A 57,671-nucleotide genomic window follows, 5' to 3' on the forward strand; every position below is an offset into this window, starting at 1 on the left:
TCAGGCTTGTGCCGCTTCGTTCCCATATGTCCGTCCTCGTCCTGGCTCGAAAGCCATACCTCAAGGCGGACCACTCCTGTGGGGGACGATCAGTTTGTGCTGCGGGGACGTCGATGGACCAACGGCCTGACGTGGCAGGACATTGATCCGAATCTGGTGATCCGAAAGGCGACGACGAAAACCGGAGCATTCGCAGCTCACGACCTCAAGCTCTGCCCGTTGGTAAACGAACTCATCACGCTCATCCCCGCAGAGGCTCGGATCGGACCCGTGATCGTCGACGAGGTTGCCGGACGCCCCTACGCCGAGTCAGCGTACGGGCGTGAATGGCGTGTCGTGGCCCGGGCAGCCGGCGTGCCGGATAACGTCTGGAACATGGACGCCAGAGCTGGTGCCATCACTGAAGCCGAGGATGCCGGCGCGGACCTCGATCACATCCGGTCCGCCGCCGCCCATTCTCAGACCGCTACGACCCAACGCTACTCGCGAGGCGCACTCGGAAAATCACGCCACGTTGCCGAACTTCGGATCGCGCATCGCGCCGCGAAGAACGGATCCTGAACGACTCGGGAGATCGATGGGGAACACCATGAGGAACATGGGGAACACCTAGACCGTAATTCACGGCCAAACGGTCAACAATTTCCGATGCTTAAATGGAGCGGGCGACGGGAATCGAACCCGTATATTCAGCTTGGGAAGCTGACGTTCTACCACTGAACTACGCCCGCGGCGGCCTCCCGAGACCGGGGCCGGCTGCACCCTGGAGTGCAGGCTGGCGACCATAGCAGAGCCGTTTCGATTGTCCACGGATCGGGAAGGGGCCGCGGCGTTCCCATGCCGGCCGGTTTCGGCTAGCGTCCGCGCGCCTCGTCCCATGCGTGCCAGGCCTTATCTCCTTCTCGACAAGCCCCACATGAGCGCCGTGACGACGCAAACCGCAACCGAGCCCGCCATCGCCGCGGCCCAGGCCAACGCGAAGCCCGGCACGGCCTTACCGAAACTCGTGCTCGCCTCCGCCTCGCCGCGCCGCCTCGCCCTGCTGCAGCAGATCGGCATCGAACCGGACGCCCTTCTGCCCGCCGACGTCGACGAGACGCCGCGTAAATCGGAATCGCCGCGCGAACTCGCCCGCCGGCTGGCGCGGGCAAAGCTCGATGCCGCTGGTGAGGCGGCACGGCGCAACGACATGCTGCGCGACGCCTACCTCGTCTCCGCCGACACGGTGGTCGCGGTGGGACGGCGCGTGCTGCCCAAGGCCGAGCGGCTCGATGAGGCTGCCGACTGCCTGCGTCTGCTGTCCGGCCGGCCGCATCGCGTCTACACCGCGGTCTGCATCCTCTCGCCGAAGGGCCGGCAGCGCGAGCGTCTCGTAGAGGCGCGCGTGCGCTTCAAGCGGCTCTCCTCCCGCGAGATCGAGAGCTATCTCGGCTCGGGCGAATGGCGCGGCAAGGCGGGCGGCTACGCGATCCAGGGGCTCGCAGGAGCCTTCGTGATCAAGCTCGTCGGCTCGCAGAGTGCCGTGGTCGGCCTGCCGCTCTACGAGACCATGACTCTGCTGGAAGGCGAGGGCTTCCCGGTCCGCCGCGGCTGGGGCGCGCCGGTCTGATGGCGCAACCGCCTGCTCCCCGGCGCGAGGCGCCCCTGGTACCGTGCCCGATCTGCCGCAAGCCCGCTGCGGAGGCCTTCGCGCCGTTCTGCTCGCAGCGCTGCGCCGACGTCGACCTCGGCCGCTGGCTCGGCGAGCGCTACGTCCTTCCCGGCCAGGATGCCGATGGCGACGAAGAGCGCGACGAGGATGGCTCGCACTGAGGCGTTCGAGGGCGCTGGACACCGCCCGAGCGCTTGACTATACCGCCGCTCCAGCCGCGGGGCGCTCAGCACTCCGCCGCTCGCCCAGGTAGCTCAGTTGGTAGAGCATGCGACTGAAAATCGCAGTGTCGGCGGTTCGATTCCGTCCCTGGGCACCACTTCCCTAGACACCACCTCGAATGGACCGATCGCGGCCGCAGGCTCGCGTTGCGAAGACGGCGCGGCGCTCGCAGCGCCCCCACTCGGCGTTGCGGTCGGAACGTCGCGTTGTCGGCGCGCTCAGGCGGCGCGCGGCTGCGGGGCTGCCGTGTCGCGGCCCGTGCCAGCCGTGAAGAGTTCACGGCTCAGTTCGGCCGGCGTGCGGCTGCGGCCGCTGCCGTCGCGAACGAGGATGCCCTCCATGCCGGCGCTGGCGAGCGTCAGGGCCTGTTCCAGTGCCGCGAGCAGCGAGCCGCGCTGAAAGCTGACGTCGCGGGCGTGATGGCGCGCGGTGACGGTGAAACTCACGAAAACACCTCGAACGACGGGAGGACGAGACGATCGGCGATCCAGCATCCGTCTGTTCGAGACGGTGCCGTAATCACAAAGACTGTGCAGTCGCTCGCCTATGCCGATCCTTTGACGGCATTAGGTTGACGAATTCTGAGCAGATCCGCGTTTTGTGGCGGCGAGAATGGGGCGAGCCGCGCGGCGCTCCCGCTGAAGTCCAAACGATGCTGCCGGCGCGGCCCACCGGACCACCACCCGTTCGGAGGAACCCCATCCCAGAAAGCAGGCGTGTTTGCCTAAATATCCCGTCAGGGCATTCCTATTTGAAATGTATTATTGCTGCTTTATCCTGAATACTTATGCTTATCTTTCACAAACGTAACTGAATGTTTCATTTTTGTCACCTAAGCAATGACTCTTATTACAGCTTCAATATAGGAATGGAACTCCCCCGAACGTCATGCTTATTCTGATGATGGCGAGACGTTGACCTATCTGCATTGCGATGGGCTGCGACTCGAAACCATCAATAAAATTGGGGGAAGTGTCGTGTACAAGACCAGGTGCGTAGGGTCTCTGCGCAAGTCTCTCCTCGTGAGCATTCCGGTTTGGGCCGTCGCCGTGGCGGGCGCCCACGCCGCCTGCGCACCGGCCGTTCCCGCGAACGGTCAGACAGTGACCTGCACGGGCACCACGACGACAGGGTTCGTCGCCCCGGCCGGCGTCACCGGTCTGACGGTGAACATCCAGTTGGACGCCGCCATCACCGGTTCGTCCCAGACTGGCGGAACCGCACCGAACCTGGCCTTCTCAAATGTCCGCGTGAACGACAGCAGCATCGTCAACAATGCCGGCGCGATCTCGATCACGGCCGCGAAGAACCGCGACAATTTCGGCGTCAACCTGTACGGCAGCGGCGTCACCCTCAACAACACCGGCACGATCACCGGAGCAGCCACCGCGATCGGCAACACGCAGCGGCTCTATGGCGTGTATACGAGCGCCGACGGCGTGCCCGCGGGGACCGAATTCGACGACGTGCGCGTCGTCAACGGCGGAGCGATTGCCGTCTCTCAGGCCGGGAACGGCCGAGCCATCGGCATCTATGCCGGCGAGGACATCGACGAACTGACGATCGTCAACAACGGCACTATCTCGGCGACTCGCGCCGCGACGGCGACGGTGACGACCCAGTCGGTAGCGGGCGTCGATTCCGACGACGACGTGGATTCTGTCACGCTCCGCAACACCGGCAAGATCTCGGCCTCCGGCGCCAATACCCGCGCCGTCAACGGCCGCGCCTCGTCGTTTACGGTGATCAACAGCGGCACGATCGAGAATCTGAGCACGGCGGCCGGCTCAGCGGCGATCGCCACCTACGCCGCCAACGTCGTTCAGCCTTACAACACCTCGATCACGAACACGGCGACCGGCGTCATCAACGGCGACATCCGCAATACCGACGTCGACCAGCAGACCGCCGCGAGCACCGTGGTCAACCGCCGGAACGGCCAGCTTACGAACGACGGCGCGATCAACGGCAACCTGTTCTTCGGCCAGGGCAACCAGACCATCGCCAACAACGGCAAGATCAGCGGCAACATCACCTTCCTCGACGTCGGCCAAGCTGGTCTCGTGCCCGGATCGGTGAACGCCATCACGCTCGGCACCGACTCGGTGATCGGCGGCAATATCACCGCCCGCGGCCTCGGCTCCAACAGCCTCATCCTCACGAATGTCGCCGGCGGTGCCGGCAACGGGGGCGGCGGTGATGACGACGATGATGACGACGACGATGACGTCGTCGCGGCCGCTCCCGCCGCTGCGGCGACCGGCAACGGGCACGGCAGGCTCACCAGCAACGTCGCCGGCTTCTCGTCGCTCACGGTGACGAGTGGGATCTGGACGCTCGCCGCCGGTTCGACCCAGACCTTCTCTCAGGGCGCTGCGGTCAATGGCGGCACACTCTACGTCGACTCGACCCTGAACGCGGCGACCACGGTCGGCGAGGACGGCACGCTGGGCGGCAACGGCCGGATCAACGGCCGCGTCACGAATTTCGGCGTGGTCATGCCGGGTTCTGACGTGACTCCCTACGGCACCCTGACCATCAATGGCGCCTATCGGCAGGACGACGACGCCCGGCTCGCCGTCAATGCCAGGGCCGACGGCACCAGCGCGCGGCTGCAAGTCAATGGCACTGCGGCGCTGGCCGGCGAACTCCAACTCGTGGCCGCCGCCGGCACCTACACGCCAGGCACGCGCTACACGGTGCTGAACGCGACGGGCGGCTTCAACAACAGCCGCTTCGACATCGTTACCTCGGTCGGCCTGCCGACGCTTCTCGCGCCGACCGCGACGACCGAGGGCAACACCATCGTCCTGACACTGCAGCAGCAAAGCTTCGGCCTGGTGGCGCAGACCCCGAACCAGCGCGCCGTGGCACGCGGCCTCGACGTGCTGCTCGCCGGCAATACGCCCGCGCTGACCTTCATCGACAACCAGAGCAACCGGGCGGTCGCGGGCATCCTCGACCGAGCCGCGGGCCAGGGCTACGCCTCGGTCGCCGATCCGCAATTCCGGGCCGGCCGCGCCTTCACCGATGCACTGATGGCCCGGGCCTATTCCGGCGTCTTCGAATCGGGTGCCACCGGTTTCACCCTGCCGCCGGCGACCTACGCGGCGGACCTGCCGAACCGCGGTCCGGTGCCCGAGCCCCGCTTCGTCGAGGCGAGCCGCGGTTACGGCGTCTGGGCGACCGGCTACGGCCAGACCGGCGATGTCTCCGCGAGCCCGACCACCTCGGCCCGCAGTGAGACGATCGGTGGCTTCGCCGCAGGCATCGACATGCATCCGGGCGCCGGCACGTTCCTTGGCGTGGCGGCGGGCTACGGCTCCGTCGATGTCTCGCTGAGCCAGACTGGCGAGCGGGCGCATACCGACAACGCCCAGGTCGGCCTCTACGGCGGCGTCTCCAGCGGCCCGCTCTACGCCACGGCCACCGTCGGCTATGCCAATGTCGACGGGCGGCTCAACCGGTCGCTCGGAGGGCTGCAGGCTCTGCAGCCGGGCGGTGCCCGCGGCAAGCTGACCGGCGACCAGTTCCTCTCGGCCGGCGAGGCGGGCTACCGCTACCTCTATGCCCGCGACGCCTCGATCACGCCCTTCGTGGGCTTCCAAGTCTCGAGCTTCAGCCAGGATCGAGTGGTCGAGGGCGGCGGCCTGTTCGCGCTGAACGTGGCGGCCAAGGACTTCCTCTCGGCTCGCTCCCAGATCGGCGCGCGCATCGAGCATTTCGCCGAGATCGGCGGTCATCCCGTGACCTTCGCGATCAAGGGAGCCTATGTCCACGACTTCGCCGACGTGGACCGCACGATCCAATCGAACTTCGCCTTGGTGCCGGCCGTGCCCTTCGCGGTCCAAGGACGTCGTCTCGATCGCGACCGTGCTCTGGTCGGCGCCGCAGTGGGTGCCACCTTTGCGCCGGGCTGGACCGGCTTCCTCAGCTACGATGCCGAGGTCGCCACCACCGACACGATCCAGGCGGGCCGGGCCGGAGCGCGCTACAGCTTCTGAGCCCCGATCCCGTCGGACGCCGTACCGGAAGCCCCCGGGTCGCTCGCCGACCCGGGGGCTTCGTCATGGAAGGGACAGCGGCGGCGCCACTAGGCGCGCGACCGGCGACGGGCTAGACCCGTGCGGCTTCATTCCAACGGTTCGCGGAAGGCTCGCGGTTCGCGCGAGGTTCCGCCCGAGAGCAGGGCAGGGCGATGGCGGACAAGGCAGTCCCTCATTTTCACAATCAGGACGGTGTGCCGCGGGTGCGCGTCGGTGCACGCGAGTTCATGTGCATCGGCGCATTGCCGCCCTTCGACCATCCACACGTCTTCCTCGACATGGGTCACGGCGGCGACGAGATCATCTGCCAGTATTGCTCGACGCTTTTCGTCTACGACGCGCGGCTGAAGCCGGACGGCGCCGAGCCGGCCGCCAGCATCTGGCGGGACGACGCGCCGCAATCGAGGGTCGCGGCCGAGTGAGGCAGCACGCATCGTGAGCCCGCTCTCGATCGCCGTCGTCGGGGCCGGGATCGGCGGCCTCACGGCCGCACTGGCGCTGAGCGGGGCAGGGCACTCGGTCACGCTGATCGAGCGGCGCACCGGCTTCTCGGAGGTGGGTGCTGGCCTGCAGATCTCGCCAAATGCCAGCCGCATCCTGATAGAGCTCGGGCTCGGGCCGGCCCTGCGCCGGGCTGCCAACGAGCCTCCGGGCGTGGCGATCCGAGATCTCGCCAGCGGGCGCGCGCTTGGCGGCATCGAACTCGGCCCCGCGATCCGTGAACGCCACGGCGTGCCCTACTACGTCATCCACCGGGCCGATCTACAGACACTGCTGCTCGACGCCGTGCGCGGGCGGACCGGCATCCGGCTGCTCGTCGGCCGCGAGGTCGTGTCGGTCGAGGAGACCGCCGACGGCGTCCTGCTGACACTGGAGAGCGTCGCGGGCGGGCGTGGCGACGTGATCCAAGCGGATCTCGCGATCGGTGCCGACGGCGTGCGCTCGAGCCTTCGCGCGCGGCACGACGCGCGCCCGCTGCGGGCACACCGGCAGGCGGCTTGGCGGGCGACGATCGCGCGCGAGGCGGCGCCGCCCGAATTTCGGGGCGACGAGACCGGTTTGTGGCTCGGCCACGGAAGGCACGTGGTGCACTACCCTATCGCCGCCGGGCAGCGGCTCAACGTCGTCGCAGTGGTTCCAGAGCGCGAGGGCGACGACGATTGGGGGCGCCTCGGCGATCCGGCCGTGCTGCGCGACCATTTCCGGAACGCCGCGGAACCGTTGGGCTCATTGCTCGCCGTTCCCGACACATGGATGGTTTGGTCGCTGGTCGACCGTCCGGCGGCGGGGCCGATGGCCAAGGGCCGCGTGGCACTGATCGGCGACGCCGCCCATCCGGTGTTGCCGTTCCTGGCGCAGGGAGCCGCCATGGCGATCGAGGACGCAGCCGTGCTCACGCACAGCCTCGGCGCCCACGCGCAGGTGCCCGATGCCCTCGACGCCTACGCAGAGGCGCGCGGCGACCGGGTGCGCAGGGTCTGGAAGGCAGCGAGGTCCAACGGCCGCGCCTACCACGCGGGCCCGCTGGTCGGGCTCGCCCGCAACGCGGTGATGCGCCGCCTTGGGCCGGCCGGGATGAGCCGGCGCTATGACTGGCTCTACGGCTGGACACCGGACACGGCCTGAGCCGTCCCGGCTTGATCTGGCGCCGGGCCGCCGTTACCGCTCGTCCCATGCGGACGTGGCGGAACCGGTAGACGCACGAGACTTAAAATCTTGCGGCCGCAAGGCCGTGCGGGTTCGAGTCCCGCCGTCCGCACCACGTTGTCTACCGACGCTTCGAAATCATATAAATCTAGCTGACACAGCGGGTTACGGTCGCCCTTGAACTACAAATGGCCGTTCCTATGACCTCGCTTACTCGCGCCACCAACGGTGATTGGTTCGCCCGCAAGGGGATCCCGAAGGACGTACGGGCTGCCTACAGGCTGGCCTTCGGAATATCCCAGAAGGAAAGATTTCGACGCCCCGGCTCACTTCCGATGGGAGTGGCGAAGGCCGAGTTGCGCGAATGGGACGCCTTAGCCAGGGATCGGTCGGCGCATCAATCTCGTTTCCCTCTTTCGTGGGAGCTGAGGAGAGAGCCATGTCGGATCACGTCTACAAGGTCGTCGAGCTGGTCGGTTCGTCTCCCAACTCAATTGAGGACGCCATTCAGGGAGCGGTCGGCCGCGCCAGCCAGACCATCCGTAACCTCCGGTGGTTCGAGGTGCTCGAAACGCGGGGCCATATCGAGGATGGGAGGGTCCACCACTACCAAGTGACCCTCAAGGTCGGGTTCACGATGGAAGGGAGCTGAGGCTCTCGCCTGCCCATGAGCGCATCCACCTACCTGCCCCTGCTGGCCTTCCTGGCGCCCATCCCGCCGGTGCGGCCGGAGCCTCCGCGGTCACCTCCAGGATGGATTCCGGGGTTCCTGATGGCCGCGGTGGTCTTCATTATGGTGGCACCAATGATCGCGATCTGGAGCTTCCATAGGCCGCAGAGCACTGTCAGGGCCGACTGTGCCGCGGCTGGCGGCAGACTCGTCTACGCTTCGGTCTCCGGAGATGGGCCACTGAGATGCCGCTAGCCGTAGGCTGCTGGGTGTCGGTCTAGGCTAAGGCCGCGACCCATAGGCGCCATAAGGAAAAGCCCCGGCTGCGTGTGCGAACCGAGGCCTCGTGTTCAAAGTTCGGATTAGGTCAGCGGCTGCTCAGTACCCGTAGCCGTAATAGCTGCCGCAGTAGGGCGAACCATAGGCGCCGTAGCCATAATAGCCGCATCCATCGCCGTAGTAGCCGCTGAGGCCGTATCCAACGCCCAGGCCCAGCCCGGCGCCTGCCAGCCCGTAGCCTAACCCCCGGCCGTAGTAGCCGCGACCGCGACCATACCCACCTGCAAAGCCACGGCCGGCGAAACCTCTACCGGCGAAGCCAGGGCCACCGAAGCCGCGTCCTCCCCCGAAACCACGCCCGCCTCCGAAGCCGCCGCCCCCACCATGGAAGCCGCCACCACCTCCGAAGCCGCGAGCGTCGGCAGAGGCTGGTAGGAAAGCCAGGGCGCCAATGAGCGCCGTTGCGGCAATCGCGATTTTCTTCATGTCATGGACTCCGTGGCCAAATCTGACCGCTGTCTGAGATGAAGGTTCAACGGGGGCGCAGACGATTTGTTCGGAGGATGAAGTGCGCAAATGCACACGTTTACGTAACGGATTGTTGCCGCAACCTTCATGTCTCAATTCGGACAGTCGAAGCCGTCACGGAGCCCCGTTGTTAGGGCCGGGTGTTGCTGGCGGCCCATCTTCCCTCATGGCCATATGCGGTCGTTGAAAACTGTCCGGCGCTACAAAGGCTGCTACAAAGCTCGCCGATCGAACCTGAGACTTGTCTTGATTTATAGGGGTCTTTTTGGGCGTTAGGGCAGGGGCGGAAGGGTCTCCCGCTGTCCGCGCCAGAGCGGCTGCCAAGTTTCCGGCCATCCGTCTGGTTTGGTGAGCCAAGGACGCCCTCGAAACACCGGATTGCGTTGCGTTTCGATCGCACAGGCCGAGACGCGGACAACGTGATCGGTTCTGGAAAATCAGAGCAAGCTTCGAGCGAAAGCCGTCGGCGCTCCTTCGCAGCCTGTTCCAGGAATCGGCGCCGCGACCTTGCGCCGGGTGCGCGAGAGGCGATGACCTGCGCGATGGATTGCGGCCGCCACGGAACGGCAGATAGGCGTAGCCGTTAACTCTGAGCTGGAGCACGTCGGCTGTTCCGGCGCGCGCTCACTCCCAGCACGTTAGGACCGCATCATGTCCGCTGCGCCCGTCACCATCATGATCGCGACCCCGAAAGGACGGCACCGCCTCGTCGGCGAGAGCGACCGCAACGTGACCCAGCCGGCCGAACAGATTCTTCGGGCGCTCGGTGCGGATGTCAGGCCGGCGATCTTCTGGGTCGAGTGCGAGGACAAGACTGTCCAATCGGTGCTGACGAGCTACCTGTCCGGAGTGAAGGCCGAGGTTCTCGCCCATTCGCGAAGGAAGGGGACCTTCCAGTCGAAGGGCGGCAGGGGCTTTTCGTAAGGCCGCCTCAGTCAAACGCTTGGTCGGCCCGAGGCTTCGGCTGTCGGCCCGCTCGGCAGTGATGCCGGGCAGGCCTTCTCAAGCGCGACCGGCTTACTGCATCGCCTTCATGATCGCCTCGCTTGAGGACACCTTGGGATTCGCCCGGCAATAGGCCTTGACCTTGGCATCGATCGCGGCGGCCTGCGGATCGGATTGAAGCATGGCCTTATCCTCGGCCGAGAGGCTGGCCTGTGCCTGCGCATCGGCCTTGAGGTAGTCGGCACAGCTCATGTCGCCGGTCTGAGCGGCGGCACCGGTCACGAGGGCGAAGCCTGCCAACACGGCGAAAACAGTCACGGAAAGCTTGGACACGGTGATCCTTGACGCCGCGCCTATGTTCGGAGCGTCCGAACTTTGATCGAGGGCAGCGTGAGGGCTTCAACCCTTACCGGCGTGCAGTCAAGCTTCCGCAGACAACGGCCAGCTGGCGGCTATCGGGCAGAGTACTCAGTGCGGATCGGCAGCACCGTGTCCGGCGAAGTGACCCGCGCCGCCAGACAGAGAGATGCTACCAGCAGGCGCGCGGAAGGCGGCGCTTCCACCGCTCACCGAGACGCAGTCGCGTGCCGTCGGGCTGAACCCGGCGCAGTGCGGGCTTCGCCGGCGTCGCCTGCGCCACCGGGCTCACGGTCGGAGCGGCAATCGGAGCGGGTTCGGGTTTGCGCTCGACGGCAGGCGCAGTGTCGATCGGCAGAGGATGCTTGCGCGGCCTGCCCCTCCGGCGTGGCCCATCCTCGAGGGTACCCTGAGGTGTGGCGCGGCGAACGCGCGGCAGCGGCGGCTCCGGCGTGAATGCGGGCTCGGGCTCGGGGACCGGAGCCTCCCAGGCGATCAAGCTCGGCAGGACGCGGCGCGGCGTGACCTCGGCCGCCGGGGCGGCTGCGGGCGCCAGCTCGGCAAACGCTGCAGGCGTTGGCGCCGCCAAGGCTTGGCGGGCCGCTTGAGGCGCTCGCGGCGCCTTGACGGGAATGGTGACGAAGCCGCTTTGGCCGCTCGACTTGGCTGCGACGGTAAACGACCGCCGCTCGCGATAGCGAGTCATGCTTTTCCTGATGTCGTTGAGATCGGTGAGCGCTGATCTGCGCGCCGAACAGCCACATGACCGTTCAAGGACATTTTGTCCAGAAACGGTTGCGATTGAGTTTCCATGCCGGCTGTAGGGCCGATGGTGGTGACGAAGCGCATTTCCACGATTGATCTCTTGCTAAAGACATGGCCGCCATGCCTGCCGGCGCGCGACGTCTTGAACAACGAACGATCAATGCGCCGTCCCATCCTCGGCATCCGCCATAATGTCTCGAGCGAGAGCGCGCGCGACGTGAACTACCAACGGCCTGAGCGCTTCGAGAAGAACGGGATCGCGAACTTCCTGAGCCGCGCGCCAGAGACCGATTGCATGCTCGGCCAAGCGTAGGATCGAGCTCTCGCCCGGATCTTCGCATTCCGGCTCGGGCGACCATGGGGTAGGCCGATGCGTGCTCATATCAGTCCGCCAGCGTTTCGGTGCAGCCGAGCGGTCGAGACAGGGGGCATCGCGACGAGCAGTTCGCTAAACATGGCCCACTCTGCTCACGTCAATCGATCTCAGCAAGATACAGCCAACGTATCGGCGGCATTTCTATCTTTTGATAAAACATCTTTCCATTTTCGTCGATCACTAAGCCGCTGAGCGGCTGCTGTCTTTTGGTGATGATGCCGATTTGCCGCAGTTATACGAGCAAGGCGTCGGAAAAACATCTATAAAATTCGAAATTATTGACTTCAATGATTTTATTAAAAATATATATCTGCGAAAGCTTCAAAATCAAGCACACAAAAATACAATTATGTATCGCTCCAACAATAAAAAGGCGAAAGAAGTATCGTTAAATCAAAATCTTATGGTGACTGTTACGCAGCGATAGTAGTCCGATCTGCGGTTCGCTGTGCCGACATCGACCAATAGGGGCCACGGTCGAGCGATCGGAAGCGCTTACGACACGCGCCGCGTCCAGGCAGATCGCTCCCTCAGCGCGCTCCTACGGCTCGTTTCGTTCCGTCGGGACATCGTCGGCGAGTGCCATGACGAGGCGCCGCAACTGAGCTTTGCTCGCACTCTCCGGCAAGCGGTCGAAGGCTTGGGCAAGGGAGATCGCGGCCCTCGACAGAGAGGGCAGGCCCGGCACGTCGTCCGTCGAACCGAGCAACTCGGCATGGCCGATCCCGAGCAGCCGGGCGATCTCCACGATCTTGCCGGCCGAGATGCGATTGAGGCCCTTCTCGTATTTCTGGACCTGCTGGAAGGTGACGCCGATCGCGGTTGCGAGCGTCGTCTGCGAGATGCCCGCGAGCTTCCGGGCCGCTGTAATCCGCTCGCCGATCAACCGGTCGGTTTCGGTGACCTGCTTCATGGCTCTGCGATCCTGGGCCACCCACTCATCCACGTCTCGTCCGGACTCTCAAGTTTCCGTGAGCAGGTCTTTTTTGGATTTCCGGCCGACCTGTTGTCAAGCCATCTCCGCCGACGACTGAAAAACCTCAGTCGATCTCCCACAAACGGCGCCCGCCGCAGGATTTCGCCCGATCAGACCATGATGACCCGTCCAGCGCGACATCTGCAAGGTCTTGCAGCGGCAAAATCGGGCTAGCCCGTATCTGCGTGGTCCAGCCGCGGTGGCCGAAAAAGAATCCCGCGAGCAACCGCAGAAACGGCCACGCTTCGGTTGGCGTCCCGTTCAGAAACGGTTAAGCTTCAGCTCAAGGGTCGCGAAGCGGCGGGGGAGTGGGTTGCAATGGCCTCGATCAAAATCCGCGTGGCCGAAGACGGCACCTGCACGATTTTCCGCAACGGCGATGCGGTGTCCACGGGCCTGACCCGGCCACAGGCCGAGCGCCTCGTTGCCGTGCTACGGTGGATCGAGCCCGCCTGAGGCGCACGCGTACGCTCACGGAAGCCTTTCTCGCAGCATTCCGAATCGGCGGGGCTAGCGGCATCTGGTCGCCTCAGCGGTTTCGGTAAAGGTTCGGCGGAACGCCGCGGTCTCCATGACGCTTGTTGCGATGAGCGTTCGATCGGAGACGTCCATGCCCGTATTTCAGATTCGACAAGGCGCGACTGGAGCCATCCTCTGGACAGGCTCGGCGACGAGCGAGATCCAGGCCCTCGACGCAATGGCCCACGAGGCCGGCTACTACGATCATTCGGACATCCCTGACGCGGTCAGGCAGGGCGGCCTCGCCGTCGAAACACTCTCGTTCGGCACCATGGCAACGACTGCGAATGCTGCCGGCCGAATCGAAGGCGGGCGCAGCGGACAGATCTCCGAGCGCGGCGGCTTCGCCCAGCGCCGGAACGAGCCGGTCGCTGTCCAACGCTGAGACTGCGGAGCGCTCGCCGGTCAGCGCGGAGCGGGAGCGGGGTTCGGCGCAGCCGGGGCCGGAGCCGCCGGATTTTGCGGCGCGGGCGGCATCTGCTGGGGCGCCGGAGATTGATCCTGCGACAGGGTCTGGTTCGTTTCGGTTTGGATTTTGTCAGCGGTTTGCTGGCTGATCAGCCCGTAGGACACGGCCACGGCAAGAGCGACGGCAACGAGAGCACCGATCAACGCCTTCTTGAGTTTGTCCGACATCGTCGCGCCCCCTCTCGTCTCATGCGAGAACCATGGGGAGAACGGGTCGAGCGCCATGGCGTTCCTGAAGCTTCAGCCCGGGTCAGCCCGCAGCCGAGCCAACAATAGCCGGCACGGCGCCCGGAGAAATCGAGTGAACGAGGGCGACGGGCGAGGGACGATGCCGCCTCGGCGCCGTCCCTCGTTCCAGTCGAGATCGCCCGATCGCGTCCCGGATGACCTACCAGCCCCGATAGGCATAGGGACGGTCCCAATCACGATGCCAGCGATGGGGTTCGCGTCGGTAGCCATACTCGACCGGGAACGACTGGTAGGCGGGCTCTTCGTACGCGTAGCCGCGGACGATGGGAGCGGGGCGATAGAACGCCACTGGAGCCGGACCGAAGCCGTCAGCCGGACCGGGTCGCGCATAGCCATAATCCGGGCCTGCATGGGCATCCGAGACAGCCGCACCGAGCAAGGCTCCGGCGGCGAGGCCACCGATGATGCCGGCTGCCAAAGCACCGCCTCCGCGAGCCTCCGCAGCGGACGAGGCGAGAACGCCGACGCCGATGAGCGCGGCGGCCGAGAGCACAGCGACTGTCTTCATGGCCTATCCCCTGGAACTCCGAGGAGGCCGGCATCGGATGGGATGCCCGGTCTCTCATGGCGCGGTCGATGTCTTGTGACCGCATGGGAAGAATGGCCGGTTGGGCTTGTACCGAGGCTGAAGCGGGCTGGCAGAAACCGTTCAGCTTGAGCCGCGCAAGACTCCCCAGCTCGGGAACAGGGTAGCTTTCGGCGACATTTTTTTTCATCGAAGCCGGGGACTGGAAAACCACTCTGGCGGAAGGGGGGGACAATCGGCCCGGCCCTCTAACCTCTAAAAATCAATGACTTAAAATAGATTCCCGGCTCCCCAGTGTAGCCGCTTTCAACTCGATCGAGCGGTCGCCTGCACGAACCTCAGTGAAACCGGTTGCACTGGCTTCGCTGCTGAGCAGACGATTTAAGTACGAGCCAGTTGAATACTCAAGTGTAGCAGCAATCAACGCGAAAGCGCCGGATATCTTTTGTTTTCAATTTAAAACACCCAGTTGCGCCGACAATCGGGAACCGATTTGTAACAACCGAACAGCCAGTCGGCGAACTTACACGGAGCACCAACGATTGTCTTCCAGCGCGCTGGGAACTAGCTCTTCCATTGCGCTATTCAGCGAGCAAGTCGAACTGGACGAATTCATCCGACGCATCGCTACCTTCTTGCTGGCAGAGAGGCAGATGAGGAGGTGCTGGCATCCTGGGTCGGCTCAGTGCCGCAGGGCAAGCGGCGCCGGGCTAGATGGTACCCTTGGAATCGGTGGGGCCTCAGCGAAGACAGCGCCGATTCCGAGCCAGCTCTGCTGCACCGCCTGCTTGAGCTGCGGCAGGTCGGAGCCATCGATCATCGCGAGCGGGAAGGTGTCGAGACCGAGCGAGGCGTAGACGTTGGCGCGGGCGTTCTGCACGGCCGCGTGGGCCAGATCGTACTTCACCTCGGCGATGAGCGTGTTCATCTCTTCGCGGATCAGGGTCTGCTCACTGGCGGACTCGACGGCGGCGGAGGAGCGCATCTGGCCGACGATGCGGCGCTGGACGCGGCGGAAGTCGGCGGCGGTCTGGAACTCCTTCATCGCCAGCATGTGCCGCACGCGGCTGACATGGACCTGGGTCATCACCGCCATGGTCACCGCGAGCGCGCGCTTGTCGAGCAGTGCGTCCTGCGCGTCGATCAGGCCCTGGCGTGCCGGATACTTGAAGACGTTCATCAGGTTCCAGCTGGCGCGGGCGCCCCAGCCGACCCAGTTCGAATTGTAGAGCAGCCGGTTCGAATCCGCGTTGCCGCCGACGATCAGGTTCATTCCGGGCAGGAGTTCGAGCAGGGCGGCGGTCGCCTCGCGGCCGTTGATGCGCTGGCGGTAGGCCACCTCGCGCAGCTCCGAGCGGTTTTCCAGGGCGACGCGCACGAGGTCGGGATCGGCCACGCCGAGCTTCAGGCCGGCCTCGACGCCCTCCATCTCGGCCAGCCGGAAGGGCAGGTCGGGCGGCAGGTTCATGAGCGCGGCGAGCTGGCTGCGGGCAACGAGCAGGTCGGTCTCGACCCGCTGAATCTCGCGTTTGATCTCGATCAGTTCGCGCTCGTAGGTCAGCGCCGTGATCGGCGAGGTCTGACGGTCCTTGTAGAGTTGGCGCGCATTGCCGATGGCGGCCTGGGCGCGGCCTTCGAGCTGGCGCAGGCGGCTGGCGAGACGCTCGCTCGACAGGGCGCGCCAGTATGCGGTGCGCACGTCTTCGATGATGCGGCTCACCACACGACGGCGGTTTTCTTCCGCGATCAGGACGGTGTCGGCGGCCTGCCGGGCGCGGATGTAGGACAGCCCGAAATCGAGGATGTTCCAGCTCAGCGAGAGATCCGAAAAGACGTAGTTCTTGTCCTGGCTGTAAGAGGGCTCCAGCGACTGGCGCTGGGTTAGCACCGAGATCGAGGAACTCGCCGCGTAACTGTCGCGGCCAGCATAGGCGCTGTTGGCAACGAAGTTCGGCAACATCGACGAGTTGGCGAAGCTCAGCTCCTGTGCGCGCACGGCCGTCTGCATGATCTCGACCCGCTGGTCGAGGTTGTATTTCAGGGCACGGGCGAACGCCTCGTAGAGGTCGATCCGCGGGCCGGGCAGGGGCTGGTCCGAACCGACGCGACGCAGCTTGTCGGCAGCATAGGCGCCGAGTTCGGCCTGGCCGAGCGGCTCCGGCTTGAGCGTGCAGCCGGCAACCGTCGCTGCGAGAGCCGTCGCCCCAAGAAGGGCGCAGACGACGCGACGCATCCGCCTACCGCCAGAATGACGATTCAGCACCATGAACCCGGGCATCCCGTTCGCTTCGGTCGCGTTCGGGAATCCCCCCGGAGGCACACTCTCGCGACACCCGGATTGTTGATCCGTTAAGGTAAACGAAGCGTCAAACCCGAGGGTCGCGCCTGTCCCACTCCGATCAACCCAGGCGTGTCAGCGCGCGCTCGATCAAGGCCATGTCGTGGGCCGCGCGCGTGCCGAGCGCGGCGAGTTGCGTCGAGAACAGAGGCACTTCGGCAGGCCGCGCCGGCTCCGGCGCAGGCTTGCCCACGGGTTTCGGCTCGGAAGCCGCCGCGGGCTTCGGAAGCGCGCGGATCTCGCCGGTCTCGGCATCGACGCTGAGCGCGCGGCGGACGATGCGGCCATCCTGCAACACGATCTCCAGCTCGATCCGGACGATGCCGGTTCCGGCCGGTGGACGGCCCCAGAACCCGCCCAAGCCGTCGCCCTCGATCCAGTCCGGCGGCGGCCCGCCGTCGAGGCCGAGCAGCCGGACTTCCGCGACCGAGTCGAGGCGCGCGGCATGGCCGTGCAGGTTGATCGAGAGCGTGTCCGGACGCCGGATCGCCTCGACCATGAGATCGCTCGTGCCGAAGCCCAACTCGTCCGCCGCCAGGGAAACGCCGAGCGAGCGTCCGAGATAGGGGCGCGGCGAAAACCAGGTCGTGTCGTCGATCGGCATGCGCTCGAAGCGCTCCCAGGCCATCCGCGCGATGCGCTGGCCCTCTTCGAGCATGACCGGGTGATCGGGCAGGATCACGGTGCCGTTGAGATGGGCGACGCCATTCACCGCCGCGACCACCGCACCGTCGGCGAGGACGACGTCGCCGATCGAGTGGAGTGACTCGATGCCGGCCACCGCCGGGAGGATGATGCCCTCCGCCGCGAGCGACGAGGCAGGCGGCTGGACCGGCGGGGCGGCAGGGCGCTCCCCGGCCAAGAAGAGCGGCATCAATCCCGGCATGGGGACGGTCGGGGGCACCTGGATCGAGTTCGGCGTCACGTCGATCGCGACGGCGACGAGAGCGAGGCCGCCATGGCCATCGCTGACCTCGACAGTGAAGCGGTCGGAGCCGCTATAGCCGGCATAGGGCCGGTAGGCGTAGCTGCCGTCGGCCGCGAGGGTCAGGGTGCCGTTGGCAGGGCCTCCCGTCACGCGGAAGCTCAGGGGATCGCCGTCGCGGTCGCTGGCGACGATGCGGCCGGTCCCGACGGTGTTGGCCGGCACAGTCAGCGGGTCGGCGGTGGCGACTGGGGCGTCGTTCACCGCTCCGACCGTGAGGTGCACGGTCGCCGTGGCGCGGCCGCCATCGGAATCGACCAGCGCATAGGTGAACGAGTCCGCGCCGTGGAAATCGGCATCCGGCATGTAGGTGAAGGTGCCATCGGGATGCAGGTCGAGACGGCCATGGGCCGGGCCGGTCACCGGCTCGACGTGCAGCCTGTCACCGTCGGGGTCGTGGTCGTTGGCCAGCACGTTGCCGGTGAGCGGGGTGTCTTCCGCCGTCGTCAGGATATCGTCAACGGCGATCGGGGCGGGGTTCGCAACGGTGAGCGTGAACCGCGCCGTGGCCGAGGCGCCGGCGAGATCGGTGCCGGTGAGGGCTATCGTGTAGGTGCCGCCCGGAACGCGCGTCGAGGCATCGGAGGCGAGGGTGCCCGAGATCAGCCCCGTCGCCGGATCGAGCGAGAGGCCGGGCGGCAGCCCGGTGGCGCTGAAGCTGAGCCGGTCGCCCCGATCGATGTCGTGGAAGGCGTTTCCGGCCGGGATCGAGACAGTCTGAGCATCGTTCGCCGACCGGTCGGCGATGGCGGGCGAGGCCGGATCGACGACCGGCGCATCGTTCACCGGGGTGACGGTGACGGTCACCGAGGCCGTGGCGAAGCCGCCATTGCCATCGGTGATCGTGTAGAGGATGCGGTCGCTGCCGTTGAAGTCGCGACCCGGCACGTAATGCAGGGTGCCGTCGGGATTGATCGTCACCGTGCCATGCGCGGCGACGGCCGAGCCCGGCACCACGGAGAGCGGGTCGCCGTCGGGATCGTGGTCGTTGGCGGTGACGTCGATATCGACCGGCGTGTCCTCGGCCGTGGTGATGGCGTCGTCCGCCGCCGTCGGCGCCGGGTTGGTCACGGTCCAGGCGAGGTTGCGCGAGACCGCGAGGCCGCCCGGATCGGTGGCGGTGAAGGTCACGACATAGGTTCGGCTGCCGCTCGCGCCGGAAGCGGCATGGTCGATGATGCCGGTGATGGCGCCCGTCGCCGGATCGATGCTCAGGCCCGGCGGCAGTCCGGCCGCCGCATAGGTGAGCGGATCGCCGTCGGGATCGGTGATCAGGTTGCCGAGCGGGACGTTCACGCTCTGGCCGTCGACGCCGTTGCGGCTGGCGAGGGTGTCCGGCGCGGTCGGGCGCTGGTTCACCGCGGTCACGGTGACGGTCAGGATACCGGTGGCCCGGTCGCCGTTCGCGTTCTCGACCGTGTAGACGATGGTATCGCGACCGGAGAAGCCTGTGTCCGGCGTGTAGGTGAGGAGCCCCGTCGCGGGATCGACCGAGACGGTGCCGTGACCGGCGCTCGCCGCGCCGGGCGCGTCGACGAGATGCACGGCGGTCCCGCTCGGATCGACGTCGTTCGCCGTGACTGGGACGATGACCGGCGAGCCCGCCGGGGTGGTAGTGATATCGGGCGCAGGCTTCGGCGCGTCGTCGCTCACCGTCCAGGTGAAGCTGCGCGAGACGCTGGCCCCGGCCATGTCCGTCGCCGTGACGGTCACGGTATAATGGGAGACCGGCGCAGCATCGTTCGGCAGCGTGCCCGAGATCACCCCGGTGGCAGGGTCGATGGTGAGCCCCGGCGGCAGGCCCGTCGCCGCGAAGCTCAGATGGTCGCCGCTCGGCGCCTGCACCACCGAGGGGTCGGTATCCGGATCGTGGAAGCGGCTGGAGACGTCGTAGCTCACCGCGTCGCCGTCGCGGCCGTAGAGGTCGGGCAGCGTGCCCGCCTCCGGCGCGTCGTTCACCGAGGTAACGGTGACGATCACCGTGGCGGTGCTGACACCGCCATTCCCGTCGCCGATCGAATAGGTGATCGTGTCGCGGCCGTTGAAATGGGCGTCCGGCGTGTAGACGAGCTGCCCATTGACGACGCCGACCTGGCCGTGGCCGGCGCGCGGGGCCGAATCGCCGCTCGCGATGATGGCCAGGGGATCGCTGTCGGAACTGATGTCGTTGGCCAGCACGTCGATGACGACCGGAGTGCCTTCGGCGGTGGTCGCCACATCATCCAGAGCGGTCGGAGCCGGGTTGGTGACGCGGTAGATGACGTCGCGGGTCTCGGTCACGCCCTGCGGATCAGTCGCCGTCACCGTGATCCGGTAATCCGTCAGGCCGCCGGCACCCGAGGCCGCGTGGTCGATCGTACCGGAGACGATGCCCGTCGCCGGATCGATGGCGAGGCCCGGCGGCAGGCCGGTGGCGCCATAGGTCAGCGGCGTGTCGTCGGGATGCGGGAACAGGGGTGCTAGGGGCAGAGACACGCTCTCGCCGTCGCGTGCCGTGGCGTCGGTCGGCGCCAGCACCGGCGGGGTGAGGGTGCGCCCGGTGACGGTGACGATGAGAACCGCCTGGGAGACGCCGCCCTCGCCGTCGCTGAGCGTGTAGCCGATCTGCGTCGTGCGGATCTGCCCGGCGGCGAGATCGGCGAAGTCGTTGCCCGGATCGAAGCGATAACTGCCATCGGCGAGCACGGTGAAGCGTCCGCCGGCCGAGCCGGCGACGGGACGCCCGACATCGGCCGCCACGCCGTTGACGGCAGCGATCGAGAGCGGATCGCCGTCCGGATCGCGATCGGGACCGTTGCCGTTGTCGGCGAGCACCGAGCCGGTGGCCACGCTCGCCGCATCGGTGATCGCCTCGTCGTTGCGGGCGATCGGCGCCGGGTTCACCACCCGCCAGGTGAAAGCCCGGCTGGTGAGGCCGCCATGGCCGTCATCAGCCGTGATCGTCACCGTGTAGTCGCCGTGGATCCCGCCCTGCGAGGCGGAATGGTCGATCGTGCCGCCGACGCGGCCGGTGGCCGGATCGACGGTGAGGCCCGGCGGCAGGCCGGTCATGCTGAAGCTCAGCCTGTCGCCCTCGACGTCGCTGAAATAGCGGCCGAGATCGAGCCCGCCGATCACGGCACCGTCGAGCGAGCCGAGAGCGGGCAGAGTGCCGGCGCGCGGCGCATCGTTCACGGACAGGATGGTCAGCGCCAGCGTATCGGTGTCAGTCTTGGCCCCACCCGCGCCGGTATTGCCGTTGTCGTTGGTGAGGACGGTCAGGCTATCCGCGCCGTTGTAATCCGCCGCGGGCCGATAGGTGGTGCCGTCGAGCGCCGCGTTGATCGCGGCGAGCGTGCCGGTCAGCGTCACCGAGCCGGTCCCATCGTTGACGACGAGCAACCCGGCCGTCGAGCCGATGGTCAGCGTGCCGTGCCCGACGCTGAGCGTCGTGGTGAGGCTGCCATTGCCCGCATCGGGGTCGGTTATCGTGATCGCATTGTGATTGGCCGCCGAGAAGACGAGCGGCGTGTCCTCGTAGAGGCTTTGATCGGCCGGCATGCCGTTGACCGGCGCATCGTTGACGTCGCCGAAGGCGACCGTCGCCACGGCGGCGTTTGAGTCGAGCGCGCCGTCGTTGACGGTGACAGCGATGCTGCGCGTGACGGTCGAGGGGGTATGGCTGTCGGATGAGAACCGGACCTGCTGCAGGAACGCCTGATAGTCGGCCCTGGTGGCGCTTCCGGTCAGGGTCAGCGTGTAGGTACCGGCATCGAAGCTCGCTGTGATGCCGCTCGGCAAGCTGCCTGCGATCCCGAGGGTGTCGCCCACGCTGCCGTTGGTGATGACCAGCTTGGCCGAGGCCATGGTCGCGCTATCCACGTCGCTCACCGACACGTCGGCCGCGACGATCGCCACGCCCGGACCGCCTTCGCCGTAGCTCGTGGCGTAGCCGGTGCCGGGCGCCGAGGCCGTAAGGTCGAGAACGGGCGCGTCGTTGACCGGTCGAACGGTGACGGTCACCGTCGCGGTCTCGGTCGTGCCGCCCGAGGTCACCGTGTAGGTGAAGCTGTCGGTGCCGTTGAAATCGCCGGCCGGCGTGTAGGTCATCGTGCCGTCGGCCTGGAAGCTCACGCTGCCATGCGCGCCCTGCGTGACGGACGAGACATAGGCCGCCGGGCTCTCGAAATTGTCCGCCGAAGCCCCGTTCGTACCCGTCAGCGGGTTGAACGTGATCGCCGTATCCTCGTCCGTGGAGACGGAATCCGGGACGATGTCGGCCACCGGCGTGATACTGAGCGCGATGGTGCTGGAGGCTGTGGCGCCCTGCGCGTCCCGCGTCGTGAGCGCGATCTGGGCCGCGCCGTTCATGTCGGCATTCGGATCGAACCGCAGGCCTTCGAGGGCCGCGTTGATGTCGACGACCGTCCCGGAGAATTGCAGGATCCCGTCCCGCGTGCCGTCGCCCTGCAGGAAGGTCAGGCCGCTGGTCTGCGAGAGCGTCAGCACGCCCTGCACCGAGCTCAGCGTGACGGTTAGGCTCGCATCGTCCGGATCGGCGACGCTGATGCCGTTGCCGCCAGCCCCCGTGAAGACGATCGGCGTGTCCTCGTCGAGCACCTGCGTCGTCGCAGGCACGGTGTTGGAGGGCGGGTCGTTGACCGCGCGCACGGTGATGCCGAGCGTGTCGCTCGCCTGCTTCGCGCCGCCCGCGCCGGTATTGCCATTGTCGTCGGTGACGACAGAGAGCGTGTCGGCACCGTAGAAGTTCGACAGGCCCCGGTAGACCGTCCCGTTCAGGGCCGCGTTGACGTCGGCAATCGTACCGGTGAGCGTGACGGTGTCGCTGCCGTTGCCCGAGACCGTGACGTTGTTGGTCCCACCGAGGGTCAGCGTGCCGTGCTGGACGCTCAGCGTCGTGGTCAGGCTGCCGCCCCCGGCATCGACGTCCGAGACCGTGATGGCGTTGCCGTTGCCGGTCGAGAAGACGAGGTTCGTATCCTCGTCGACCGCCTGGGCGGACGGCAGCCCGTTGACCGGTGCGTCGTTCACCGGCGTGACGGTGATCGAGACCATGTCGGTGTCGCTCTTGGCGCCGCCAGAGCCGGTATTGCCGTTGTCGTTCGTGGTGACGGTGAGCGTATCCGGGCCGTTGTAATCGGCCGAGCCGCGGTAGCGCAGGCCATCCAGGGCAGCGTTGATCGCACTGATCGAGCCCTTGAGGACGACCGTTCCCGTGCCGTCGCCGGTGACCGATGTGAGGCCGGTGGTCGAGCCGAGCGTCAGGCTGCCGTGCTGGACACCGACCGTCGTGGTGACGTCGCTGCCGCCGGCATCCGGGTCGGCGATCGAGATCTGGTTCGCGTTGGCCGTCGAGAAGACGAGATCGGTATCTTCGGCCACGGTCTGGCCGACCGGCACGGTGTTCACCGGCGGATCGTTCACCGCCGTGAAGGTGATCGTGGCCGCAGCGGCGTTCGAGTCGAGCGACCCGTCGTTGACCGTCACGGCGATGGTGCGCGTGACCGTCGAGGGGTCCTGGCCGCTCGAGGTGTATCGGACCTGCTGAAGCGCCGTCTGGTAGTCGGCCTTGGTCGCCGAACCCGTCAGGGTCAGAGTGTAGGTGGACGGATCGTAGGCCGCGACGATGCCGCCGCGCAGGGCACCCGATACGCTCAGCGCGTCGCCCGCGCTGCCATTGGTGATCACGATCCGGGCCGAGGCCATGGTCGCGCTGTCGACGTCGGTGACCGACACGTCGGTATCGGCGATGGCGATGCCGGCACCACCCTCGGTATAGCTCGTGGCGTAGCCTGTGCCCGGCGCAGCGGCATCGAGATCCAGCACCGGCGCGTCGTTCACCGGAGTGACGGTGATCGAGACCATGTCGGTGTCGCTCTTGGCACCGCCCGTCCCGGTATTGCCGTTGTCGTTCGTCGTGATGGTGAGCGTATCGGGCCCGTTGTAATCCTGCGTGCCCTGGTAGCATGCCCCATCCAGGGCAGCGTTGATCGCGCTGAGCGAGCCGGTGAGGGTGACCGTTCCGGTGCCGTTGCCGCTGAACGACGACAACCCGCTCGTCGAGCCGAGCGTCACGTTGCCGTGCAGCACGCTGATCGTCGTCGTGAGGTTGCCGGTCTCGGCATCGGGATCGGCAATCGCAATGCGATTACCGTTCGCCGTCGAGAAGACAAGCGCGGTGTCCTCGGCCACGGTCTGGCCGCCCGGCACGGTGTTCACCGGCGGATCGTTCACGGTCGTGAAGGCGACGCTGGCGACTGCCGTGTTCGAGTCGAGCGCGCCGTCATTGACGCTCACCTGGATGGTCCGCGTGACCGTCGAGGGATCTTGGCTGGTCGACGCGTAGCGGATCTGCTGGAGCGCCGTCTGGTAGTCGGCCTTGGTCGCCGAGCCCGTCAGGGTCAGCGTGTAGGTCGAGGGATCGAAGGTGGCGGTGATGCCGGTCGGCAGCGTCCCGGAGATGCTGAGCACGTCTCCGGTGCTGCCGTTGACGATGATGGCCTTGGCGGAGGCCATGGTCGTGTTGTCGACGTCGCTCACCGAGACGTTGGTATTGACGATGGCGATGCCGGCGCCGCCCTCGGTGTAGCTCGTCGCATAGCCGGTGCCTGCCGCGGAGCCGTCGAGATCGAGCACCGGCGCGTCGTTCACCGGCGTCACGGTGATCGAGACCATGTCGGTATCGCTCTGCGGGCCGCCCGTGCCGGTATTGCCGTTGTCGTTGGTGGTGACGGTGAGCGTATCGTTGCCGTTGTAGTCGGCCGCAGGCGTGTAGGTGGTTCCGTTCAGGGCCGCGTTGATGGCGGTGACGGTACCGGTCAGAGTCACCGTGCCGGTGCCGTTTCCGGCGAACGAGGCCAGTCCGCTCGTCGAGCCGAGGCTGATGACACCGTGCAGCACGCTCAGTGTCGTCGTCAGGTTACCGCCCTCGGCATCGACGTCCGAGACCGTGATCGCCGTGCCGTTGGCCGAGGAGAAGACCAGGTTGGTATCCTCGTTGATCGTCCGAGCGGTCGGCACCGTGTTCACCGGGGGATCGTCGACGGCGATCACCTTCACGGTGGCGGTCGAGGACGTGCCTTGAACGCCATCGCTGGTGACGTGCGTCTTGACGACGCGATCGGTCGTGCTCGGATCGCTACTCGTGCTGTCGAAGGTGATCGCGCGCAACGCCGCCTGATAGGTCGCTGGGTCGGAATCGCCCGAGATCGTCACCGTGATCGTGCCCGAGCCCGTGGTCGTCGTGGCCGTCAGACCGCCCGGCAGCGTGCCGATGTTGAGCCGGTCGCCCGCCTGCGCATTCGTCAGGATGATCGTCGCGCTAGACACCGTAGCCGCCGTGTTGGTGACGAGCGGATCGGTGTCGGTGATCGCGACCGCGCTGCCCTTTTCCGTGTAGGTCGTCTTGTAGTCGTTGCCCGTGGCGCCGCTGGAATCGTCGGCGTCGAGATCGACTTTCGGCACCAGCTTGGTGACGGGATTGGTGATCGCCATCGATTGATGGCCGTCGTGCTGGAAGGCGGCGCCACCCGTGACGCTGTTGGCGGCGAGATCGTAGGTGACGACCCAGGACGTGACGCCGTTCCAGTTGAACTGCACGTTCGACTGGGAATCGGGCGAGGCTGACGGATTGGCGGTATTCTCGTTCTCCGTGCCGGAGACGCGCACCTTGTCGTTCGACGTATCGACCCTGAGATCCGTCGTGCTGGCCAGCGTGTAGGAGACGAGGCCGAACTGCGAGGGCGTCACGGTCTCGCGGGTGTTCGGCTGGCTGCCGATGCCGTCGATGTCGCCGATCCGGAAGTTGATGTCGGCCGAGACGGCCTGGCCGTCGCTGTGCCGGACCACTTCCCATTTGATTGTGATCTGCCCGGCATTGTTCACCGTGCCGTTGGCAGCCGACGTCGAGCGCACCAGGATGACCGCATTGTTGTTCGCGCTGGCGAACGACACCGTGTCGTCGCTCTCGCCACGGCCGATCACGGTGGCGCGGAGGTCCACGGCCACGCCGTCGGCGGTGCCGACGTTCTGCCAAAGGGCGGTCGAATTCACGACGCCGGTGCTGACGTCGTAATAGGTGAAGCCGTTGGCGGTACGCGTCGTGGTGATCGCGGTGCCGCTTGAATCCTTCACGGTCGGGTCGCCGTTGACAGTGATCGTGACGGGCGCCAGCAGGTGATGCCAGGCGTGCTGCGCGGCATCGCTGACGATAATGCCGGTCTCGATCGAGCCGTCATGGACCTCGAGGTCCCAGTCGCCCCCGAGCGCCGTGTCGCCGGTTGCATCGTCCGAAGCCGCGACGTCGGCGCCCGTCGCCTGCGCGAGCAATTCCGCTGCGCGGGCGCCGACCTCGCCGGCCGCGAAGTCGCAGCCATAGATCAGGATGTCGCCCGTGGCGGTGAGCGCATTGCCGATGATGGCGAGGTCGGCGGCATAGCGGCCCTGGATCGACTGGGCCGTCAGCTCGGCCGAGCCGAGATGCAGGTCACCGGCCGAGCCGTGCGAGAGAATGTGGATTGCGTCGATGTCGCTGCGCCCCTTGAGGGCGTCGGCGAGCCGGTCGAACCCGTCCGTACCGGCATCGATCAGGATGACCTCGGCCGAGGACGGTATGCCCGCGAGCAGGGTCTGCCAGTCGGCGACGCTCTTATCGATCACCACGATCTCGTGGCGCCCGTTCGCGGAGGCGGTCTCCGCATGCGGACCCGCAGCGACAGGCGCCGCGCTCGACTTGTCGGCAGCCTCGGCATGAGAGGTGTCGGCGGACTGTTCCGCCGTCTCGCCATGCGCCTGGGCAGCGGCGTCGGACTGCGTCTGAGCGGCCGATGCCGCGGCAGCGCCATCGAAGACGAAGCGCGGCTCCAGCGCGCGGATCGCCGGGGCCGGCATTCGTCCGATCGGAGCGCGCGGCTCCGGGCCCTTTCGCGATCCTTTGCTGAAGCGCTCGAACATCGACATTGCTCATTGTCGGCCGGAGCGCGGCGAGCGCACCCTCCGGTTGAGGCTAGGCGGGCATGGTTAAGGAAGGATGGGACGCGGCCTTAAAAGCCGCTCTCGCGCACCAGCACCGCGGCGATGTGCCGAAAGCTATGCGCGGCGAGACTCTCCCGTCGGCCGGACACGCTCACCACACCGCGAACCACCTCCGGCGTGCCGGACAAGCGCAGCTCGTCGTCGGGACGATTGAGGACCACCGCGTAGTGCGCCTCCACCGGCACCGGGCCGACGCCCTTCTCCTCGCGCACCGCCACCGGGCCGCCAAGCAACGAGGAGAGGGCGGGGATCTCGACCGTGGCGACGGCCGCATTCGAGACCGAGGTAAGGTTGACGGGAATCGAGCCGGTGGTGAGGTCGTCGGGCACGAAGCTGCCGATGGCGCCGGGATAGAGCCGCGCCATGGCATCTTCCGGCACGAGGCCGCGCACCTGGCGGCGCCCGTTCGAGACCAGCGTGCCGAGTTCCTCGCCGCGGCCGACCCAGCGGCCAGGCTGGAGGTCCGGCTCGATCTCGGCAACGATCCCGTCGAAGGGCGCGCGGATCACGAGCTCGTCGTGGCGTCGCTCCAGGCCCTGGACGGCCTCGCGCCGCGCGCCCTGCTCGCCGTCGAGCACGAGGCCGCCGGCACGGTCCTGCGCGTCGGCGGTACGTCGGTCGCGCTTCATCTCGACGAGGGCGAGGCGGATCCGGGCGGTATTCAATTCATGGTCGAGCCGCGGCGAGGACAACCGGATCAAGATCTGACCCGCGCTGACCGCGGCGCCCGGTTCGACCTCCACGGATTCGACACGGGCCGGGGCCACGGCGGTCAGCCGCTCGGTGCGCTCGGGCTCGGCGATGGCCGGGATCTCGACGCGGCCGGACAATGGCAGGAAGAGCAGCAGGATGCCGATGGCGAGCACCGCAGCCGTCAACCGAACCCGCCCATTCGCGGTTATCCGGTCGCGGTTGCCCCACCAGAACAGCACTTCGCGGACGATCGGCCCGATCACGAACACGCCGATCTCGACGGCGAAGAGCAGCAGTCCGAGCAGCTTGAACGCCATGGCGTAGACCATCACCGCGATCCCGGTGAACAGAACCAGCCGGTAGATCCAGACTGCGATGCCGTAGCCGATCACCGCCATCCGCTGGCGCGGGCTCCAGGCCTCGGGACAGGGGTCGCCCAGGCCAAACAGCGTCTCGCGCAGGGCCCAGCTCGTCAGAGCGAAGGCGCGCGGCTGCAGATTCGGCACCCCGAACAGGTCGGCGGCGATGTAGTAGCCGTCGAAGCGCATCAACGGGCTGAGATTGATCGCGACGCTCATCACCCAGCTCGTCGTCGCCAGGAAGAAGGCGATCGAGCGCGGCGTTCCCTCCGGCAGGAACGACCAGGCAAGTGTCGCCAGCGCCGCGACGGCAAGCTCCACGGCGACGCCCGCCGCATCGATCGCCACGCGCTTGCGACGGTCGGTGAGGCGCCATGCATCGGTGGTGTCGGTGTAAAGCACCGGCATCATCACCATGAAGGCGACGCCCATGCTCGGCACCCGGCAGCCGAAATGGGTGGCGACATAGGCGTGGCCGAGCTCGTGCAGCAGCTTCACGGCTACGAGCGCAGCGAGATAGCCGACCATGCCCTCGGGGGTCAGGAACTGCAGGAAGGTCGCCGAGAAGGCGTCCCATTGCTGCGCGGCGAGGTAGAGGCCGACGAGGCCAGCGAGCGCGATGGCGATCAGGCTGCGCCGGTCGGCAAAGCGCCGGGCCAAGGGCAGCGTCCGGTCGAGGAAGGCCTGAGGCCGCACGAGCGGGATGCGGATGAACAGGTAATTGTGCAGCAGCCAGGCGCCGATCCCGTGCTTGCGCGCCGCGACCTGCCGCGCGAGCCCTTGCCAGCCGCCGCGATGCGCGACGAGGCCATTGAGCTCGCAGAATCCCCGGAAGCTCGCGACCTCCGAGAGGGCAACGTCGCGACCGAGCGCATTTCCGGCCGCCACTGCGACATCGGCCGGTGCCGCACCCGCGCGCCAGGCACGCAAAAGCGCGAGTCCGGTGTCGTCGATCTCGAAATAGCGATGCGCAAGCGGGTCGTAGAGCAGCCAGGGCGCCGGACCGCCACCGCCTGGGACGCCGCCGCACTGGATCCGCAGATCCTCGCGGAGTGCCGTCAGCGGAAGTTCGCCGGGCGGCGAGTTCGGAATGGGGCTCACAGCCCCACCTTCTGGCGGAGGAACGTCAGCGGTTTGCGCAGCAGGTAGAAGCCGAAGGGCACCGTCGAGCCGTAGAGCTGCGCGGTGCCATGAGCGCCGAGCCGCGGCGCGTTGGATGAGGAAGACAGCCGCGCGACGACGCGGTGGGCCAGCACGCCGGCATCGGTCAGCCGCGGCACGGGCGTCACCTGCTCGACGCGCGCTTCGAGCGCGCTCAGCGGATCGGTGTCGAGGAAGACGCGCACGCGCGCATCCGGCTGCAGCGCGATGGCATCGGCCACCGGCAGGTCGACGCGCACTTCCACCGTCTTCGGATCGGCGATCTCGAGAATGCGCAGCCCGGCGGCCACGGGCTTTCCGTACCATTCCTTGCGATCGGCATAGACCGCCACGCCGGCACGCTCAGCGCGAACCTGGGTCTTGCCGAAGGTGTCGCGTGCGAAGTCGCGTTCGGCCGATTTCAGGGCGAGCTCCGCACGGGCCTGTCCGACGTCGCGCCGGGCGCGCTCGTCGACATAGGCGCCCTGCGTCACCGAGCGCAGACGCGCATCGGCTACCTGCACCTCGCGCTCGGCCACCGAGAGGGCGTTGCGTTGCGCGGTATCGACGTAGCGCAGCACGACGTCGCCGACCGCCACGGACGCGTTCGGCGCCACCGCGATCTCTTCGACGATGCCCTCGATCGGGGCGGCGACGACGAAGGGGTGCTCCGCCGTGATCGTGGCAGGCGCCAGCACGGTCATCGACACCGGAAAGCACAGAGCAAGCAGCGCAAGGCCCGCAATTCCGATTGCGGGCTTGCGGATGTCGCCGTCGAAGCGGGGCAATAGGGGAGGGCGCAGAGCCAGCATCGCATGGGCGCCGGTCTCGGCGAGGCGCGCGGCAAGGGCCGTCACCGCCTCTTCGAAGACGCGCTCACGCGTGAAGAGCAGTCCACCGATGACAGCACCGGCCCGGTCGCGCAGCGGCATCCACAGACCGCAGGCGAAGGGATAGCTGCGCGCCTCTTCGCCGCCCTGAGCGGTAAGGTCGAGGAGACGGGGCGTCGTGCGCTCGGTCTCGGGAATGGCGGCGATGGTCGCCTCGATGAAGGCGATCAGCGGCGCGTTGCGCTCGACCTGCACCGTGCCCGAGACGCGCTCGACGATCAGGCCGCCGATACGGTCCTGCTTCAGGAGGAAGCCCTGGCGGGCCTGGACCAGCTTGGCGCTCTCGTTGACGAGGGCCAGGCCGAGAGCGTCGCGGTCCGGAGCCTGCCGGAAGGCCGCTTCGACCCCGAGAAGCTGGCGCAGGCCTGCGCTGGCATCTTCGACGGGTGCGGGCTTCTGGATCGGCATCCGCGCCAGCATCTCGCCGGCCGGATCGACCAGGAGGCGGCGGCGCGGCGGGGCGCTCGGCTGCGGCGCAGCCATGTCAGCTGCCCGGGCGCTCAAACAGGGCGTCGAGGCTCATGCCGGGGAGCACCGCCGAGGTATCGCCGGCCGCGAAGCCGGCCGTGATCTTGATGGTCTGCGAGACCGGGTCGACGGCGGCGGCCGTGCGGATCACCTTCGCCGCATAGGCCTTGCCGGTCTCGTCGACCTTGACCTGGAGAGGTGTGCCGGATTTCAGCCAGACCAGCCATGCCGAGGGGACGATGAGGTCGATTTCCACCGTGCCGGCATCGACAATGCGCAGGAGCGGCTGGCCCGTGGCGGGCATCTCGAACTCGCGCGCCCGCAGCTCGGCGACGCGGCCGGAGAACGGCGCGACGATCTTGCAGTCGCGCACACGGAAGCTCAGGGCCTCCGCCGCCGCATGAGCCTTGTCCCATTTCGCCTTGGCGGCCTGGACCTCGATCTTGCCGATGGCGTGGCGCCGATCGAGCTGCTGGGCGTTGTCGAGGGCGATGCGGTTGACCGCATCCTCGGCCACGGCGGCACGCATCTCGGCCTCGGGCTTATCGCAGTCAAAGGCAACGAGGGTATCCCCGGCCTTGAACGACTCGCCCTCGCGGAAGGGCAGCTTCATGATCCGCGCGTTCAGGTCGGTGGCAATGCTCGCATCGCGCACCGCGCGCACGACGCCGCGCACCGGTGGGTCCGATTGAGCGAGCGCAGGCAATGCCACGAGGGACACCAAAACGGCCGTTGCCAGACGCACGATAACCCCTCACGCAGACACGAACCGCGCCTTCGTTTGTGGTCGATTAGGGTTAAAGATTCGTGCGACCAGCCCGGTTGGACCGTCCGACAACGCTGCAATTTGGAGCCGGCGCATTCAGCCCCTGATGTCGTTCGAGTTCGCAGCACATCCGCCACTTGGCGAAGCGCTGGCGGAAGGGGTGGGAGAAGCTACATCACCAGCCACCGCATTGATTTCATTCAGTAAAATGATCTCGTCAGGCGTCGTCGGTGTAGCAGTGCAGTGTGGCAATCTCAAGCCCGCAGTCGCCGGTAGCCCCTGAGGTTTTTGGGGCAAAAATCTGAGACGGCTTTCTTAAGGAGCGGAGCCTGAAACTCCCCCGTGCCGGGACCCCGTTCCGATTTGCGAGGCAGGTCACGGCAAGCCGTGGAAGATCAGATGGAATCGCGAAGCGGGCTACCGACGCAGGAACGGATCGAGGTTGCCCATCAGGGAGCTCGCGGATGGATCGGTCCTGCAGACCGGATGCCGGAAGCTGAGGTCGCGTTGCGGCTCGCCGAATACCTCTCGGAACGTCCCGGCTTCGGCGGGCATGTCGCAGTGGCCATTGACGGAGCGTCAGTTCGAGTGGCCGGCGTGGAGGTATTCGACATCGTAAGCTATTTGGCCCGCGCCGGCTGGACACGAGCGGCGGCTGGCGTGGCTGGCAAGAATGTCTGGGCCGCTGACTACCAGCGCGGGAACGCCACGTTGCGGGTTCACTCTCGATCGGGCCGAGGGGACGTCGAGACCACGGTGAGCGGTCGGCGCATTATCGCCGAGTGCAAGAAGGGGCCTCTCATCAAGAAGCCCGGCAGTCCCGAGTATCCGCTGCTCACTGCCGCCATCGGACAGGCACTGCTCTTCGACGCCGCCGATGCTGACCTTTTGATTGCGGCAGTCCCCGATACCCCGAGCTTCCAGCGGATCGCCGAGGCATGGCGTGCTCGACCTCGATTGCGAGCCAGTGGCATCGAGATCGCACTTGTGTCGCGCTCAGGCTCTGTGCTCGGCTTGTCGGTGTAGCGCTTGGGAAGGAGAAGATTGCCCATTGAAGCATCATCTCCAAAGACCACTGCCTCGCCGAGTTCGATTTTCGTTATAATGACCGGGTTTGGCTCGGCGTGGATGACGATGCCCGCGCCGACCATCTAGCCGCCGTGCTGTTGGCAAACACCTAACCTATCAAACGATTGTTCGGCAGGCATGAGAGCCGGAGGCGCCGACCGACCCGACCGTTTTGATAGCGCGGGGATGCAAACCCCGGCGCAATGCGTTAAATCTGTGGATGGGATCTCAATCCCTTTGTGTGGTCTTCTTCAAGCGGCTTTGCTGTTTGGAGCAAGGCCTTTTTGAGTCGCTTGAAGCGGCAAAACAGGCAAAGAATGGCGCTGACGTGGCACGAACATCTTGGACGAAACGTCCCTGACTATAGGCTTGTGAAAGCCAAGGTCGACGACGCTTTGCGCCAAAACTATGTGAGCAATCCACCCGTGCCAGTGCGGGATATGGCCATTAACTACGGGGTAGATGTTTTCTTTGGTGATTTTGGCGACGCAGGAAAGACCGTATCCGGATTTCTTGATCTTCAAGATAACTGTATTTTTGTTAATAAAGACGAGTCGCCGGCCCGACAGAACTTCACTATTGCCCATGAGTTAGGTCATTTTTTGCTTCACGCCGATCTATTGAGAAACCATCCAAATCAATACAGCGTATTGTATCGAGCGCCGATTGGTGCCGCGAAAGATCCTCTTGAGCAAGAGGCAAATGCTTTTGCTGCCCACATACTGGTCCCGCGATCGTTTTTGGATCGCTATTATAAGATAGCGTCACGGCAGGAGTTGGCACGTCTGTTCAATGTTTCTGAAGATGTAATTGGGTATCGTATGGCGTATGAATATAAATCCGCCGCCTGACTTCAGCGTTGCTGCACTAAAAGCTACGATACGACCTACCGCATCTCGTGTTGCACCTTCCGAGTACGACTCAGCGCAAATAAAAGCTCAATCTGAGTTTGTTGAGTTGCAAGGGCGCGGACAATTTTTCCTTCTGCGCGGGAAATGGTCTTGGTGTCTTGTTGCATGGATATCTCTAATATTACTTTTTCAAGCCGCGCTCACTGTTCTAGTGGGATGCGGCGTGCTTAATTTCAGCGATTACAAGTGGTTCCTTACTCTGGTTATCGGGCAAAGCTTCCTGCAGATCGTTGGAATGGGGGTTATTATTGTAAAGTTTCTCTATGCTCACCCTAGTGGAGGGAATAAATGAACGTCAACGAAACGTCGGGCAAGCCTACGCAGGGTGGACTTTACTAACACTTGGTAGGCATCCCCCGGCTCTTCGATCTGCGCCTTCCTATCACTATCTTTGGTTCGGCCCCGTTACCGTTTGCTTTATCGCATTATGCCGAAGCCGGTGACTATGGCGTCGTAGGTTAAGAGGCACAGGTCTTCTGTTACGTCCTGTGCTTCGTGTCGAACCCGTACGGTAGGTCCGCTCCGCTTTCAAACCGCCTCGTTCAGCAAGATCACGGGGCGAGTCTGCTCCTACCGGGAGCCGTCGAGGCGTATGATTTGGTCATACTTGATCCTCGACACGGGCTGTATGGCGGCGAACCCCGAAGCGCTTGCAGTGATCGTAGGCGCCTTCCAATCCGCCGAGAACCAGACACGTAGGCCGCCCAGCCCAGCCGCCAGGGCCCGCATGAAGGCGGCCTCAAAAGCCGCAGCGCCGGATTCGTCTCCCCAAATGCGAACGCTCAGGCATGGAAACCCGGTCTTCTCGTCCCCGTAGGCTCCCGTGTAGGCTAGCCCGAGGGTTTGGGTGTCTCCGTGCTGGGAACCGTACGGATGCGGCTGGGTGTCGAACCGCAGATCGACGGGCACCTCGCTCAGCGGGTGTTCCGGCAGCCGGTCAAGTGTCCCGCGATACTCGACGTCGTGATGCATCTGGCGGTTTGCATGAATCCACTCACCGCTCTCTTTGACCGCCCGGATGACAACCGTCGCGTCAAAGCGCGACCCCGAACCCGAGGCGTCGTCCCATAGCTCTGGCGTCCACCTCGTCAGTACCTTGGCTGGCCCCGGGGTCTTTTTTCCGAACCAGGCCATCGCACCCCCCTGCAGAACGCACACGATGGCAGCGCCGCCGCCTTTTGTCTTGCGTATCGCCGGGTATAGATAAGCGAGACGGCTGCGTGAGACACTGGCGCTTCGATGAATGTGTCTCATTAGGGTATCTTGACGTTTCTCGGGACAGGCGTCATAGGAGGTCTAGACCCTATCAAGACATTAGAGCAGCTATGACCACCTTCGGTTACGCCCGCGTGAGCACCGCCGACCAAGACCTGACGATCCAGCGGGAGGCACTGCGGAAGGCAGGTTGCGTCACCGTCCGGGAGGAGAAGCGGACCGGGACGACGCGAGAGGGGCGGACCGAACTCGACACGCTGATGGAGTTCCTTCGCGAGGGGGACACGCTCATGGTCACCCGCATCGATCGCTTGGCCCGCTCCATCGGGGACCTTCAGGACATCGTGCGGACGCTGCGGGCGAAAGGCGTAGCGCTTAAGGCGACGGAACAGCCTATCGACACCGCGACGGCAGCGGGCAAGGCGTTCCTCGACATGCTGGGGGTATTCGCCGAGTTCGAAACGAACTTGCGGCGTGAGCGGCAGATGGAGGGGATCGCAAAGGCAAAGGCCGAAGGCGTCTACAAGGGACGCAAGGCGAGTATTGACGTCGCGAAGGTGCGCGAGCTTTACGGGCAAGGCATGGGCGGGACAGCTATCGCCAAGGCACTCGGGATAGGTCGCGCGAGCGTCTACCGAATCATCGGAGGCGAAACCGCGACGGTGTGACGAGCCTCGCGGACGCCCTCAATGAACGCGGCGTTACCACCCGCCGGGGGCGAATTGGTTGCCGTGAGCGTCACTGAAGCTTCCGTTTCTCAAACGCGGCCACGTCCTACGACGTCAGCTTGAACCACTCCCCATTGGCTCGGCGTTCCACGAACTGCCGATGCTGGTAAGACTCGATACCGGGTGGATCGTCGCCCGGCGGATCGGTGCAGTGACTGCACCCGGCAGAAACGCCAGCCTGTTCCCCTACGATAACCGCTGGATGCGCCACTGGTGGGACCGCGCCCGGAACCAACTCGGGTTCGCCAACGACGAGCACTTCGTCCCGTACATTTGCCGGCACACGTGCGCCTCCCGGCTCGTCCAGTGCGGCGTCCCGATCAACGTCGTGAAGGAGTGGATGGGCCACAAGTCGATCAAGATGACGATGCGCTACACGCACCTCGCCCCGTCCAACCTGATGGCGGCAGCGGCGGCCCTAGAGGACGCCTGAAGTAACCCCCCGAACCAACCCAAGGGCCTCGCATCGTGCGGGGCCTTTTCGTTTCCGCAGCAGGAGCGCCAATGCAGCACGCCCTATCGACCTTCGACTTCAACACCCACACGATCCGCGCCGTGACGATGGACGGGGACCCCTGGTTCCTCGCGGCGGACGTGTGTCGGGTCCTCGCCATGCCGCTCGACAAGGGCGTGGGGAAATACCTCGGGAACCTGTCGGCCGACGAGAAGCGGCCGGTTACCCCCGGCCAGATCGGGGGGAAAAGTATGAGCCGAACCTCACTCATCTCCGAGACCGGCCTCTACAAGCTGATCCTCCGGTCCGACAAACCCGAGGCCCGCCCGTTTCAGGACTGGGTCACGAAGGTGGTCCTGCCGGCGATACGGAAGCACGGCGGCTACGTGGCGGGCGAGAAGACGCTCGGTCGGCCGGGCGGGATGGACGAGGAGGAGCTTGTCGAGCACCCTTCGCATCCTGAACCGCAAGCTCGCACGACGATGGAGCCGGAGTTGCAAGCGCTACAGGTGCAGTGACTGCACCGACTCTGGGACGACGACGCGACACGCGCGGCGGTTCACTAAAGGGCCGCCAGAGCCGATTAGGTTCCACCACCAATCGCAGGACCGCCGACAACGTTCGCGAGCGACCTACAGGTGCAGTCACTGCACCGAGGATAAACTCAGCGGTGCCCTGCCGATTAGGTTCCACCTCTAGGAAGAGATCAGAAAGGTTCTCTAGACAGATTGAAAGGGCGTTACCTACATTTACATACTTCTACTAATACCCTTTAGAAATTACCCTGCAAGGTTATCATCAAGCCATACCCGAAGCCTCCCTTCAACGTGATGTCTTCGGCAGTGCTGCCATTGCGGCCTGCCCTGTGGTCTGTTCGCGAAGATATCTTCGCCGCCGTCTCACCCCCTGTTTCAACTTCAGAGGTACAGTTCTACATGACCCTCTTCATCCGTCGGCCGCCGGAGCGCAGCTTCGACCGGGACGGCAAGCCCATCGTCTGCGTTCCTTTGGCGAACTCCGATGCAGTCGCCCGTATCTTCCCGAAGGACTACGAACGTCTGCTCGCCGAGGGCCGTTCAGGTAACTGGACGCTCAACTGCGGACACGTGAAGGCGCCCGACTGGCGCACCGGACCGAAGCGTGTCGCCCGGTTGGTCGCCGGCCCAAAGGGCGATGTCCGGGTCCGTCACCGCGACCGGGACCCTTTGAACCTCCGGTCGGACAACCTCGAAGCCGTCCCCTTCGTCCGCCGCAAGGCCACGCCCCGCGCCATCATGTGAAATACCGCGATCCTCGGCGGATTTCCTGAAGCTCGCCCCTCGGCTGCCACCACTCACCGCCCGCACGATTTGTCGCGAGAAATTCCGCCGCTTTCCAGCGGTTTCGGGAGGCAGCGACGAGCGGGCTTTCCTCTCCCTCCACCCATCGAAAGGACCCTCATGACCACCTTGGCCGCTGGCCTCGAAATTGACTCGACAGAAGGCGTGCCCGTTGGACGCCTGCCGAAATCCATGACCCTCGGAGAACTCGCCGCACTCGGGCACGAACCCCAGCCGGTCGCAAAAGCCATTCGGGCGAAGTGCATCGACTGTTCCGGCGGCAAGGTCAGCGAAGTCCGCCGATGCGTCGCGACCACGTGCCCGCTATGGCCGCTGCGAATGGGCACCAACCCGTTCCACGGGAGTGCGGCACAAGCGGCGAAATCTCCCGAAGATCGGCAGGTTTTGGAAGCCGCTTAGTCCGACCGAACACTCGCAGGCAGGCGGCACATTCTCACTGTCGGCATGTCCCCAACGTCTGTAGGTTGCGCCGCCATGGGGATGGACGACAGAGCAGGACGCTTGGCCGGAAGTGATCCGGTCGAAGCGTTCATCGGACGCTGGCAGGGGCGCGAGGGAGGCCAGGAACGGGCTAACTACGCCTTGTTCCTCGCCGAGCTTTGCGACGTTCTCAGCGTGCCTCGGCCCGACCCCGCAGGAGCCACGACGGAGGCCAACGATTACGTCTTCGAGCGTGTCGTGCGGGAGCCAGTGGGTGACGGCACCTACACTAACCGACGCATCGACCTTTACCGCCGCGGCGCTTTCATCCTCGAAGCCAAGCAGTCCCGACAGAAGGGAGGCTCGAAGGAGGTCGTCGGCGCGGCATCGGTGAAGGAGCCGACGCCACGCGGACGGCGGGGCGCAGATCGGGCTTGGGACGTGCTGATGCACAACGCCCGGCTTCAGGCCGAAGGCTACGCCCGGTCACTACCGAACGATCACGCATGGCCGCCCTTCATCCTCATCTGCGACGTCGGCAACGTCATCGAAGCCTTCGCGGATTTTTCTGGCCAGGGCCGGAACTACAGCCAATTTCCCGACCGACAGAGCTTCCGGGTCTACCTCGAAGACCTGCGGCAGTCCGCCGTGCGCGACAGGCTGCGGGCGATCTGGTCCGATCCCCTGTCGCTGGACCCGGCACGACAGAGCGCGAAAGTCACACGCGGGGTCGCGGAACGGCTGGCGACCGTATCCCGCGCCCTCGAAGGCAAGCACGATCCGCAGGAAGTCGCGCACTTCCTCATGCGTTGCCTCTTCACGATGTTTGCGGAGGATGTTGAGCTTCTGCCGCAACACTCCTTCCGGGACCTGCTTGCCCGCTGTGAGAAGGACCCGGCGAAGCTTCAGCCGCTCTTGGGCCAACTTTGGGAGGCGATGGACACTGGCGATTTCGCCTACGGAATCGAGGCCAAGGTCCGACGCTTCAACGGCGAGTTCTTCAAGAGCCGCGCTGTCTTGCCGCTATCGGCCGAGCAAATCGCCGAGCTACGCAGAGCGGCGGAAGCGAACTGGCGGGAGGTCGAGCCGGCCATCTTCGGGACCTTGCTGGAACAGGCGCTGTCGAAGCGCGAACGGGCCAAGCTCGGCGCTCACTATACGCCCCGCGCCTATGTCGAGCGGCTCGTCGTCGCCACCGTCATCGAACCGCTGCGGGCAGATTGGACCACCACGCTCTCAACAGCGGAACGCCAGAAGGCCGAGGGCCGGGGCAAGGACGCAGTTGCGACCGTCCGCGCCTTCCACGAACGCCTACTCAAGACCCGAGTTCTCGATCCCGCGTGCGGCACCGGCAACTTCCTCTACGTGGCCCTGGAGTTGGTGAAGCGTCTCGAAGGCGAAGTGCTTGAAGCCTTGGCCGACCTAGGAGGCCAGGAGGCGATCTCCGGGCTTGAGGGCACAAGCGTCGACCCGCACCAGTTCCTCGGCTTGGAACTCAACCCGCGTGCCGCCGCGATTGCCGAACTAGTCCTCTGGATTGGCCACCTTCAGTGGCACTTCCGGACCAAAGGCAGCGCCCCGTCCGAGCCCATCCTAAGGGCCTTCCGCAACATCCGAGGCGGCTTCGATGCGGTTCTCGCCAGCGAGACCGTGCGGGCGCGAGATGATGGCGGCAAGCCGATCACGCGGTTAGGTCCGAACGGTGAAGCCGAACCCGTCTACGTTCATCGCAACCCGAGACGACCGGAATGGCCCGCGGCCGAGTTCATCGTTGGCAATCCGCCCTTCATCGGCGGCAAGGACTTGAGGGCCAACCTCGGCGACGCCTACACCACGGCCCTATGGGCGGCGCATCCGCAGATGAACAAGAGCGCCGATTTCGTCATGTACTGGTGGGACCGTGCGGCTGAGTTGCTGACACGGAAGGGGACGGTGCTGCTTCGGTTCGGTTTCGTCACGACGAACAGCATCAGTCAGGTCCTTCAACGCCGTGTAATGGAACGTCACCTTTCGGCGAAACAGCCGGTGTCGCTCGTCATGGCCGTTGCAGATCACCCTTGGACCAAGGCGACACGCGACGCGGCTGCGGTGCGCATCGCCATGTCCGTTGCGGTGGCAGGTAGCGCCGAGGGGACGCTGCACGAAGTCGTCGAAGAGCGAGACCTCGACACGGACCAGCCAATTGTCGAGCTTGATGCGCGGACGGGAACGGTCAATTCGGATCTTACGGTTGGCGTCAATCTATCTACAGCACAACCCCTCAGGGCCAACGAGGGCCTTTCCTCTCGCGGGATGTCGCTTCACGGGGCAGGTTTCATCGTAATGCCTGAGAAGGCGCGAGAACTTGGCCTCGGTCACCGCTCTGGACTTGAGAGACACATTCGCCCCTACCGAAACGGTCGTGACCTTACATCTGTGCCAAGGGGCGCGATGGTGGTGGACCTCTTCGGGCTGACAGCGTCGGAAGTGCGAACGCGATTTCCCGAAGTCTACCAGCACGTTCTCACTGCAGTCAGGTCCGAACGTGAGAAGCAATACGCTAAGTCGCCGACGAAGGATGCCGCTGGATACGCTCAGTTATGGTGGATATTTGGCAAGCCGCGACAGGAACTGAGGTCAGCCTTGAGCGATGTTCAAAAATATATCGTCACTGTCGAAACAGCAAAGCATCGCATATTTCAATTCATTGATATCAACATCATCCCCGATAATATGCTTGTTGCGATCGCTAGCGACGACGCTTACCACTTAGGCATTCTATCTTCTAAAGCTCATTGTATATGGTCGAATGAGAGCGGCGGAACACTGGAGGACCGGCCCCGTTACTCGAAATCGCGATGCTTTGATCCTTTTCCTTTTCCTCAAGCTGAACCAAACTTGACTGGCGCAATTAGGCGAACAGCAGAGCTTCTAGACGCACACCGTAAGGAGCGCCAAGCCGCGAAGCCATCGATCACGCTCACGGATACCTACAACGTGCTGGCACTGATCCGAGCCGGTATCGCGCCTACGGCCTTATCCGACCGGGACCGCTTAATCTTCGACGGGGCACTCGTCGCCGTCCTGAAAGACCTTCATGACGAACTGGATGCTGCCGTTGCTGATGCCTACGGATGGCCAACTGACCTTACGGACGACGCAATCCTTGGCCGCCTCGTCGCGCTCAACAAGAAACGCGCTGCGGAAGAGGCGCGCGGACAGGTCCGTTGGCTACGGCCGGGATATCAAGTGCCGCATCTCGGCACGCCTGAGCAGAAGACGGAGCTTCAGTTGGAAGCCGATTTCGGGATCGTCACCTCGAAAGCCAGGAAGGTGGCATTTCCAGCCGACGACACGGCACAGACGGCCGCTGTCGTGGCTACCCTTTCGACCGCTTCAGGCCCGATGAAAACCGCCGAAATCGCCTCGGTTTTCAAGCGCGGGAAGAATGTGGACCAACGCCTTCAGGCTGTGCTCGCCGCCCTCACGCGCTTCGGGATCGTGACGACGCAGGATGGCGGGCAATCGTTCACGATGCGTCGCGTGGCTTGAGCCGGCCTCAGTTCCGGTGCGTGCCTCCGACGCAATTTCGGTTACGCTGCCGCCGGCTTGTGAAGGTGAGTAAGGTCGAGCCCGTCGAATCGGACTTGAGCGACGAACTCGGCGAGAAACGCAGGCTCCAGGCCGCTCCCGTAATCGTCATCCGTGCCTTGGCTCGCCCATCCACCGAGCGCTTGCACGACATCCCGAGGCGCCTTCGCCCGGCGAAGTGCGTCGCGGTAGGAGTGCCGGAACGAGTGAAAGGTGATCCGGGAGGTCTTCGCGCCGGCCTTCTCCAGGAACCGGGCGAACCACTTCGAGAACCCCGAGAAGTAGCCGTGCGCATCCTTCGATAGCTCTGGGAACAGCCGCGTCCGGCCTGTTCGGCGGGCATCTGCGACGAAATTCAGGAAGCCGATCCGGCCAAGCTCCGGGTGTAGCGGAACATAACGCCGGCCTGCCTCGGTCTTGATGCGCTTGCGGTCCGCTGCATCCATGTCCGACGCTTGTTCGTCGCTCAGAAGGATAACCGGAACGCCCTCGATCTCCTGCACGTCGGCCGCGTGAAGCTGACACGCTTCGCCGAGACGCAGCCCATGGAAGAGCGAAAGGAGCGGAACCCAGAAGCGGCCTCGCCTCGGTTGCGCGGGACCGGGGATCGCGTAACCAGCTTCGTCGTTCTGGCATCCCGTGTAGAGCGGCGCGTTGAAGAGCGCTGGCAGGACAGTGATTGGAACCGCCTGCCTCTTGTCACGTGCCGCGACCGGATCGTGAACGGACAGGCCCTTGGCCGGATTGCGCTCGATCCGCCACGTCTCGACACCCCAGTTGAAGAGCGCGGCAAGGTTGTTGAGGTAGTTGTTGACGGTGCCGGGACCGAGCGTTGCGGCACCCTCGGCAGCGCCAAGCTCGACCGCTGCCAACAGCGACACGTTCGGAAACTTTTTCCGGGCATTGCTCGGGAGTCGAAGGAGGGTATCGCGGACCCGCTCGCAGTCCTGTCGCGTGACCTCGGCAGCCGGCTTCGACGCACCGACGATCTCCTTCAGGGCATCGAAGACGACACGATAGGAAAGCAGCGTCTTCGAGTTGCGATTCGCTGCCGGGTCGGAGAGGTAGGCATCAACGAGTTCGCAGAGCGTTGGCCCGGCAGCCTTGAGCGGGGGAGGCGCAGGCGTATCGATAGGGTCGCCGTTCTGCCGTCGCTCCAGAGCATCCATGTGCCGCACGAACTCGCGAAGCATCCGGTTCAGCACCTCGCGGTAGATCGGAGCCTCGCGGTCGAGCTTGTACCCATTGCTATCTAGCCAGTCATCGAACTCATCGCGGTAGGGCTCGACGTTGCCACGGGCTGCGTCCCGCCTCGCTGCGGGGGAGACGATGGCCACGGCCTCGTCTTTCGAAGAGAACTCACGATCCGACAGCCGTTCGGATCGGTGCTCTTCGTCTTCAGCCATCAGCTCGTGGAAGTAGGTCGCCGCGATGCGATCCACCTCGGCCTTGCTCAGGGTCGCTTCCGCAGCCGCGCGGTCGCGACGCCTCAGGTCCTCCATCTCGGCATCGAACCGGACGCTCTCGGCCCTCACGAGTAGCCGCGCACGGGCAAGATCGGTCGTTTTAAGTGACTTCCAACGATCACCGGAGCGGAACAGGTGCCGAAGGTCGGCCGGGTATTTTGCTCGAAAATAGTAGGTCGTCTCGCGGCGAAGAAGACGGTCCGGCATGGCATCCTCGCCGCCTCCGGTGTAGCAGCCCGGTGTAGCAGCTTGAGAGAATTTTGCCTTACTAACCATCAACTTACAATGAAATCAGGCCCTTAGGACCGTGCTGGCGGAAGGGGTGGGATTCGAACCCACGGTGGAGTTGCCCCCACGGCGGTTTTCAAGACCGCTGCCTTAAACCACTCGGCCACCCTTCCAATCCGGACGATGCCGGAGCCGCCCTCCGGCAGGCGGGGTGCTTGTAGCGGAGAACCGCACGGGCCGGAAACCGAAACCTTTGCGGATCGTCACGATGCGCGAAGACGCGTCAGCCGGTCGAGCAGTGCGCGGTCGTGGAGCAGCGCCATGCACTCCTTCGGTTTCAGCCAGGCGCGCGCCTCGGCCACCGTTTCGGCCTCGATGACCTTGGCCTGGGCCAGGGTGCGATCGGCGTCGATGGTGCCGCGCGGCCGGCCCGCAGCTTGAGGCAGCATCGCCGCGTGGTCGTGGGCGAGGCGCGGCTCGGCATGGAGCGCGATCAGCGCATTGGCCTCGTCGAGGCCGAGCATCGCATTCCGTGCGGCGAGCGCGGCGGCGCGGAGTGCCACCGGTGGTGGGTCGCGCTCCTCCGGTGTGCCGAGCAAGCCGCGGCGCCTGAGGGCGAGGCCCCACGCGAGCTGGCCGCTCGCCCAGGAGAGCGGGATCGCCAGAACGAGGCCGAGGATCGTCGGCGACATCCAAAGGAAGAGCGAGGTGGCGATGGCGAAGGCGGCGCCTCCGGTGAGCAGGCCGAGCACGGTGTGCCAGCGGTGGCGGCGCACGATGTCGGAGAGCGGGATCGAGCCGTCGTCGCGCCGTTGCGGGTTCCAACCGGTGTCCTGGCCGGCGAGGATCCGGAAGACCGAGCCCGACTGGATCAGCATGGCGATCGGCGCGATCAGGGCCGAGAGCAGGATCTCGATCAGGAACGACAGCACGAGCCGGATCGCGCCGCCCGAACCCTTTCGCGTCGGCCCGTCGACCAGGGCGAGCAGCAAGCCCAGGAACTTCGGGGCGAGCAGGATGCCCATGGTGAGGCCGAAGAGCTGCAGCGCTCGGACCGGGTCGAAGCGCGGCCAAACCGGGGTCAGGCCGAACTCGGCGGAAAAGTATTCGGGCCGCACCCAGGCCGTCTGCAGGACCAGTGCGATACCGATGACGAGCTGGGCCAGCCAGAGGGGCGAGGCGAGATAGCCGGCGATGCCGGTGGCGAAGTGCTGGCGCGAGGGCAAGGCGAGACCCGCCGCGCCGATCACCCGAGCATGCTGGAGGTTGCCCTGCGCCCAACGGCGATCGCGCACCGAGAGGTCGATCAGGGTCGGCGGGCTCTCCTCGTAGGAGCCCGCGAGCAGCGGCAGCATGGTTACGCCCCAGCCGGCGCGCCGGATCAAGGCGGCCTCGACGAAGTCGTGGCTGAGTACGTGGCCGCCGAAGGGGGGGCGACCCTCGAGGTCGGGCAAGCCGCAGGCCTCGGCGAAGGCCCTGGTGCGGATGATCGCGTTGTGACCCCAATAATTGCCGTCGCGGCCGGACCAGATCGTCAGGCCGGTGGCGATCACCGGACCGTAGATCCGCGCGGCAAATTGCTGGACGCGGGCAAACAGCGTGTTGCGGTTGATGATCAGCGGCAGGCTCTGGACGATGCCGGCATCCGGGTCGGCTTCCATCGCCGCGGTCAGCCCGGTGATGCAGGTGCCGGAGAGCAGACTGTCGGCGTCGAGCACCAGCATGTGATCGTAAGCGGCCCCCCAGCGGGTGACGAAGTCGCCGATATTGCCGGCCTTGCGGTGATGGTTCTTCGGGCGGTGGCGATAGTAGAGCCTTGCGCCGGGGCCGAGTTCCTCGCGCAAGCTCAAGAAGGCACGCTCCTCGGCGATCCAGGCATCGGGCTGCGTGGTGTCCGACAGCACGAACCAGTCGAAATGGCCTCCGAGCCCGGTCGCCTCGACCTCCTCGCGCATCGCCTGCACGGCGGCAAAGGTGCGCGCGGTCGCCTCGTTATAGACCGGCATGACCACGGCGGTGCGGCCCGAGAGCGTGGTCGGGACGGCAGCCGTGCGGCGGTTTCGCAGCAATGCGAGGAAGCCGAGGATCGACGCGGTGAAGGCGAGGGCGATCCAGGAAAAGGTGAGGGTGAACAGCCCGAGCAGCACGTATTGCAGCGCAGTCGCGCCGCCCGAGACCGAGATCACCTCGTACATCTGCCAGGTGCCGTAGGCGGTCAGCGCCACGGCCCCGCCGAACACGAAGGCGCGTGCAGCCCACGGCCGGAGCTCCGGCCTCGACGGTACCCGTCGGGCCGACGGGTCCCAGCGGCCGAGATCCTGGACCGGCATGGCGAGTGGCGCCTCCGGCGGCATGGCCGGCCGGAACCCGCTCGATGCCGACGCGTCCGGAGGGGAGGAGAGACCCCGCTGCTGCGCGGCTTCGTCGAGGATCAAGGCGTCCGTCATCGGGGCTTTCAGCAGGCGGGCGTCGGGCATCATCCGGTCCAGCGATAGAGCCAGGTCTCGCTCAGCTGACGGTCCCCAGCCTTGAGGGCGAGACGCAATTCGCTCGCCGGCTGGCCCCCGGCATCGAGTTCGAAGACGATCCGCACGGTACGGCGCTCCGGATACGGGTAGATCGCCTGCCGCGTGATGGTGCCGGGACTGGAAATCAGGACCGTGCGCAGCTCAGGCACCGCCCCGTCCCGGCCGGCGAACAGGATGTCACCGGTGAAGTCGACGAGGAAGAGCCGGCGGCCTGCGCTGGAACCGCGACCGCTGCGGCTGTTGCTGACGCCGGCCAAGGCGGGCTGGTCGGGCGCCGGGTCCGGCGGCTGCCAGCACCAGGTCTGGCGGTAGCGGAAGCGCACCTCGGCATCGGCCGGTACCACCGCCTTGGGACGCCAATAGGCGATGACGTTCTCGTTGACTTCCGAATCGCTCGGGATCTCGAGCAGCGTCACGGCACCGGGCCCCCAAAGGGCCTTACCGAGACCGGCCTGATCTCCGTCGACCTCGAGGGGCTCGATCCAGAGTGAGGGACGCCATTCCCAGTGCTGCACGTCGTCCTGGAAGGCCGCATAGTCGCGGGTCCGCTGCATCAGGCCGAAGCTCTCGGGGCTATCGTCCACGAACGAGGAGATCTGCAGGGTCTGCGGGTTGTTCACCGGGCGCCAGATCGCCTCGCCACCGCCATTGCGGATCTGCAGGCCGCCGGAACTGTAGGCGGCGGCGCGGGCATCGTCGACGCCGCGCCGGCCGACCGGGCCGAACAGGTAGCTGGTCTGCGCGCCGCCGAGGCCGAGATGGTCGATCGCCGCGCGGGTGAAGAGAGAGCCCTCCACCTCGACCACCGAGGCATCGCCTGGCTTCAGCGTCATGCGCAGGGCCGCCGAGCAGGATTCCGCGTCGAGCAGGGCGTGGAGCACCAGGGGCGCTCCGTCCTTGCCCGGCCGCTCGATGAAGAAGGCCCGCCACCGGGAAAAATCCTCGCCGCGGGCGTCGGCCGGGCGCAGCATCAGGGCGCGGGCAGTCAGGCCGAAGCCCTGGCCGCGAGCGATCAGGCGGAAGAAGGAGACGCCCTGGAAGCTCGCGAAATCGGAGAGGTCGCCGCCGCCGAAGCGTGCGCGCAGGCGAAAGCCGGAAAAACCCGGATCCGTCTGGCCGGGATCGGGCAGGGTGACGCCGTCGGCTGCGAAACGGTCGCGCGCATAGGGCACCGGGCGCACCACCCCGTCCTCGATCAGGAAGAGCTGGACACGGTCGGTATAGACGGAGCCGCGATGCAGGGGCTCGACGGCGAAGTCGAGCCCGGCATCGCCCCAGATCGCGGCGCCCGGCGCCGTGCGGATTCCGGCATATTGCTCGCGCGTCAGGTTCTTGAGGACGTCCGGCAGCCCGTCGGCGCGCTGGGCCACATAGGGCTGCCGCGCGAGGGCACGCGCGATGTCGGGCACGGTTGAGGCGGTGAAGGGCGTGCCGGCGGCGGGCAGGGCGGGGGGCGCCTGCTGCGCGAAAGCCGGCACGGCTCCGGCCATCGCTCCGGCGGCGAGGCCGGCTGCCGTCCTCAGGATCTCACGGCGATTGCGGCCGGGATCGGCATCGGCACCGGACCGGTCGTGCGGCTCATGCCAGGAAGGTCCGGCGGAAGGATGCGTCATGCCCTCGTCGATGCAAGATGGAGATGGGGCGGGATCGGTCGCCTCGATACGAAGCAACGCCTGAACCCGGGCTTAAGGTTGCGATCTCCCCATCGGGTCGGGCGGCCTTTTCTGCAAGCCCGGCGATCGGTTACATGCCGCCGACGCCGATGGGAACGGGGCAGCGGATGACGAATCTGGGAGCAGGGCAGGGCACGGGCGCGCGCGGCTTCGCGGCGATCGTGCTGGCCGCCGGCAAAGGAACGCGCATGCGCTCCGACCTGCCCAAGGTGCTGCACGCCATTGCCGGACGCAGCATGCTCGGCCACGTGCTCGCTGCGATCCAGGAAGCCGGCGCCACCCGCGTCGACGTGGTGATCGAGCCTGGCCGCGCCGACGTCGCCTCCGAGGTCGAACGGCAGGCGCCGGGCGCGCAGGTCCATCCGCAGGTCGAGCGGCTCGGCACCGCCCATGCGGCGCTCCAGGCCCGCGCAGCGTTGGAGACCGGCAACGACGTCATCGTCGCCTTCGGCGACACGCCGCTCGTCACCGCGGAGACGTTTCGCCGGCTCAGTGAATCATTGTCCCATGGTGCGGCCGTCGCCGTGCTGGCCTTCGACGCCGCTGATCCGAAGGGCTACGGCCGGGTTCTCACGGAGGGCGGCCAGGTCGTGGCGATCCGAGAGGAAAAGGACGCCTCGGAGGCCGAGCGGCGGACCCGCCTGTCCAATGCCGGGCTGATGGCGCTTTCGGGCGCGCATGCGCTGCGGCTGCTGACCCGGATCGGCAATCACAACGCGGCCGGCGAGTATTACCTGACCGATGCGGTCGCCCTGGCCGTCGAGGAAGGGCTACGGGTCGCCGTGGTCTCGATCGACGAAGCCGAGGCGCAAGGGGTCAACGACCGTGTGCAGTTGTCGGTGGCCGAGGCCGCGATCCAGGGGCGCTTGCGTCGGGCAGCACAGCTCGGCGGCGCCACGCTGGTCGCGCCGGAGACGGTGTTTCTCGCCGCCGACACGGTGATCGGCCGCGACGTGGTCATCGAGCCGCATGTGGTCTTCGGCCCCGGCGTCGTGATCGGCGACGGCTGCCTGATCCGCGCCTTCTCGCATCTCGTCGATTGCCGGCTGGAGCGCGGCGTCGATATCGGCCCGCATGTGCGCCTGCGCGGCGGCGCGGTGCTGGAGGAGGGCGTCCATCTTGGCAATTTCGTCGAGCTGAAGAACGCCCACATGCATGCCGGCTCGAAGGCCGCGCACCTGACCTATCTCGGCGATTCCGAGATCGGCGCGCGGGCCAATATCGGTGCCGGCACCATCACCTGCAATTACGACGGCGTGAGCAAGCATCGCACGAGCATTGGGGAGGGTGCCTTCATCGGCTCGAACTCGGCGCTGGTCGCCCCGGTGAGCATCGGCGCGAATGCGCTCGTCGGGGCAGGTTCGGTCATCGTGCGGGACGTGCCGGCCGATGCGCTCGCCGTGGCGCGTGGGAGGCAGACGACCTTGGAAGGCCTCGCCAAGTCGAAGCGCGCGGCGATGCTCGCGGCCAAGGCGGCGAAGGCGAAACTCCCAACCAACCCTTGAGCCTTGCGACGCGCGATCGCTGGCGTTGTCCTGTTTCGATCCGCTAGAAGCCGGCTCGATACCGGGGCGCGTCAGGCCCGAACCTTGCGCGTCGGGTCGATCGAGACGACCTGCTGTTCCATCGCGGAACGATGCAGCGTCGCAGTTGCGTCAAAAACGACAGGATCGCTGGCATGTGCGGGATCGTAGGCATCGTCGGGCGCGAGGCGGTGGCGGGGCAGGTGATCGAGGCCCTACGGCGTCTTGAGTATCGCGGCTACGATTCCGCCGGCATCGCCACCCTGGAGCACGGCCAGCTCGAGCGGCGGCGCGCCGAGGGCAAGCTCTCCAACCTGCAGCTCAAGCTGGTGCAGTCGCCGCTCTCCGGGGCGATCGGCATCGGCCATACGCGCTGGGCGACGCATGGCCGGCCGAACGAGACCAACGCCCACCCGCATGCCACTGAGCGGCTGGCGGTGGTCCATAACGGCATCATCGAGAATTTTCGCGAGCTGAAGGCCGAGCTGCAGGCCGCCGGCGCCCGCTTCGAGACCGAAACCGATACGGAGGTCGTCGCCCAGCTCGTCTCGCACCTGATGGGGCAGGGGCTCGGTCCGGTCGCCGCCGTGGAAGCCGCGCTGCCGCGCCTGCGCGGCGCGTTCGCGCTCGGCTTCCTGTTCGCCGGCGAAGAGGACTTTTTGATCGGCGCCCGGCACGGCGCGCCGCTCGCCATCGGCTTCGGGCAGGGCGAGACCTATCTCGGCTCGGACGCGCTTGCGCTCGCGCCCTTCACCGACGAGATCACCTATCTCGAGGAGGGCGACTGGGCGATCCTGACCCGCGACGGTGCCGAGATCCGCGACATCGCCAACACCGTCGTCGCGCGACCGCGCCAAAAAATCGTCAGCCAGGCCTATCTCGTCGACAAGGGCAACCACCGCCATTTCATGGCGAAGGAGATCCACGAGCAGCCGGAGGTGGTCGGCCGCACGCTCGCCCACTACGTCGACATGGCGAACGGCCGCATCGCCCTGCCCGAGGCGCTGCCTTTCGACTTCGCCAAGCTCTCGCGCCTCTCGATCACCGCCTGCGGCACCGCCTTCTATGCCGGGCTCGTCGCGAAATACTGGTTCGAGACCATTGCGCGGCTGCCCGTCGAGATCGATGTCGCCTCCGAGACCCGCTACCGCGAGCCGCCGCTGGAGCGAGACGGGCTGACGCTCGTGATCTCCCAGTCTGGCGAGACCGCCGACACGCTGGCCTCACTCCGCTACGCAAAGGCGCAGGGCCAGCACTCGCTGGCCGTCGTCAACGTGCCGACCTCGACCATCGCCCGGGAATGCTCGGTGGTGATGCCGACGCTCGCCGGCCCCGAGATCGGCGTCGCCTCGACGAAAGCCTTTTCCTGCCAGCTCACCGTGCTGCTCTGCCTCGCCATCGCGGCCGGCCGGGCGCGGGGCACTCTCGATGCCGCCCGCGAACGGGCCCTGGTCGATGCGCTCATCACCGTGCCGGGCCTGATGGCAGAGTCCGTCAAACTCGAAGCGGAGGTCGAGGTGTTGTCGCGCGAGATCGCGAAGGCGCGCGACGTGCTCTATCTCGGCCGCGGCACATCCTACCCGATGGCCCTGGAGGGCGCGCTGAAGCTGAAGGAAATCAGCTACATCCACGCCGAGGGCTACGCTGCCGGAGAGCTCAAGCACGGCCCGATCGCGCTGATCGACGAGACCGTGCCGGTGATCGTCATTGCCCCGCACGACGCGATCTTCGAGAAGACGGTCTCGAACATGCAGGAGGTCGCGGCGCGCGGCGGCCGGATCGTGCTGATCGGCGATGCCAAGGGCGCGGCCGACCATGGCCTCGACACGCTGGCGACCCTGACCATGCCGGATGTCGATCCGGTGGTGGCGCCGATCGTCTACGCCGTGCCGGTGCAGCTCCTCGCCTACCACACTGCCGTCTTCATGGGGAAAGACGTCGATCAGCCGCGCAACCTCGCGAAATCCGTCACCGTCGAGTAGCGGCAGCTCCACGAAAAAAGCCGGCTGTTGAGCGAAAAAGAACATCTTTCAAAAAAATAAATCTTTCATTGCATTAGATTTCATCCTCGGACCAAAAATAGATATCTTTCATTTCGGTCTGGCCCTGGGGCTAAAGTGAGCGTCGTGCGGTGAAATGCACTGTCCTCCGCCTTAGCGGACGGTCCCACCATGCGGCGAAGCAATGGATGAATGTTCAGGACTAGAGCTGCGTCGCTGATGGCGCGAGCAAGTCGCGCGCAGTCGATGTCCAGTCGCCTTTCAGGCCGGCATATCGGACCACTTCCCAAGCATTTGGCTCGAGACCCTGCTTTCGCAGAGCCTCAATTGTCCAAACCAGGCGCCGCCGCCTGAAACTCGGGAGAGATTCCTGCACGGACGTCAGCATCGCCCAGGTTCCAGGTAGCATCCTGGCCCGTTTTCGAACCCAGTCAGGTCGGGCAATTCGCCGCTCGATTTCAGCAAGGGTTCCGCGGATGGGAGGGCTCTCCGCGAAGATACCTTCCAAGATCCTCGGAAGACGTTGGGTGTGCTCGACATCGATACTCACCCAATCCCTTCGCGGGGGCGCGACTGCCCTCCCTCGGGGTAGCGCCGGCTTAGGGCCTGGAGCTTTCGATCGCGCCATCGGGGCGGTTCGGGGGAGCGTGACCCTAGGATTAGGAATGCCGAGTTTCACCGCCTCGGAAACAACCGTCTTTGGATCGAGCCTGATCGTTCGAGCGATCGAACGAAGGCTGGCGCCTTCTCCGATGGAGGCGGGTCAGGGACGCGCTGATGCCCGATCCCGCTCCGATGATCAGGGCGCTCCGATAGGGGATGTCCGTCATGCTTTCACCGACAGGTATGCGAAGACCGTCCGCGTCCTCGGCCTAGCATGTGGTGCTCGAGGGAAATCCGGCGAGCCGCGGCGTACCCAGCCCGTGGAGCCACGACGTCGTCCGAGCACACGATCTATCGAGGAAAATGCTCCGGATGGCGCTCGTATGGATGGTGCCGCTGCCGAGCACCGAATGGTCGGTCACCTGCTCGACCAGCAGGAAGTACCCTCTAAGCGGATGTGCAACCTGCCACCAATCGTTGAGTGTCGGTGCGGCCGCTAGGCTTTCATGAATGGGTTCGCGGCCTTCCGCGATCGCCTGAATCTGCGAGGCGAGCGGACCGTTCTCGAGAGGAGCGCCGGCATCGAAGAAGACTGGCCGGAGGTACTGGTTGTTGATGATCAGCTTAGCACCAATCTCGGCGGCGAAGATTGAGATCGTCTCGACCATCGCGACCACTCTCTCTTTCGGCCCGATCCTGGCGGCCACCTCTCCGATCGCTTGGATCGCCGAAGCCGACCGAAGCTTCGGAAGCCTCGGGGGAAGCATCAAGGCTGGCCACCGGCCAGCCCGCATGGGTCCGGTCCGCGCAATCGGACGGCGTGCGTTCACGAAACAGGAGGCCCCAAACCCTCCAGCGGTGTCCACACCCTGCTCGAGACCGCATCGATCTTGCCGACGACGTAGGCCAGACCGTCGGGGAACCGGACGAACGGAAAGCGGCCGGTTGCATCGGGGCCGAAGCTCTCAGGTGTCGTTGGCAACAGAAATGTCGGGAGGCCGTCCCATGGCCGGCGACCCTGTCTGACGATCAGCGAAATCTGGTTCAGCAGCGGTTCCGCAACGGCTTCGTCCAGCATGAAGGGCGGAACAGTCCCGGGGCTCGGCCAGTGATCGAACGACGGTGCCGAACCCGTGAGAAACCACTGGTCGCCGACCTTGAGCCGAAGAAACCGCTGCTGCTCGTGACCGGCTATCGAAGCGCTACGGCCTAGCAACTGCTCCAGATGGGCGAACAGTACGGGCGCGTTGATCAGGTTGGAGACGGCCCGGTAGTTCGAGATCGCCAATCTGCCGCCGACCAGCGTTGCAGCGGCCGAACTTCCACCGCCGCCGCCGGAGCCGCCGGGAACCGTCGCGACTGCGGTTTCGACGACATGACCGAAACCGCCGGCGACACCGGGTGCGGCACCCAAGCAGACCGCATAGCCCTGGAAGATCGTCCCGACGCCCGGGATCGAAGTCGATCCGACATACGGATCGACCTGGTTCCGGTACCCGCGCTCGGCGGTCCCCTTCACGTCGGTCGCCGTTACGCTTGATGCGCACGTCGCCTTCGCCTCGACCAGCACGACGCCGTGGCCGCCCGTCGCGGGACCGTCGTAGATGAAGTCGCCCAGCCTGCCGGAGTGGCCGGGCAACAGATTGGAGGCGAGATCCATCCAGGCGTAGCCGAGCTTCGCCATGCAGAGGTCGGTGAACCCGCCGCCCAAGCGGCCCGTCAGGCCCGTCTTCTCGAAGTCGGCCATCGCATCGAAATCGGCGGTTAGATCGAACGACTTGCCGGCGTCGTCGACCAGCGCACCGACGAGGTCGCGCGTGCCGCTTGCAAGTGCCGCCGAGACGGCAGGCGCGATGCTCCGAATGGCCGCGCACCGCGCCATCGCGGCGAACAGGGCCGCAGGATGGAAATCGAGGCGTCCGAGGTGGGCTGGCGGCGAGTAACCCGGTATCGGCTGTCTCGGCCTGCTCGCCTTGTCGGTGGTCGTCGGAATGTTGGCGATCGTCTTCTGCGACGCGGTCCAGGGTGGGGCCATGGCAGCTCTCCCTGCCGGTCGGCGGGGTCATCTCGATTCCGGCATCGAGATGCTACCGCATTCCGTCGGCCGGAGGAGAGATCGAACCCTGCGCGAATGCAGGACAAGCTGCATGATCGCTCGGACGCCATCCGTCGAAACGCGCGGGGGGAACATGCCGAAGAACATCGTGGTGTTGATCGACGGGACCGGAAACGACGTCGCCTCGGACGCGACCAACGTCCTACGGCTGGCCCGTATGCTGCCGGAGAGCAACGAGCAGAAGTTCGTCTACGATCCAGGCGTCGGTACCCAGGGGGCTCCCACGCGGGACCTCGTCGGTCGACGGTTGTTCGTCACAGCAGTCGATTTGGGGTTCGGCAGCGGCGTCTACGACAAGATCGCGACCGGCTACCGGGCGATCATCGACCGCTACGAGCCCGGGGACAGGCTCTATCTGTTTGGGTTCAGCCGAGGCGCCTACGTCGCCCGAGCGCTCGCCGGCCTGATCGGCAAGGTCGGGATCCTCGAACGCGGCCGCGACAACCTGGTCCCCTACGCGGTCAAGCTCTACGCGGCGCCGACGAACATCGGCGTGGCCAGGACCTTCACGAAGACCTTCTGCGACCGCTCCGCGAACATCCGGTTCCTCGGCCTATGGGACACCGTGAAATCGGTCTTCAGCGTCGACCTGACGACCAAGAAGCTCACGAGCGTCTCGTTGCCCCGGACCTACGTCAACCGGTCGGTCTCGGTCGTCCGGCATGCGGTCGCGATCGACGAGCGGCGCCGCTTCTTCAGACCCAACCTATGGAGCGACGACGGGACGGATGGATCCGCGACCGACGTGAAGCAGGTCTGGTTCGCCGGCGTCCACAGCGACGTCGGCGGGGGATATCCCATCAAGGACAATGCCCTGTCGGCGCTTCCGCTTGAGTGGATGGTGCGCGAGGCGATGGAGCAGGGCCTCCTGATCGACGAAACGCGGAGGGGTCGGGTTCTGAAGTCGGTGGCCGGGCCCAGCTCGAAACCTCCTCATCTCGCACTGATGAACGACTCCCTGGTCGGTCGGTGGCGGTACGCCGAGAAGATCCCGAAGCTCGGCAAGCCCGGGCCGGATGGGGGAGGGCGCACCGGTTGGTATCTGCCCGAGGGAGAACGACGGTTCATCCGCGAAGGAGCATCCGTCCACCGAAGCGTGGTCGACCGGAAGAACGGCGGCATCGGATACGATCCCGTCAACTTGCCGAACACCTACGTCCTCGTGGATTGATCCCCTCCGCGTCGAAGGCCGGCTTGGCGGTCGCCGCGAGCCCCGGTACAGTTTTCGACCGTGCGGCCGCAGGCCTTGTCACGATCGGTCCGGGTCAGACGCGGCGGCCCGGCTTCGCTAATGTCGGCGCGACGGCCTCGCGCCCGGAGATCGCGGCCGAATGTACATTCGCAGCCTCAAGGTGCGCGATCTGCGGGCCGTGGCAACCGCCCGGCTCGACCTGCTTCATCCCGGACGGGACGACGGAAAACTCGGCGGCGCTGCCGGTTCGAAGCCGCGGCTCGACAACGTCAACCTGATCCTCGGCGAAAACGGTGCCGGCAAGAGCACTCTGCTCGACGGCATCGCCTTGGGCGTTCTCTCCCCGATCATCGCGCAGGCAGGCTTCCGACCGCACTATCTGATCCGCCGCGGTCCGGCGGAGAAGAGGGCGGATCGGTCGACGCTGGGCATCGACATGGTCGTCCACCGCCAGGACGGCTTGAAAAAGGGAAACGCGGCCCGACGCCGCGTAGAGACCTCGGTCGAACGCCGCGGAGATTTCGAGCGCATCGTCGGCTACGACGACAGCCATCCGATCTGGGAGGGAATGTTCAGCGAGGAATCACCTGCGTTTCTCATCGTCGGCTACGGTGCAACGAGGCGGGTGGAGAGTTCGGCGACCGTCGACACGGCTGCGAGGAGCAAGGCGCGCCAACTCCGCTACGAACGCGTCGCCTCGCTGTTCGAGGACCAGTTCACTCTTCGACCTCTGACCAGTTGGCTGCCGGAATGGAGCAGTCGGAATCCGGGCCGGCACAAGCAGGTCGTCAACCTTATCAACCGGCTGTCGGGCGAGGACGTGCGGTTCACCGGTGCGCTCGAACGCGGCGAGTACGTCTTCCGCACGAAGCGGGCGAACGTGCCGTTCAGTGCCTTGTCCGACGGCTACAAAGCCTTCATCGGCTGGGTGGGCGACCTGCTCTACCATGTCTGCATGGGCTGCCCGAAGGGCATGAAGCTCGTGGACAACAAGGGCGTCGTCCTCGTCGACGAGATCGACCTCCACATCCATCCAAAATGGCAGAGAACCATCATCCCGACGCTCGCCCGGGCCCTACCGAAGATGCAGTTCGTCTTCACCTCCCATAGCCCGCTCGTGGTGGGGACACTCGAGCGGGTGAACATCGTTCACATCGAGACCAACAGGCTCGGCCGCCCGGTACTGCGGCGGCCCGAGGAGGAAATCTACGGCCTGTCCGCCGATCAGATCCTGAGATCCGAGATCTTCGGATTGGAATCGACGAGAGACCCCTCTTTCAAGGCGCATCTCGACGCCCTGTCTGGGGAAGCCGCGACAGGAGACCGTGAGGCCGCCATGACGTTCATGCGTCAGGTCGCGCAAGGGAAGGGCGCAGCGCTGGCGGAGGAGTCGCCCGAGGCACCCGAATGGGTGAAGCGGCTTGCCGCCAGGAGCACCTGAGGGCGGGTGGCCGGATGATCCGCTACGCCAAAGCCGAATCCGACGAGGTCGGGAAACGCGTCGACGCGGAGGTGCCGACCTGGCGCACCCGCGCCGCGAAAGCCACGCAGAAGATGGCCACGCAGAAGAAGTATTCCGGCGACGGGCCGTCCTGGAGCGATGTGAAGCCGGTCTACATGCGGCTTCAGCACTTCAAGTGCGTCTTCTGCGAGCGCCCTCTTGCCGGCGAGGCCGCCGGGAAGGTCGAGCAGGATGTTGAGCACTTCCGTCCGAAGAACGCTTTGAAGGCGTGGCCGCCCAAGCAGCCGAAGGGGAAGCCCGCCCCCTACGCCTTCGGTACGGGAGCGGCCGGACCCGGTTACTATTGGCTTGCCTACGAACTCACGAATTACGCTGCCGCCTGCAAGCCCTGCAACTCGACGCGAAAGTCGAACTATTTTCCGATCGCCTCCGACAACCGCGGCGCGGCCGGGCAGGACGTGGCGACCTTGAACTCCGGAGAACAGCCCTTGCTTCCCTACCCCCTCGGCACCGTCGACGCGGATCCGGAGGCGCTCATCACTTTCGACGGCATCGTAGCCAAGCCGGTCGCCGCCGACGGCACCGACCATCGACGCGCTCTCGTCACGATCGACTTCTTCGGTCTGAACATCCGGGAGGAGTTGTGGGCCGACCGCTTCCGGACCATCAGTGATCTCTGGTCGAAGCTCGAACTCATCGAGACATCCAAGGATCCAGCACGGATCGAAATGACGAAGCGTCGTGTCGAAGATGCCCTGTCCGATGCGGCACCTCAGGCGTCCTGCGCCCGAGCGTTCTTCCAACTTTACAAATCCGATCCGATCGCGGCGTTCGAAACTTACGTCCTCGCCGAAAGGTTCTGGCGCTCGAAGGCTGGTTCAAGTGAGCCCCAATCTCCATCCTAGAAATCTGGCGCTTGGAACTGACGCCGATCTACTGAGGAACAGAATTCCTGCCGCCCCGCATTCGGACGCCAGATTTGCCCAGCTGACACTCTAGTGGCTCAAATCCGACGAATGGAACTCGCTACAGAGTGCTCCTTGCGACCCGACCTCGCCGTACACCGGCGATCATGCGATTCCCGAAAGCGGACGCCCGTCTTCCCAGTACTCCGGCGGCTTCGCGCCCATAGCAGTCGTTCAGCGTAACGGGGTCGGTTCCTGTTAGCGGACATCAGTGCATAGACAAATATTGGCGCCCTACCGACACGAATAGATCGGCAAGATGGACTTTCTGCTCTCGGGACCGTCGACTCCGACAAGGATACTTTGGACTGGGGGGGGCCGGAACAGGCTGAGCACGACGGTTCGCCTAAGAGGAAGACGACAGTGATGCGGAGCCGGCACGTTTCGTGATTGTCGAACAAGACCCAGAGCGCCAACCGTACCTAAGTCACGTTTTGCGGTTCATGGGCAGGGAGGTTCCACGATGCAGCCATTCATCCGTGTTGCCGAGATCTGGTTGCCCGACGAAGTAGGCGAGACGCTGTGTCTCGGTGCCGGGCTCTACGGAAATCAGGACGCGTTCGCTGCCTATAGCCGGCCGATGCGCTTCGCGCGTGGGGAGGGACTGCCCGGTAAGGCTTGGGCCGATCGCCATCCCGTGATCATGGGCAGCTTCACCGGCACCACCTTCCGCCGCACCGCGGCCGCTGCCGAGGCCGGCCTGACCTCCGGCATCGCCATGCCGATCTTCGAGCACGAGACGATCAAGGCCGTCGTCGTCTTCCTTTGCGGCGCACCGGAGAACTACGTCGGAGCCGTCGAAGTGTGGGTGAACGATCCGGAGAGAGATGCGCAGATCGGGCTGCATGACGGTCACTATGGGGGCGCCGAGCTGTTCGAGCGCACCTCACGCATGACCAGGTTCGGCCGCAGCTTTGGCTTGCCAGGAACGGTTTGGGCGACCGGCATGCCGGCCGTGCTCCCGGAGCTCTTTCGCGCAGATCGCTTTCTTCGTCGGGAGGAGGCGATCAAGGTTGGACTGACCTCGGGTGTGGGGTTGCCCTTCGACTTCGATCCCCCACGCACCTGGGTGATGACGTTCCTGTCGGCACAGGGTACGCCGATCGTCGGACGGTTCGAGGTCTGGGTGCCCGATGAGCAAGGGCTCGCGCTCGTCTACCTCGGTGGGTTGGACACTGGCGAGAATGGTGAGCGACCCGCACGCGTAGCGGCGGGTGACGGTCTGCTCGGTCGGGTTCTCTCCACCGGACTGCCGAGTGCGAGTGAGGATTGTCGCCAGGACGCTCCCTGGCTGATCTCCACGGATGGAGATA

43 protein-coding genes, 4 tRNA genes and 3 pseudogenes (1 of these 50 running past the window's edge) are annotated in these 57,671 nt (G+C 65.7%); 28 read left to right on the forward strand and 22 right to left on the reverse strand.

Annotated features, from left to right (window positions below; translation table 11 throughout):
- A pseudogene (locus tag GGR33_RS11245) lies at positions 1 to 561 on the forward strand (hypothetical protein); the annotation flags it as partial.
- 96 nt (positions 562 to 657) lie between these two features.
- Here the strand turns inward: GGR33_RS11245 and GGR33_RS11250 are convergent.
- Positions 658 to 731: transfer RNA gene (locus GGR33_RS11250), tRNA-Gly, on the reverse strand.
- Positions 732 to 877: 146 nt separating this feature from the next.
- On the opposite strand from GGR33_RS11250, the gene GGR33_RS11255 reads away from it, so the two are divergent.
- The 3 genes from GGR33_RS11255 to GGR33_RS11265 all read left to right on the forward strand — a co-directional run bounded on the left by GGR33_RS11255 (position 878) and on the right by GGR33_RS11265 (position 1,970).
- On the forward strand, positions 878 to 1,609 hold the full coding sequence (locus tag GGR33_RS11255; RefSeq protein ID WP_246413034.1) for a Maf-like protein: 732 nt from the start codon (positions 878 to 880) through the stop codon (positions 1,607 to 1,609).
- Positions 1,609 to 1,812 carry a DNA gyrase inhibitor YacG gene (locus GGR33_RS11260; RefSeq protein ID WP_183505141.1) on the forward strand — a complete coding sequence of 68 codons (204 nt, stop codon included), beginning with the start codon at positions 1,609 to 1,611 and terminating at the stop codon, positions 1,810 to 1,812. The genes GGR33_RS11255 and GGR33_RS11260 overlap by 1 nt, the downstream gene beginning before the upstream one ends.
- 82 nt (positions 1,813 to 1,894) lie before the next feature.
- Positions 1,895 to 1,970, forward strand: a tRNA-Phe gene (locus GGR33_RS11265).
- 121 nt (positions 1,971 to 2,091) lie between these two features.
- Here the strand turns inward: GGR33_RS11265 and GGR33_RS11270 are convergent.
- Positions 2,092 to 2,319: a hypothetical protein gene (locus tag GGR33_RS11270; RefSeq protein ID WP_183505143.1), complete on the reverse strand. Its 228-nt coding sequence runs from the start codon at positions 2,317 to 2,319 to the stop codon at positions 2,092 to 2,094.
- 576 nt (positions 2,320 to 2,895) lie between these two features.
- On the opposite strand from GGR33_RS11270, the gene GGR33_RS26405 reads away from it, so the two are divergent.
- The 5 genes from GGR33_RS26405 (at position 2,896) to GGR33_RS11295 (ending at position 8,218) form a co-directional block, all read left to right on the forward strand.
- On the forward strand, positions 2,896 to 5,877 hold the full coding sequence (locus GGR33_RS26405; protein ID WP_183505151.1) for an autotransporter outer membrane beta-barrel domain-containing protein: 2,982 nt from the start codon (positions 2,896 to 2,898) through the stop codon (positions 5,875 to 5,877).
- Positions 5,878 to 6,071: 194 nt separating this feature from the next.
- Positions 6,072 to 6,341 carry a zinc-finger domain-containing protein gene (locus tag GGR33_RS11280; RefSeq protein ID WP_183505153.1) on the forward strand — a complete coding sequence of 90 codons (270 nt, stop codon included), beginning with the start codon at positions 6,072 to 6,074 and terminating at the stop codon, positions 6,339 to 6,341.
- Positions 6,342 to 6,354: 13 nt separating this feature from the next.
- Positions 6,355 to 7,545, forward strand: a complete 1,191-nt coding sequence (locus tag GGR33_RS11285; RefSeq protein ID WP_183505155.1) for an FAD-dependent oxidoreductase — start codon at positions 6,355 to 6,357, stop codon at positions 7,543 to 7,545.
- Positions 7,546 to 7,594: 49 nt separating this feature from the next.
- Positions 7,595 to 7,681, forward strand: a tRNA-Leu gene (locus GGR33_RS11290).
- A gap of 324 nt (positions 7,682 to 8,005) precedes the next feature.
- A complete protein-coding gene (locus GGR33_RS11295) occupies positions 8,006 to 8,218 on the forward strand; it encodes a dodecin (protein ID WP_183505157.1) in 213 nt (70 codons plus the stop codon).
- A gap of 396 nt (positions 8,219 to 8,614) precedes the next feature.
- On the opposite strand, the gene GGR33_RS11300 is transcribed toward GGR33_RS11295, so the two are convergent.
- Positions 8,615 to 9,001: a hypothetical protein gene (locus tag GGR33_RS11300; RefSeq protein WP_183505159.1), complete on the reverse strand. Its 387-nt coding sequence runs from the start codon at positions 8,999 to 9,001 to the stop codon at positions 8,615 to 8,617.
- Between the two features lie 693 nt (positions 9,002 to 9,694).
- Between GGR33_RS11300 and GGR33_RS11305 the strand changes: the two genes are divergently transcribed.
- Positions 9,695 to 9,967, forward strand: a complete 273-nt coding sequence (locus tag GGR33_RS11305) for a hypothetical protein (protein WP_183505161.1) — start codon at positions 9,695 to 9,697, stop codon at positions 9,965 to 9,967.
- Positions 9,968 to 10,060: 93 nt separating this feature from the next.
- Here GGR33_RS11305 and GGR33_RS11310 read toward each other — a convergent pair whose 3' ends face one another.
- From GGR33_RS11310 to GGR33_RS11320, 3 genes are all read right to left on the reverse strand, one after another.
- Complete coding sequence (locus tag GGR33_RS11310) at positions 10,061 to 10,321, reverse strand: hypothetical protein (RefSeq protein WP_183505163.1); 261 nt, start codon at positions 10,319 to 10,321, stop codon at positions 10,061 to 10,063.
- Between the two features lie 196 nt (positions 10,322 to 10,517).
- The gene (locus GGR33_RS11315) at positions 10,518 to 11,051 is read right to left on the reverse strand and encodes a dihydrolipoyllysine-residue succinyltransferase component of 2-oxoglutarate dehydrogenase complex (protein ID WP_183505166.1); all 534 of its coding nucleotides are present in this window, start codon (positions 11,049 to 11,051) and stop codon (positions 10,518 to 10,520) included.
- On the reverse strand, positions 11,048 to 11,260 hold the full coding sequence (locus GGR33_RS11320) for a hypothetical protein (protein ID WP_183505167.1): 213 nt from the start codon (positions 11,258 to 11,260) through the stop codon (positions 11,048 to 11,050). The genes GGR33_RS11315 and GGR33_RS11320 overlap by 4 nt, the downstream gene beginning before the upstream one ends.
- Before the next feature lie 10 nt (positions 11,261 to 11,270).
- Here GGR33_RS11320 and GGR33_RS11325 point away from each other — a divergent pair, with 10 nt between their 5' ends.
- Complete coding sequence (locus tag GGR33_RS11325; RefSeq protein WP_183505169.1) at positions 11,271 to 11,423, forward strand: hypothetical protein; 153 nt, start codon at positions 11,271 to 11,273, stop codon at positions 11,421 to 11,423.
- A 604-nt stretch (positions 11,424 to 12,027) separates the two neighbouring features.
- Here the strand turns inward: GGR33_RS11325 and GGR33_RS11330 are convergent.
- Entirely contained in the window at positions 12,028 to 12,399 is a 372-nt protein-coding gene (locus tag GGR33_RS11330; protein WP_183505171.1) for a helix-turn-helix domain-containing protein, read from the reverse strand.
- Between the two features lie 381 nt (positions 12,400 to 12,780).
- Here GGR33_RS11330 and GGR33_RS11335 point away from each other — a divergent pair, with 381 nt between their 5' ends.
- Together GGR33_RS11335 and GGR33_RS11340 are read left to right on the forward strand one after the other, a co-directional pair.
- Entirely contained in the window at positions 12,781 to 12,918 is a 138-nt protein-coding gene (locus tag GGR33_RS11335) for a hypothetical protein (protein ID WP_183505173.1), read from the forward strand.
- Between the two features lie 154 nt (positions 12,919 to 13,072).
- On the forward strand, positions 13,073 to 13,366 hold the full coding sequence (locus GGR33_RS11340) for a hypothetical protein (protein WP_183505175.1): 294 nt from the start codon (positions 13,073 to 13,075) through the stop codon (positions 13,364 to 13,366).
- A gap of 20 nt (positions 13,367 to 13,386) precedes the next feature.
- Here GGR33_RS11340 and GGR33_RS11345 read toward each other — a convergent pair whose 3' ends face one another.
- The 7 genes from GGR33_RS11345 to GGR33_RS11375 all read right to left on the reverse strand — a co-directional run bounded on the left by GGR33_RS11345 (position 13,387) and on the right by GGR33_RS11375 (position 30,842).
- A complete protein-coding gene (locus GGR33_RS11345) occupies positions 13,387 to 13,617 on the reverse strand; it encodes a hypothetical protein (protein WP_183505976.1) in 231 nt (76 codons plus the stop codon).
- Positions 13,618 to 13,837: 220 nt separating this feature from the next.
- Positions 13,838 to 14,206: a hypothetical protein gene (locus tag GGR33_RS11350; protein WP_246413036.1), complete on the reverse strand. Its 369-nt coding sequence runs from the start codon at positions 14,204 to 14,206 to the stop codon at positions 13,838 to 13,840.
- 700 nt (positions 14,207 to 14,906) lie between these two features.
- Positions 14,907 to 16,457: a TolC family protein gene (locus tag GGR33_RS11355; protein ID WP_183505178.1), complete on the reverse strand. Its 1,551-nt coding sequence runs from the start codon at positions 16,455 to 16,457 to the stop codon at positions 14,907 to 14,909.
- Between the two features lie 166 nt (positions 16,458 to 16,623).
- On the reverse strand, positions 16,624 to 26,436 hold the full coding sequence (locus tag GGR33_RS11360) for a tandem-95 repeat protein (protein ID WP_183505180.1): 9,813 nt from the start codon (positions 26,434 to 26,436) through the stop codon (positions 16,624 to 16,626).
- A gap of 152 nt (positions 26,437 to 26,588) precedes the next feature.
- The gene (locus GGR33_RS26410; RefSeq protein ID WP_183505182.1) at positions 26,589 to 28,733 is read right to left on the reverse strand and encodes a site-2 protease family protein; all 2,145 of its coding nucleotides are present in this window, start codon (positions 28,731 to 28,733) and stop codon (positions 26,589 to 26,591) included.
- On the reverse strand, positions 28,730 to 30,145 hold the full coding sequence (locus tag GGR33_RS11370) for an efflux RND transporter periplasmic adaptor subunit (protein ID WP_183505184.1): 1,416 nt from the start codon (positions 30,143 to 30,145) through the stop codon (positions 28,730 to 28,732). The genes GGR33_RS26410 and GGR33_RS11370 overlap by 4 nt, the downstream gene beginning before the upstream one ends.
- A gap of 1 nt (position 30,146) precedes the next feature.
- Entirely contained in the window at positions 30,147 to 30,842 is a 696-nt protein-coding gene (locus tag GGR33_RS11375; RefSeq protein ID WP_183505186.1) for an efflux RND transporter periplasmic adaptor subunit, read from the reverse strand.
- 441 nt (positions 30,843 to 31,283) lie between these two features.
- Between GGR33_RS11375 and GGR33_RS11380 the strand changes: the two genes are divergently transcribed.
- The 3 genes and pseudogenes from GGR33_RS11380 to GGR33_RS11385 all read left to right on the forward strand — a co-directional run bounded on the left by GGR33_RS11380 (position 31,284) and on the right by GGR33_RS11385 (position 32,815).
- Positions 31,284 to 31,922 carry a hypothetical protein gene (locus tag GGR33_RS11380; RefSeq protein ID WP_210301981.1) on the forward strand — a complete coding sequence of 213 codons (639 nt, stop codon included), beginning with the start codon at positions 31,284 to 31,286 and terminating at the stop codon, positions 31,920 to 31,922.
- Positions 31,923 to 31,975: 53 nt separating this feature from the next.
- A pseudogene (locus tag GGR33_RS26540) lies at positions 31,976 to 32,106 on the forward strand (IS1595 family transposase); the annotation flags it as partial.
- A gap of 175 nt (positions 32,107 to 32,281) precedes the next feature.
- Entirely contained in the window at positions 32,282 to 32,815 is a 534-nt protein-coding gene (locus GGR33_RS11385; protein ID WP_183505188.1) for an ImmA/IrrE family metallo-endopeptidase, read from the forward strand.
- A gap of 630 nt (positions 32,816 to 33,445) precedes the next feature.
- Here the strand turns inward: GGR33_RS11385 and GGR33_RS11390 are convergent.
- Positions 33,446 to 34,009, reverse strand: a complete 564-nt coding sequence (locus tag GGR33_RS11390) for a hypothetical protein (protein ID WP_183505190.1) — start codon at positions 34,007 to 34,009, stop codon at positions 33,446 to 33,448.
- 191 nt (positions 34,010 to 34,200) lie between these two features.
- Here GGR33_RS11390 and GGR33_RS11395 point away from each other — a divergent pair, with 191 nt between their 5' ends.
- The 6 genes from GGR33_RS11395 (at position 34,201) to GGR33_RS11420 (ending at position 40,563) form a co-directional block, all read left to right on the forward strand.
- Positions 34,201 to 34,758 (forward strand): recombinase family protein, encoded by a 558-nt coding sequence (locus GGR33_RS11395; protein WP_183505192.1) that lies wholly within the window; start codon positions 34,201 to 34,203, stop codon positions 34,756 to 34,758.
- A gap of 160 nt (positions 34,759 to 34,918) precedes the next feature.
- Positions 34,919 to 35,251 (forward strand): tyrosine-type recombinase/integrase, encoded by a 333-nt coding sequence (locus GGR33_RS11400; RefSeq protein WP_183505194.1) that lies wholly within the window; start codon positions 34,919 to 34,921, stop codon positions 35,249 to 35,251.
- 71 nt (positions 35,252 to 35,322) lie between these two features.
- The gene (locus GGR33_RS11405) at positions 35,323 to 35,790 is read left to right on the forward strand and encodes a BRO-N domain-containing protein (RefSeq protein WP_183505196.1); all 468 of its coding nucleotides are present in this window, start codon (positions 35,323 to 35,325) and stop codon (positions 35,788 to 35,790) included.
- A gap of 417 nt (positions 35,791 to 36,207) precedes the next feature.
- Entirely contained in the window at positions 36,208 to 36,552 is a 345-nt protein-coding gene (locus GGR33_RS11410) for a hypothetical protein (RefSeq protein ID WP_183505198.1), read from the forward strand.
- A 159-nt stretch (positions 36,553 to 36,711) separates the two neighbouring features.
- Positions 36,712 to 37,011 carry a hypothetical protein gene (locus GGR33_RS11415; protein ID WP_183505200.1) on the forward strand — a complete coding sequence of 100 codons (300 nt, stop codon included), beginning with the start codon at positions 36,712 to 36,714 and terminating at the stop codon, positions 37,009 to 37,011.
- 81 nt (positions 37,012 to 37,092) lie between these two features.
- Entirely contained in the window at positions 37,093 to 40,563 is a 3,471-nt protein-coding gene (locus GGR33_RS11420) for a class I SAM-dependent DNA methyltransferase (RefSeq protein ID WP_183505980.1), read from the forward strand.
- A 41-nt stretch (positions 40,564 to 40,604) separates the two neighbouring features.
- Here the strand turns inward: GGR33_RS11420 and GGR33_RS11425 are convergent, their stop codons facing one another.
- The 4 genes from GGR33_RS11425 to GGR33_RS11440 all read right to left on the reverse strand — a co-directional run bounded on the left by GGR33_RS11425 (position 40,605) and on the right by GGR33_RS11440 (position 46,437).
- The gene (locus tag GGR33_RS11425) at positions 40,605 to 42,275 is read right to left on the reverse strand and encodes a site-specific integrase (RefSeq protein WP_183505202.1); all 1,671 of its coding nucleotides are present in this window, start codon (positions 42,273 to 42,275) and stop codon (positions 40,605 to 40,607) included.
- A 104-nt stretch (positions 42,276 to 42,379) separates the two neighbouring features.
- Positions 42,380 to 42,469, reverse strand: a tRNA-Ser gene (locus GGR33_RS11430).
- Positions 42,470 to 42,559: 90 nt separating this feature from the next.
- Positions 42,560 to 44,743, reverse strand: a complete 2,184-nt coding sequence (mdoH, locus tag GGR33_RS11435) for a glucans biosynthesis glucosyltransferase MdoH (RefSeq protein ID WP_183505204.1) — start codon at positions 44,741 to 44,743, stop codon at positions 42,560 to 42,562.
- A gap of 29 nt (positions 44,744 to 44,772) precedes the next feature.
- Positions 44,773 to 46,437: an OpgD/OpgG family glucan biosynthesis protein gene (locus GGR33_RS11440; protein WP_183505206.1), complete on the reverse strand. Its 1,665-nt coding sequence runs from the start codon at positions 46,435 to 46,437 to the stop codon at positions 44,773 to 44,775.
- A 167-nt stretch (positions 46,438 to 46,604) separates the two neighbouring features.
- Between GGR33_RS11440 and glmU the strand changes: the two genes are divergently transcribed.
- Positions 46,605 to 48,002 carry a bifunctional UDP-N-acetylglucosamine diphosphorylase/glucosamine-1-phosphate N-acetyltransferase GlmU gene (gene glmU, locus GGR33_RS11445; protein ID WP_183505208.1) on the forward strand — a complete coding sequence of 466 codons (1,398 nt, stop codon included), beginning with the start codon at positions 46,605 to 46,607 and terminating at the stop codon, positions 48,000 to 48,002.
- A 173-nt stretch (positions 48,003 to 48,175) separates the two neighbouring features.
- On the forward strand, positions 48,176 to 50,002 hold the full coding sequence (gene glmS, locus GGR33_RS11450) for a glutamine--fructose-6-phosphate transaminase (isomerizing) (protein WP_183505210.1): 1,827 nt from the start codon (positions 48,176 to 48,178) through the stop codon (positions 50,000 to 50,002).
- Between the two features lie 776 nt (positions 50,003 to 50,778).
- Here glmS and GGR33_RS26415 read toward each other — a convergent pair.
- From GGR33_RS26415 to GGR33_RS11460, 3 genes and pseudogenes are all read right to left on the reverse strand, one after another.
- Positions 50,779 to 50,850 (reverse strand): annotated as a pseudogene (locus GGR33_RS26415) (oxidoreductase); the annotation flags it as partial.
- 42 nt (positions 50,851 to 50,892) lie between these two features.
- Positions 50,893 to 51,291 (reverse strand): DUF6634 family protein, encoded by a 399-nt coding sequence (locus GGR33_RS11455; protein WP_183505212.1) that lies wholly within the window; start codon positions 51,289 to 51,291, stop codon positions 50,893 to 50,895.
- A gap of 158 nt (positions 51,292 to 51,449) precedes the next feature.
- Positions 51,450 to 52,505 (reverse strand): hypothetical protein, encoded by a 1,056-nt coding sequence (locus GGR33_RS11460; protein ID WP_183505214.1) that lies wholly within the window; start codon positions 52,503 to 52,505, stop codon positions 51,450 to 51,452.
- Positions 52,506 to 52,812: 307 nt separating this feature from the next.
- Between GGR33_RS11460 and GGR33_RS11465 the strand changes: the two genes are divergently transcribed.
- From GGR33_RS11465 to GGR33_RS11480, 4 genes are all read left to right on the forward strand, one after another.
- Positions 52,813 to 53,910: a DUF2235 domain-containing protein gene (locus tag GGR33_RS11465; protein ID WP_183505216.1), complete on the forward strand. Its 1,098-nt coding sequence runs from the start codon at positions 52,813 to 52,815 to the stop codon at positions 53,908 to 53,910.
- 160 nt (positions 53,911 to 54,070) lie between these two features.
- Positions 54,071 to 55,372 carry an AAA family ATPase gene (locus GGR33_RS11470; protein WP_183505218.1) on the forward strand — a complete coding sequence of 434 codons (1,302 nt, stop codon included), beginning with the start codon at positions 54,071 to 54,073 and terminating at the stop codon, positions 55,370 to 55,372.
- Positions 55,339 to 56,298 carry an HNH endonuclease family protein gene (locus tag GGR33_RS11475; RefSeq protein ID WP_246413039.1) on the forward strand — a complete coding sequence of 320 codons (960 nt, stop codon included), beginning with the start codon at positions 55,339 to 55,341 and terminating at the stop codon, positions 56,296 to 56,298. Before GGR33_RS11470 ends, GGR33_RS11475 begins: the two co-directional genes overlap by 34 nt.
- Before the next feature lie 523 nt (positions 56,299 to 56,821).
- A protein-coding gene (locus GGR33_RS11480) for a GAF domain-containing protein (RefSeq protein WP_183505222.1) crosses the window boundary here: on the forward strand, positions 56,822 to 57,671 show its 5' portion. Its footprint extends 77 nt past the window's final position; the window shows 850 of its 927 coding nt (coding positions 1-850); the start codon lies at positions 56,822 to 56,824; the stop codon falls past the right edge of the window.

Source organism: Methylobacterium brachythecii (genome assembly GCF_014196345.1).
GTDB classification, from domain to species: domain Bacteria; phylum Pseudomonadota; class Alphaproteobacteria; order Rhizobiales; family Beijerinckiaceae; genus Methylobacterium; species Methylobacterium brachythecii.

Bases quoted from the DNA above. Each gene is read 5' to 3' on its own strand.
- GGR33_RS11255 (WP_246413034.1), top strand. From the start codon at position 878: ATGCGTGCCAGGCCTTATCTCCTTCTCGACAAGCCCCACATGAGCGCC.
- GGR33_RS11260 (WP_183505141.1), top strand. From the start codon at position 1,609: ATGGCGCAACCGCCTGCTCCCCGGCGCGAGGCGCCCCTGGTACCGTGC.
- GGR33_RS11280 (WP_183505153.1), top strand. From the start codon at position 6,072: ATGGCGGACAAGGCAGTCCCTCATTTTCACAATCAGGACGGTGTGCCG.
- GGR33_RS11295 (WP_183505157.1), top strand. From the start codon at position 8,006: ATGTCGGATCACGTCTACAAGGTCGTCGAGCTGGTCGGTTCGTCTCCC.
- GGR33_RS11300 (WP_183505159.1), bottom strand. From the start codon at position 9,001: ATGAAGAAAATCGCGATTGCCGCAACGGCGCTCATTGGCGCCCTGGCT.
- GGR33_RS11305 (WP_183505161.1), top strand. From the start codon at position 9,695: ATGTCCGCTGCGCCCGTCACCATCATGATCGCGACCCCGAAAGGACGG.
- GGR33_RS11315 (WP_183505166.1), bottom strand. From the start codon at position 11,051: ATGACTCGCTATCGCGAGCGGCGGTCGTTTACCGTCGCAGCCAAGTCG.
- GGR33_RS11325 (WP_183505169.1), top strand. From the start codon at position 11,271: ATGCGCCGTCCCATCCTCGGCATCCGCCATAATGTCTCGAGCGAGAGC.
- GGR33_RS11330 (WP_183505171.1), bottom strand. From the start codon at position 12,399: ATGAAGCAGGTCACCGAAACCGACCGGTTGATCGGCGAGCGGATTACA.
- GGR33_RS11335 (WP_183505173.1), top strand. From the start codon at position 12,781: ATGGCCTCGATCAAAATCCGCGTGGCCGAAGACGGCACCTGCACGATT.
- GGR33_RS11340 (WP_183505175.1), top strand. From the start codon at position 13,073: ATGCCCGTATTTCAGATTCGACAAGGCGCGACTGGAGCCATCCTCTGG.
- GGR33_RS11345 (WP_183505976.1), bottom strand. From the start codon at position 13,617: ATGTCGGACAAACTCAAGAAGGCGTTGATCGGTGCTCTCGTTGCCGTC.
- GGR33_RS11350 (WP_246413036.1), bottom strand. From the start codon at position 14,206: ATGAAGACAGTCGCTGTGCTCTCGGCCGCCGCGCTCATCGGCGTCGGC.
- GGR33_RS11355 (WP_183505178.1), bottom strand. From the start codon at position 16,457: ATGCGTCGCGTCGTCTGCGCCCTTCTTGGGGCGACGGCTCTCGCAGCG.
- GGR33_RS11360 (WP_183505180.1), bottom strand. From the start codon at position 26,436: ATGCCGGCCCCGGCGATCCGCGCGCTGGAGCCGCGCTTCGTCTTCGAT.
- GGR33_RS11370 (WP_183505184.1), bottom strand. From the start codon at position 30,145: ATGGCTGCGCCGCAGCCGAGCGCCCCGCCGCGCCGCCGCCTCCTGGTC.
- GGR33_RS11385 (WP_183505188.1), top strand. From the start codon at position 32,282: ATGGCGCTGACGTGGCACGAACATCTTGGACGAAACGTCCCTGACTAT.
- GGR33_RS11390 (WP_183505190.1), bottom strand. From the start codon at position 34,009: ATGGCCTGGTTCGGAAAAAAGACCCCGGGGCCAGCCAAGGTACTGACG.
- GGR33_RS11395 (WP_183505192.1), top strand. From the start codon at position 34,201: ATGACCACCTTCGGTTACGCCCGCGTGAGCACCGCCGACCAAGACCTG.
- GGR33_RS11400 (WP_183505194.1), top strand. From the start codon at position 34,919: ATGCTGGTAAGACTCGATACCGGGTGGATCGTCGCCCGGCGGATCGGT.
- GGR33_RS11405 (WP_183505196.1), top strand. From the start codon at position 35,323: ATGCAGCACGCCCTATCGACCTTCGACTTCAACACCCACACGATCCGC.
- GGR33_RS11410 (WP_183505198.1), top strand. From the start codon at position 36,208: ATGACCCTCTTCATCCGTCGGCCGCCGGAGCGCAGCTTCGACCGGGAC.
- GGR33_RS11415 (WP_183505200.1), top strand. From the start codon at position 36,712: ATGACCACCTTGGCCGCTGGCCTCGAAATTGACTCGACAGAAGGCGTG.
- GGR33_RS11420 (WP_183505980.1), top strand. From the start codon at position 37,093: ATGGACGACAGAGCAGGACGCTTGGCCGGAAGTGATCCGGTCGAAGCG.
- GGR33_RS11425 (WP_183505202.1), bottom strand. From the start codon at position 42,275: ATGCCGGACCGTCTTCTTCGCCGCGAGACGACCTACTATTTTCGAGCA.
- mdoH (WP_183505204.1), bottom strand. From the start codon at position 44,743: ATGACGGACGCCTTGATCCTCGACGAAGCCGCGCAGCAGCGGGGTCTC.
- GGR33_RS11440 (WP_183505206.1), bottom strand. From the start codon at position 46,437: ATGACGCATCCTTCCGCCGGACCTTCCTGGCATGAGCCGCACGACCGG.
- glmU (WP_183505208.1), top strand. From the start codon at position 46,605: ATGACGAATCTGGGAGCAGGGCAGGGCACGGGCGCGCGCGGCTTCGCG.
- glmS (WP_183505210.1), top strand. From the start codon at position 48,176: ATGTGCGGGATCGTAGGCATCGTCGGGCGCGAGGCGGTGGCGGGGCAG.
- GGR33_RS11455 (WP_183505212.1), bottom strand. From the start codon at position 51,291: ATGGTCGAGACGATCTCAATCTTCGCCGCCGAGATTGGTGCTAAGCTG.
- GGR33_RS11460 (WP_183505214.1), bottom strand. From the start codon at position 52,505: ATGGCGCGGTGCGCGGCCATTCGGAGCATCGCGCCTGCCGTCTCGGCG.
- GGR33_RS11465 (WP_183505216.1), top strand. From the start codon at position 52,813: ATGCCGAAGAACATCGTGGTGTTGATCGACGGGACCGGAAACGACGTC.
- GGR33_RS11470 (WP_183505218.1), top strand. From the start codon at position 54,071: ATGTACATTCGCAGCCTCAAGGTGCGCGATCTGCGGGCCGTGGCAACC.
- GGR33_RS11475 (WP_246413039.1), top strand. From the start codon at position 55,339: ATGGGTGAAGCGGCTTGCCGCCAGGAGCACCTGAGGGCGGGTGGCCGG.